The organism is uncultured Bifidobacterium sp. (assembly GCF_959020145.1).
Classification (GTDB): domain Bacteria; phylum Actinomycetota; class Actinomycetes; order Actinomycetales; family Bifidobacteriaceae; genus Bifidobacterium.
Map to the genome: position 1 here is coordinate 114,053 of NZ_CAUEQY010000001.1, position 56,018 is coordinate 170,070.

57 protein-coding genes, 3 tRNA genes and 1 riboswitch (1 of these 61 cut by a window edge) are annotated in these 56,018 nt (G+C 59.9%); of the genes, 38 read left to right on the forward strand and 22 right to left on the reverse strand.

From position 1 onward, the window contains the following. The 4 genes from Q5H33_RS00545 to Q5H33_RS00560 all read right to left on the reverse strand — a co-directional run. Positions 1 to 168, reverse strand: the 5' end (the start) of a protein-coding gene (locus Q5H33_RS00545) for a type IV secretion system protein (RefSeq protein ID WP_118331866.1). 1,482 nt of this gene lie to the left of the window's left edge; only the first 168 of its 1,650 coding nucleotides appear in the window; its start codon is at positions 166 to 168; the stop codon falls past the left edge of the window. Positions 169 to 250: 82 nt separating this feature from the next. Next, entirely contained in the window at positions 251 to 595 is a 345-nt protein-coding gene (locus tag Q5H33_RS00550; RefSeq protein ID WP_033499511.1) for a hypothetical protein, read from the reverse strand. 69 nt (positions 596 to 664) lie between these two features. Continuing rightward, positions 665 to 1,255 carry a hypothetical protein gene (locus tag Q5H33_RS00555; protein ID WP_051923509.1) on the reverse strand — a complete coding sequence of 197 codons (591 nt, stop codon included), beginning with the start codon at positions 1,253 to 1,255 and terminating at the stop codon, positions 665 to 667. 26 nt (positions 1,256 to 1,281) lie between these two features. After that, positions 1,282 to 2,766 carry a CHAP domain-containing protein gene (locus Q5H33_RS00560; protein WP_118331865.1) on the reverse strand — a complete coding sequence of 495 codons (1,485 nt, stop codon included), beginning with the start codon at positions 2,764 to 2,766 and terminating at the stop codon, positions 1,282 to 1,284. 182 nt (positions 2,767 to 2,948) lie between these two features. Here Q5H33_RS00560 and Q5H33_RS00565 point away from each other — a divergent pair, with 182 nt between their 5' ends. After that, on the forward strand, positions 2,949 to 3,560 hold the full coding sequence (locus Q5H33_RS00565; RefSeq protein WP_042991456.1) for a hypothetical protein: 612 nt from the start codon (positions 2,949 to 2,951) through the stop codon (positions 3,558 to 3,560). Between the two features lie 111 nt (positions 3,561 to 3,671). Here Q5H33_RS00565 and Q5H33_RS00570 read toward each other — a convergent pair whose 3' ends face one another. The 9 genes from Q5H33_RS00570 to Q5H33_RS00610 all read right to left on the reverse strand — a co-directional run bounded on the left by Q5H33_RS00570 (position 3,672) and on the right by Q5H33_RS00610 (position 12,549). Beyond that, the gene (locus Q5H33_RS00570) at positions 3,672 to 6,239 is read right to left on the reverse strand and encodes an N-6 DNA methylase (RefSeq protein ID WP_302422485.1); all 2,568 of its coding nucleotides are present in this window, start codon (positions 6,237 to 6,239) and stop codon (positions 3,672 to 3,674) included. A 286-nt stretch (positions 6,240 to 6,525) separates the two neighbouring features. Further along, positions 6,526 to 6,678 carry a hypothetical protein gene (locus tag Q5H33_RS00575; RefSeq protein WP_158001475.1) on the reverse strand — a complete coding sequence of 51 codons (153 nt, stop codon included), beginning with the start codon at positions 6,676 to 6,678 and terminating at the stop codon, positions 6,526 to 6,528. Positions 6,679 to 6,729: 51 nt separating this feature from the next. Then, complete coding sequence (locus tag Q5H33_RS00580) at positions 6,730 to 7,233, reverse strand: hypothetical protein (protein WP_302422488.1); 504 nt, start codon at positions 7,231 to 7,233, stop codon at positions 6,730 to 6,732. A 20-nt stretch (positions 7,234 to 7,253) separates the two neighbouring features. Further along, positions 7,254 to 8,534: a helix-turn-helix domain-containing protein gene (locus tag Q5H33_RS00585; RefSeq protein WP_259328949.1), complete on the reverse strand. Its 1,281-nt coding sequence runs from the start codon at positions 8,532 to 8,534 to the stop codon at positions 7,254 to 7,256. Next, on the reverse strand, positions 8,531 to 8,908 hold the full coding sequence (locus tag Q5H33_RS00590; protein WP_033499507.1) for a helix-turn-helix domain-containing protein: 378 nt from the start codon (positions 8,906 to 8,908) through the stop codon (positions 8,531 to 8,533). The genes Q5H33_RS00585 and Q5H33_RS00590 overlap by 4 nt, the downstream gene beginning before the upstream one ends. After that, complete coding sequence (locus Q5H33_RS00595; protein WP_033499506.1) at positions 8,905 to 9,246, reverse strand: hypothetical protein; 342 nt, start codon at positions 9,244 to 9,246, stop codon at positions 8,905 to 8,907. Before Q5H33_RS00595 ends, Q5H33_RS00590 begins: the two co-directional genes overlap by 4 nt. A gap of 187 nt (positions 9,247 to 9,433) precedes the next feature. Next, the gene (locus tag Q5H33_RS00600; protein WP_223895391.1) at positions 9,434 to 10,189 is read right to left on the reverse strand and encodes a hypothetical protein; all 756 of its coding nucleotides are present in this window, start codon (positions 10,187 to 10,189) and stop codon (positions 9,434 to 9,436) included. An 18-nt stretch (positions 10,190 to 10,207) separates the two neighbouring features. After that, positions 10,208 to 11,305 carry a DUF2637 domain-containing protein gene (locus Q5H33_RS00605; protein ID WP_302422496.1) on the reverse strand — a complete coding sequence of 366 codons (1,098 nt, stop codon included), beginning with the start codon at positions 11,303 to 11,305 and terminating at the stop codon, positions 10,208 to 10,210. Positions 11,306 to 11,415: 110 nt separating this feature from the next. After that, on the reverse strand, positions 11,416 to 12,549 hold the full coding sequence (locus Q5H33_RS00610) for a helix-turn-helix domain-containing protein (protein WP_182430100.1): 1,134 nt from the start codon (positions 12,547 to 12,549) through the stop codon (positions 11,416 to 11,418). A gap of 259 nt (positions 12,550 to 12,808) precedes the next feature. On the opposite strand from Q5H33_RS00610, the gene Q5H33_RS00615 reads away from it, so the two are divergent. Further along, positions 12,809 to 13,168 (forward strand): hypothetical protein, encoded by a 360-nt coding sequence (locus Q5H33_RS00615; RefSeq protein ID WP_042991281.1) that lies wholly within the window; start codon positions 12,809 to 12,811, stop codon positions 13,166 to 13,168. A 118-nt stretch (positions 13,169 to 13,286) separates the two neighbouring features. Here the strand turns inward: Q5H33_RS00615 and Q5H33_RS00620 are convergent, their stop codons facing one another. The 3 genes from Q5H33_RS00620 to Q5H33_RS00630 form a co-directional block, all read right to left on the reverse strand. Next, positions 13,287 to 13,496, reverse strand: coding sequence for a helix-turn-helix domain-containing protein (locus tag Q5H33_RS00620; RefSeq protein WP_147395958.1), 210 nt, complete (start codon positions 13,494 to 13,496; stop codon positions 13,287 to 13,289). A 624-nt stretch (positions 13,497 to 14,120) separates the two neighbouring features. Then, positions 14,121 to 14,191: transfer RNA gene (locus Q5H33_RS00625), tRNA-Gln, on the reverse strand. A 110-nt stretch (positions 14,192 to 14,301) separates the two neighbouring features. Then, complete coding sequence (locus Q5H33_RS00630; RefSeq protein ID WP_003807072.1) at positions 14,302 to 14,733, reverse strand: GNAT family N-acetyltransferase; 432 nt, start codon at positions 14,731 to 14,733, stop codon at positions 14,302 to 14,304. A 158-nt stretch (positions 14,734 to 14,891) separates the two neighbouring features. Here Q5H33_RS00630 and Q5H33_RS00635 point away from each other — a divergent pair, with 158 nt between their 5' ends. From Q5H33_RS00635 to Q5H33_RS00645, 3 genes are all read left to right on the forward strand, one after another. Further along, positions 14,892 to 15,947, forward strand: a complete 1,056-nt coding sequence (locus Q5H33_RS00635; RefSeq protein ID WP_080723507.1) for an acyltransferase — start codon at positions 14,892 to 14,894, stop codon at positions 15,945 to 15,947. 175 nt (positions 15,948 to 16,122) lie between these two features. Further along, on the forward strand, positions 16,123 to 16,398 hold the full coding sequence (locus tag Q5H33_RS00640) for a hypothetical protein (RefSeq protein WP_302422504.1): 276 nt from the start codon (positions 16,123 to 16,125) through the stop codon (positions 16,396 to 16,398). Beyond that, positions 16,382 to 18,181, forward strand: a complete 1,800-nt coding sequence (locus tag Q5H33_RS00645) for a DUF262 domain-containing HNH endonuclease family protein (RefSeq protein WP_302422506.1) — start codon at positions 16,382 to 16,384, stop codon at positions 18,179 to 18,181. The genes Q5H33_RS00640 and Q5H33_RS00645 overlap by 17 nt, the downstream gene beginning before the upstream one ends. Positions 18,182 to 18,291: 110 nt before the next feature. On the opposite strand, the gene Q5H33_RS00650 is transcribed toward Q5H33_RS00645, so the two are convergent. Continuing rightward, a complete protein-coding gene (locus Q5H33_RS00650) occupies positions 18,292 to 18,945 on the reverse strand; it encodes a hypothetical protein (RefSeq protein WP_302422508.1) in 654 nt (217 codons plus the stop codon). A gap of 631 nt (positions 18,946 to 19,576) precedes the next feature. Here Q5H33_RS00650 and Q5H33_RS00655 point away from each other — a divergent pair. The 4 genes from Q5H33_RS00655 (at position 19,577) to Q5H33_RS00670 (ending at position 21,468) form a co-directional block, all read left to right on the forward strand. Continuing rightward, positions 19,577 to 19,714 carry a hypothetical protein gene (locus Q5H33_RS00655; RefSeq protein WP_181975650.1) on the forward strand — a complete coding sequence of 46 codons (138 nt, stop codon included), beginning with the start codon at positions 19,577 to 19,579 and terminating at the stop codon, positions 19,712 to 19,714. A gap of 56 nt (positions 19,715 to 19,770) precedes the next feature. After that, on the forward strand, positions 19,771 to 20,280 hold the full coding sequence (locus Q5H33_RS00660; protein WP_201789889.1) for a cysteine hydrolase family protein: 510 nt from the start codon (positions 19,771 to 19,773) through the stop codon (positions 20,278 to 20,280). 156 nt (positions 20,281 to 20,436) lie between these two features. After that, entirely contained in the window at positions 20,437 to 20,784 is a 348-nt protein-coding gene (locus Q5H33_RS00665; protein WP_302422514.1) for a DUF6897 domain-containing protein, read from the forward strand. 78 nt (positions 20,785 to 20,862) lie between these two features. Next, a complete protein-coding gene (locus Q5H33_RS00670) occupies positions 20,863 to 21,468 on the forward strand; it encodes an isochorismatase family protein (protein WP_033499500.1) in 606 nt (201 codons plus the stop codon). A 267-nt stretch (positions 21,469 to 21,735) separates the two neighbouring features. On the opposite strand, the gene Q5H33_RS00675 is transcribed toward Q5H33_RS00670, so the two are convergent. Next, positions 21,736 to 22,521, reverse strand: coding sequence for an SDR family NAD(P)-dependent oxidoreductase (locus Q5H33_RS00675; protein WP_021913538.1), 786 nt, complete (start codon positions 22,519 to 22,521; stop codon positions 21,736 to 21,738). A gap of 291 nt (positions 22,522 to 22,812) precedes the next feature. Between Q5H33_RS00675 and Q5H33_RS00680 the strand changes: the two genes are divergently transcribed. The 7 genes from Q5H33_RS00680 (at position 22,813) to Q5H33_RS00710 (ending at position 29,386) form a co-directional block, all read left to right on the forward strand. Next, positions 22,813 to 23,538, forward strand: coding sequence for a GntR family transcriptional regulator (locus tag Q5H33_RS00680; protein WP_021913537.1), 726 nt, complete (start codon positions 22,813 to 22,815; stop codon positions 23,536 to 23,538). Next, complete coding sequence (locus Q5H33_RS00685; RefSeq protein WP_021913536.1) at positions 23,525 to 24,553, forward strand: ADP-ribosylglycohydrolase family protein; 1,029 nt, start codon at positions 23,525 to 23,527, stop codon at positions 24,551 to 24,553. The genes Q5H33_RS00680 and Q5H33_RS00685 overlap by 14 nt, the downstream gene beginning before the upstream one ends. A 3-nt stretch (positions 24,554 to 24,556) precedes the next feature. Beyond that, positions 24,557 to 25,510 (forward strand): PfkB family carbohydrate kinase, encoded by a 954-nt coding sequence (locus Q5H33_RS00690; RefSeq protein WP_085380360.1) that lies wholly within the window; start codon positions 24,557 to 24,559, stop codon positions 25,508 to 25,510. A gap of 126 nt (positions 25,511 to 25,636) precedes the next feature. Then, positions 25,637 to 27,109 carry a cytosine permease gene (locus Q5H33_RS00695; RefSeq protein WP_021913374.1) on the forward strand — a complete coding sequence of 491 codons (1,473 nt, stop codon included), beginning with the start codon at positions 25,637 to 25,639 and terminating at the stop codon, positions 27,107 to 27,109. A gap of 33 nt (positions 27,110 to 27,142) precedes the next feature. After that, positions 27,143 to 27,703: a cysteine hydrolase gene (locus tag Q5H33_RS00700; RefSeq protein WP_070122400.1), complete on the forward strand. Its 561-nt coding sequence runs from the start codon at positions 27,143 to 27,145 to the stop codon at positions 27,701 to 27,703. Between the two features lie 152 nt (positions 27,704 to 27,855). After that, positions 27,856 to 27,959, forward strand: a riboswitch (TPP riboswitch). A gap of 31 nt (positions 27,960 to 27,990) precedes the next feature. Beyond that, positions 27,991 to 28,605, forward strand: a complete 615-nt coding sequence (locus tag Q5H33_RS00705) for an ECF transporter S component (protein WP_003807048.1) — start codon at positions 27,991 to 27,993, stop codon at positions 28,603 to 28,605. A 79-nt stretch (positions 28,606 to 28,684) separates the two neighbouring features. Further along, on the forward strand, positions 28,685 to 29,386 hold the full coding sequence (locus Q5H33_RS00710; protein WP_021913372.1) for a TenA family protein: 702 nt from the start codon (positions 28,685 to 28,687) through the stop codon (positions 29,384 to 29,386). A 133-nt stretch (positions 29,387 to 29,519) separates the two neighbouring features. Here the strand turns inward: Q5H33_RS00710 and Q5H33_RS00715 are convergent, their stop codons facing one another. Continuing rightward, the gene (locus Q5H33_RS00715; RefSeq protein ID WP_117762574.1) at positions 29,520 to 30,527 is read right to left on the reverse strand and encodes an aldo/keto reductase; all 1,008 of its coding nucleotides are present in this window, start codon (positions 30,525 to 30,527) and stop codon (positions 29,520 to 29,522) included. A 130-nt stretch (positions 30,528 to 30,657) separates the two neighbouring features. Here Q5H33_RS00715 and Q5H33_RS00720 point away from each other — a divergent pair, with 130 nt between their 5' ends. From Q5H33_RS00720 to Q5H33_RS00820, 21 genes are all read left to right on the forward strand, one after another. Continuing rightward, positions 30,658 to 31,197 (forward strand): DNA-deoxyinosine glycosylase, encoded by a 540-nt coding sequence (locus tag Q5H33_RS00720; protein WP_011743236.1) that lies wholly within the window; start codon positions 30,658 to 30,660, stop codon positions 31,195 to 31,197. A gap of 134 nt (positions 31,198 to 31,331) precedes the next feature. Beyond that, entirely contained in the window at positions 31,332 to 32,714 is a 1,383-nt protein-coding gene (gene glmU / locus Q5H33_RS00725; RefSeq protein WP_021913370.1) for a bifunctional UDP-N-acetylglucosamine diphosphorylase/glucosamine-1-phosphate N-acetyltransferase GlmU, read from the forward strand. 2 nt (positions 32,715 to 32,716) lie between these two features. Further along, a complete protein-coding gene (gene rsfS / locus Q5H33_RS00730) occupies positions 32,717 to 33,124 on the forward strand; it encodes a ribosome silencing factor (RefSeq protein ID WP_021913369.1) in 408 nt (135 codons plus the stop codon). Positions 33,125 to 33,261: 137 nt separating this feature from the next. Next, complete coding sequence (locus tag Q5H33_RS00735) at positions 33,262 to 33,993, forward strand: histidine phosphatase family protein (RefSeq protein ID WP_003807037.1); 732 nt, start codon at positions 33,262 to 33,264, stop codon at positions 33,991 to 33,993. 107 nt (positions 33,994 to 34,100) lie between these two features. Then, positions 34,101 to 35,177: a hypothetical protein gene (locus Q5H33_RS00740; RefSeq protein WP_070122399.1), complete on the forward strand. Its 1,077-nt coding sequence runs from the start codon at positions 34,101 to 34,103 to the stop codon at positions 35,175 to 35,177. Positions 35,178 to 35,286: 109 nt separating this feature from the next. Next, positions 35,287 to 35,359: transfer RNA gene (locus Q5H33_RS00745), tRNA-Ala, on the forward strand. A 106-nt stretch (positions 35,360 to 35,465) separates the two neighbouring features. Continuing rightward, on the forward strand, positions 35,466 to 36,302 hold the full coding sequence (locus Q5H33_RS00750) for a histidine phosphatase family protein (protein ID WP_070122398.1): 837 nt from the start codon (positions 35,466 to 35,468) through the stop codon (positions 36,300 to 36,302). A gap of 213 nt (positions 36,303 to 36,515) precedes the next feature. Beyond that, positions 36,516 to 37,466 carry a magnesium transporter CorA family protein gene (locus tag Q5H33_RS00755; RefSeq protein ID WP_003807032.1) on the forward strand — a complete coding sequence of 317 codons (951 nt, stop codon included), beginning with the start codon at positions 36,516 to 36,518 and terminating at the stop codon, positions 37,464 to 37,466. 5 nt (positions 37,467 to 37,471) lie between these two features. Next, on the forward strand, positions 37,472 to 38,356 hold the full coding sequence (locus Q5H33_RS00760; protein ID WP_003807031.1) for a transporter substrate-binding domain-containing protein: 885 nt from the start codon (positions 37,472 to 37,474) through the stop codon (positions 38,354 to 38,356). A gap of 72 nt (positions 38,357 to 38,428) precedes the next feature. Next, the gene (leuS, locus tag Q5H33_RS00765; protein ID WP_302422535.1) at positions 38,429 to 41,401 is read left to right on the forward strand and encodes a leucine--tRNA ligase; all 2,973 of its coding nucleotides are present in this window, start codon (positions 38,429 to 38,431) and stop codon (positions 41,399 to 41,401) included. 145 nt (positions 41,402 to 41,546) lie between these two features. Continuing rightward, entirely contained in the window at positions 41,547 to 42,308 is a 762-nt protein-coding gene (locus Q5H33_RS00770; RefSeq protein ID WP_151905586.1) for a ComEA family DNA-binding protein, read from the forward strand. Next, entirely contained in the window at positions 42,305 to 44,017 is a 1,713-nt protein-coding gene (locus tag Q5H33_RS00775; RefSeq protein WP_055054459.1) for a ComEC/Rec2 family competence protein, read from the forward strand. The genes Q5H33_RS00770 and Q5H33_RS00775 overlap by 4 nt, the downstream gene beginning before the upstream one ends. A 42-nt stretch (positions 44,018 to 44,059) precedes the next feature. Continuing rightward, complete coding sequence (gene holA, locus Q5H33_RS00780) at positions 44,060 to 45,040, forward strand: DNA polymerase III subunit delta (protein WP_179140411.1); 981 nt, start codon at positions 44,060 to 44,062, stop codon at positions 45,038 to 45,040. Next, complete coding sequence (gene tsaE, locus Q5H33_RS00785; protein WP_042991277.1) at positions 45,037 to 45,609, forward strand: tRNA (adenosine(37)-N6)-threonylcarbamoyltransferase complex ATPase subunit type 1 TsaE; 573 nt, start codon at positions 45,037 to 45,039, stop codon at positions 45,607 to 45,609. The genes holA and tsaE overlap by 4 nt, the downstream gene beginning before the upstream one ends. A gap of 103 nt (positions 45,610 to 45,712) precedes the next feature. Beyond that, positions 45,713 to 46,483: a tRNA (adenosine(37)-N6)-threonylcarbamoyltransferase complex dimerization subunit type 1 TsaB gene (tsaB, locus tag Q5H33_RS00790; RefSeq protein WP_055054460.1), complete on the forward strand. Its 771-nt coding sequence runs from the start codon at positions 45,713 to 45,715 to the stop codon at positions 46,481 to 46,483. Positions 46,484 to 46,493: 10 nt separating this feature from the next. After that, on the forward strand, positions 46,494 to 47,036 hold the full coding sequence (rimI, locus tag Q5H33_RS00795) for a ribosomal protein S18-alanine N-acetyltransferase (RefSeq protein ID WP_011743223.1): 543 nt from the start codon (positions 46,494 to 46,496) through the stop codon (positions 47,034 to 47,036). Then, positions 47,033 to 48,076 (forward strand): tRNA (adenosine(37)-N6)-threonylcarbamoyltransferase complex transferase subunit TsaD, encoded by a 1,044-nt coding sequence (gene tsaD, locus Q5H33_RS00800; protein WP_003807022.1) that lies wholly within the window; start codon positions 47,033 to 47,035, stop codon positions 48,074 to 48,076. Before rimI ends, tsaD begins: the two co-directional genes overlap by 4 nt. An 88-nt stretch (positions 48,077 to 48,164) precedes the next feature. Continuing rightward, positions 48,165 to 48,240: transfer RNA gene (locus Q5H33_RS00805), tRNA-Asn, on the forward strand. A gap of 165 nt (positions 48,241 to 48,405) precedes the next feature. Continuing rightward, on the forward strand, positions 48,406 to 49,356 hold the full coding sequence (gene bsh, locus Q5H33_RS00810) for a choloylglycine hydrolase (RefSeq protein WP_055054461.1): 951 nt from the start codon (positions 48,406 to 48,408) through the stop codon (positions 49,354 to 49,356). 212 nt (positions 49,357 to 49,568) lie between these two features. Beyond that, on the forward strand, positions 49,569 to 50,042 hold the full coding sequence (locus Q5H33_RS00815) for a MerR family transcriptional regulator (protein ID WP_080703738.1): 474 nt from the start codon (positions 49,569 to 49,571) through the stop codon (positions 50,040 to 50,042). 96 nt (positions 50,043 to 50,138) lie between these two features. Then, a complete protein-coding gene (locus Q5H33_RS00820; RefSeq protein ID WP_035010956.1) occupies positions 50,139 to 50,897 on the forward strand; it encodes a carboxymuconolactone decarboxylase family protein in 759 nt (252 codons plus the stop codon). 97 nt (positions 50,898 to 50,994) lie between these two features. Here Q5H33_RS00820 and Q5H33_RS00825 read toward each other — a convergent pair whose 3' ends face one another. Continuing rightward, positions 50,995 to 52,116 carry a 5-methyltetrahydropteroyltriglutamate--homocysteine S-methyltransferase gene (locus Q5H33_RS00825; RefSeq protein ID WP_021913459.1) on the reverse strand — a complete coding sequence of 374 codons (1,122 nt, stop codon included), beginning with the start codon at positions 52,114 to 52,116 and terminating at the stop codon, positions 50,995 to 50,997. Positions 52,117 to 52,259: 143 nt separating this feature from the next. On the opposite strand from Q5H33_RS00825, the gene Q5H33_RS00830 reads away from it, so the two are divergent. Next, positions 52,260 to 53,285: a cation diffusion facilitator family transporter gene (locus Q5H33_RS00830; protein WP_302422546.1), complete on the forward strand. Its 1,026-nt coding sequence runs from the start codon at positions 52,260 to 52,262 to the stop codon at positions 53,283 to 53,285. Positions 53,286 to 53,385: 100 nt separating this feature from the next. Here the strand turns inward: Q5H33_RS00830 and Q5H33_RS00835 are convergent, their stop codons facing one another. Next, complete coding sequence (locus Q5H33_RS00835) at positions 53,386 to 54,987, reverse strand: ABC-F family ATP-binding cassette domain-containing protein (RefSeq protein ID WP_011743216.1); 1,602 nt, start codon at positions 54,985 to 54,987, stop codon at positions 53,386 to 53,388. Between the two features lie 82 nt (positions 54,988 to 55,069). Further along, a complete protein-coding gene (locus Q5H33_RS00840; protein WP_302422547.1) occupies positions 55,070 to 55,798 on the reverse strand; it encodes an AAA family ATPase in 729 nt (242 codons plus the stop codon). Positions 55,799 to 56,018 lie beyond the last annotated feature (220 nt).

Below are 56,018 nucleotides of genomic sequence, written 5' to 3' on the forward strand. Positions count from 1 at the left end.
CCAGCCGATACGGTTCGCCGCGGTGATGGCGACGTTCCATTCGTCGTTGGACATGCTGCCCACCAGGCCGCTGAAGGCGCCCGTCAACAGTTGGGAGCACAGGTTGTCCAACGGTTTGAACAGCCAGTCGATAAGGTTCGCGAAGACGGTCTGGATGATGAGTGACATCTGGCCTCCTTCAAAAAAGGAAATGCCGTGGACGGGACTGGCCCGGCCACGGCGTGAATAGGGGTGTGTCAGGCGGGAGCCGTCAGAACAGCGCCTGCGTCGCGAAGAACTTCACGATCGCCATGGCGCTGCCCAGGATCATCGTCGCCAGGGCACACCAGATGAACACCGTGCCGGAATACTGCTGCATCGGACCGGAATGGATCACACGGCCGGCGATCCAGGCGATCGCCGCGCAGATCCACGCTCCGACGGCGATGTACAGGCTCAACGCCCACAGGCCGCCGACCATGTCGGACACCAACTGCATGAACGGGAAGAACGTGAAGTTCGGACTCACCTTCAGGTTCGAGATGTCACCGTTGTTCAGGCCGGTGGCGACGGACACGATTGTTGCCGCGGCGGGCGCCGCGAGATTGTGTAACATGATGCACACTCCTTTCAGAAGATTCCACGCGGCCGGACGGCCCGGCCACGCCGATAATCGGCAGGGGGATTATTTGCTTCCGGTCAACCATTTCCATAGGCCGGTCGCGCCGTCCTTGATGCCCTGGCCGGCCTTCTGGAAGATGTTGCCCTTGCCGTCACCGCCGGAGACCCAGTTCCAACCCTTCAAAGCGTCGTCGACGGCGCCTTTCACGGTGGTCTTGACCGTGTCGGAGATACCGGACACGATGTCGTCGCCCAACTGTTTGACCAGTCCGGTCAGACTGTCGTCGCCCTTGCCTCGACCGTCCTTCAGGTTGGTTTTCCCACTGCCGGACGCCTGCGTGTAGGAACGGTTCACGCCCAACCCGTTGGAGCCGAACACGTTGCAGCTCCAACCCCATCCGCTCACGGCGGCTCCGATCACGAACGGGACGAGCATGGCGGCGAGCAGGCGTTTCCAACTGAACGCGCGTTCCATCTGGTTGTTGGACACCAGTCCCGGGATGAGGCTGACGCAGCCGATGATGATCACGCCCACGCACAATACGAGCGCGACGGCGATCACGCCGCCGGCCATGTCTCGGACGCCGGACACATCCCAGGCCGGGTCGGGTTTCAAACCCTTCAACGCGTTGTCCGCGAGGTTCAATGCTTCCATTTCTGTTTCCTTCCATTCGAGGTCCATCAGTACCAGCCGGTCGCTTCGGAATGGGCCCAAGCGCCGCAAGGCGACTGGTAGCGTTGTTGGATGTAGCCCAATCCCCATTTGACCTGCGTGGCCGCGTTCGTCTTCCAATCCTGTCCCGCGGACGCCATCTTGCTGCCGGGCAGTGATTGGGGGATGCCGTACGCGCCGGAGGACGGATTCGTCGCGTTCCACTGCCAACCGGATTCGCGTGTCCAGAGCTTGTCCAGACAGTCGAATTGGCTATCATCCCAACCGAAGTCCTTGAGTTTGCGTCGGGCTATCTTCTTCGCGTCCGCGGCCGATGCCTTGTCCCCGGACACGTCGGATGTGGAGTCGTCGCCCGTCACGCACTGTTCCGTGCCGGACGAGCCGGACGCGCCCATGCCCGTGAGCTTGTCGTTCGGCAGCACGTACGTGCCACCATTCCTGATCGGCATGGTCCGTGAATACACTTTGTAGCCGGCGCCCTTCTCACTGGTGGTGATGGTGCCCTTCGCGGTGTCCACGCTTTCGACGATGCCGACATGGCCGTACGTGGGATCCGAATCCTGCACGCCGGCGGGCCAGCTGATGATCGAACCCGCGACCGGCGCGTCCGTAGTGGTCTTGTAGCCGGCCGCTGCGCCGGAACGCGCCCAATCCTGACCATTGCCCCAATATTGGCCTATGTTCTTCCAGCCGAGTTTCTTCGCCCGCATGCACGTCCACCACGTGCATTGGCCGTACGCGTACGCGACGCAGAGGTTGTTCGGCCCCTGCTGCCCGTTGAACCAGGCCTCGGCGTCCTTCTCGCTCATGCCGACCACGTTCGTGGAACCGGTGCTGCCGGACACGGCCTGCGCGGATGATTGGCCGCCATGGGGATCGTTCACGTTCATGGAGCCCTTGTACCGGTAGTAGGCCGCGTAGCCGGCCGCGTACGAGTCGATGCTGATCTCGTCGCCGGTCTGGTCTCCGGGCTTGGGACCTTCAATACCATTGTTCTCGTCGTGGTGCGCGCCCACGAACCTGCCGTCGCCGATGTAGATCTCCGTGTGGCTGGAACTCCATACGATGTCGCCGGTCTGCAGGTCGGACACGCGTGACCAGTCGTGTCGTTCGAATCCCGCGTGCTTCAGGGCCGCGTCCTCACCGTAGGTGGAGAAGGGGTACGAGCCCACGTCCAGGCCGGCCTGTTTCAACGCGTAGTAGACCAGGCTGGAGCAATCGTAGTCCGGGTTGCCGGTACGACGCGGCTGACTGTAGCCGTGGGAATCGTCCGCGGCGATGTTCTTGGCCCATTCGACCCATGAGGTCGTTGTTCCGGCCGCGTTGGACAATCCACAGTTCGTGCCGTACTGCGATTGGACCATGGCGACGAGGATGGTGCTGAGGCTCATGAGCATGACGAGCGGCACGATGACGATCATCGGCACGGCCAGACCGAACACGGTGGCGCCTTTCACCAGACCATGCCCGCCGTTCCCGGTCCTCTCCGCCATAGGCTCCTCCCATCATCGGCACGCTTATTGCAATCCATTCCACGCGGATGCGGGGGAGAACGACGCCGATAATCAGCGAGGGGGAGTGGACGGGAGCCATGGAGAAGCAAAACCGACTCGACGAGGACCGGTCAAGAAGATAGTATCGTCCATTACAGGCCAGACGGAAAGGTGAGTGAACTATGAGCATCGAGATGCGCCCGTTATCTGGAACACGCCCGTTGTACGTGGACGAGCCGGAACCGTTCTGGCCGGCGGGAGACGACCCGGACCTCTACAAGCTGGAACTCTGGAGACTCCACAAAGTGGGATTGGTCCAAGGCCTGCGCAGCGTGCCCTGCTGGAAGTGCGGATACTTGGTCATCCAAAGCGGACTGTTCCTGGAACTCGAGGGACGGGACGGATACCATTGCCGCGTCGTATCCTGGAGCGACGCCCACAACGCCGGTATACTCTCGCAACCATTCCTGCGCACGCTTTCCGACTGCTGGCGTGTACGCCCGACGTATTCCAAGTCGGCGGGGTACGCATATCTGGGCATAACCTGCCCGAAATGCGGCAGTCTCCAAGGAGACAATTTCGTCTACGACAACTATCAGGGCCGGGGAGGCGTGTTCAGCGATCCTGAAGACAAGTCCCCGCTAGAGGTACTGCCCTTGCCGGTGTTCACCGATGATTGGCCGCAAAGATTCCATTGGGCGTTCGACTCGTTCAGCCTCGATCTGGAACCATGGAGGATCAGGTTCGGCAAACCGGTCGCGATATGGGGCAACGCCTGGCCATGGAGCGAATGAGACCACGCAAGACTATGACGGCCGACGCGGCAAGCTCGCGGCGGGGAATATCAGTTGCGGAATAATTCCGCAACTGATATTCTGCCTCCGTGCCAGGAAATGGTGCCTCGCTTATTCGATCAGGGAATCGAAGCCGTTCGTCCGCAGGGACTCATCGGCCAATGATGTTTGCTCCATTGCGGAGATCATTCCCTTCCCGGCATCGATGATAGGAGAGACCTGTTCCCATGAATCCGGTACGGGCACGGGCAGACCCCAGATGTGCCTTGGTTGGAGATGCTGCTGCACCGAGCCGAACTCGTCGAGTTTCATGAGATTCATCGCCGTGGACGACATCAGGAACGCCAGGAGATACGCCCTCATATTCTCGTCGGGAACGCGGACGCGTACCAGGTCGTCGCTGATGACGTACTTGTCCGCGAGTATCCGCGTGGCGTAGGTGACTTTGCCGATCGTGCCGGAACGGGAAATGAGGATGTCCCCCTTCTGCACGCGCAGCATTCTGACGCATTCCTTCTGTTTGTCGGTGGCGCGCGACATGTCAAACCATTTGACGGTCATTCGTCGCTGCTCCAACGCTCCGTTGGCGGTGAGATACGGTGTCAGATTCGTCGTGTCGCTTGGGTCTTCGACGACGAGGCTTCGTGAGCTCCATCGTGGCCCCATGTAGATGCGGATGTTCTTGTCGAGTTGGCCGATGGTGGTGACCGACCAATCGGGTTTGTCGTCGAATTTGCTGACTTTTTCCAACGTCGCGTTCAATTCGGGTGAATAATGCTGCGGGTTGAGGTTGAGATTGTCGTCCAATTCGCCGCGTTCCGCGGTGAAACAGGTTTCGGATTCGGTGAACGTTCCGATGTCTCTGAATGTCTTGTATGCTTCCGCGATCTGGGTCAGGTCCTCATCCAGCTCGCTGGTGGCGGAGCCTTTTTCGTCAAGTGCGAACACTGGTTCGCCCTTCGAATCCTTGCCGACCCTTCTGGATTGGGCCATGAAGATGGTGTAGTCGCCGGGTACCGGATCGTCTTCCAAAGGTTTGGAGAGGAAAAGGACGCATGTTCGAACGCCTGTGTCGGGTTCGAAAGTGTTCTTGTGCAGCGTGACCACCGCATCCACCTTGCATCGCGACAGCATCCACCTGCGGTAGTTGATGTAGGTGCGGTTGTCCAGGATTCCTTTCGGAAGGACGATGCCGATGCGACCGCCCGGCTTGAGCCAATCGATGCAGCGTTCGAGGAACAGGAGCTCCGGCGCCTGACGGATCAATAGGGTGCCGTGGCCGGCATCCCGATCATCATCGTCCGTGATCGTGGGGAACGTGCCTTCCGGATCGGGTCTGTGTCCGAAACCGAATAATTTGAGGATGTCCGGATCCATCATCATGGATTCGGTTTTTTGCCCGGAGAACGGAGGATTGGTGATGATGATGTCCGGCGTGCCTTTTGGACAGTGGCTGGTTATCCACCCGTCCAGATTGGAATACTTGTCGAGTGAGTTTCCCTGGGTCATGCCGGTGTTGCCGTCCCCGGTCAGAAGCATCGCCGTTTTGGCGATCTTCACGAGTCTTTTCGAGATCTCGACCAGGAACACCGAATTCTTGCATAAGCCGAGCCGTCTTTCCCGTTGTGGGCTGCCCGGTTTGGTGCCGTCGATGGCTTTGCGCCGCTTGTATCTGAACGCGGCGGTGGCGAAACCGCCGCTGCCGCCGGCGGGGTCCAGCACTTTGTCGGCTATGTCGGGGTCGAGCATATCGACCATCGCTTTGACCACGAGCCGGTTCGTGAAGAACTGTCCCTGCTGGCGTTTGAGTGTGACATGGGTGAACTGCTCGTACGCCGCGCCCATCAGATCCCAGTCGTCCGCATCGTCCTCCCTGCTGACGAACGAATAGTCCTGGAGCACGGAAGCCGCTTCGACGAGGGTGGAGTCGCCGACGGCGATGTCCTCGTCCTTGTCGAAGACCGTGGGATACTGTTCCGCGTACTCATGGAACAGGCTACGGATGGTTTTCGCCACGGCGGCCCGCCCGTCTTCGGACTTGTACTGTTCCGGAGTGATCCAGAAATGGGGGTAGGCGGTGTCGGAAGTCACCGTCTCGTCATAGATCTTGGCGAGAAGGATACGCACCATGTCCATGGTAAGGTCGGAATCCGCGTTCTCCATGCCCCTGCCGTAAAGACGGTTATGGCACATCGCCAACAGTCTGCGCACATTGCGGGGCCGTTCCAACTCTCCTATGCGTGGAGTCTGCTCGTCCTCCCATCCTTGGCCGCATCTCGGCAGACCGGGGGTTTCCTCGAGGACTTGAATGCCGTCCTTGTTCTCTCTCCGGTAGAAGACCGTGCCGTCACCATTCGTCCAGACGCCACCATTGGCGCTGGTGTTGAAGATGTACGAGACCAGCTGGGCGTATCCGTCCTCCACCTTGTTCCGTTTGCATTCGACCACGAAGTTGATCTTGCCCTGGTCACGGTTCAGGCAGGCGGCCTTGGACGCGTAGACGACGATGTCCGCGCGCACCGGGTTCCCGTCCTTGTCCCGGAGCTCCTTCGACCCATGTTGGATCGGCACCTCCCTCCGGATGGTGTTCGCCGGATAATGGTACTCGTTGATCAGGGTCTCGATGAAACGCTGCCTGACTTTTTCCTCGGGAGTGCTTTTAAGACACCCCCCCCCCAAGAATATCCACGATGTCGCCGTTCTCATCGAAACGAACCTTGAATCCCGTGTTCGACATGCATCAGCCTCCTTGTGTCCGATGGCTACAGTGTACAATGACGCCGCCGTTTCCAACGGTTCACGACGGGAAATATCCGACAGGACGAGGCATGGCCGTGGATAACATGCCCGAAGTAAAAGAGAAGCCGGCACTCCAATAAAAATATCAGGTGGGACATAATGTCCCACCTGATATTCTGTTTCAAAACCAATCGTCCCGGCGCCTGGAGGATTGGCGGATGGGGACTCAGGCGGCGAACCCGCAATGGAGAATATCAGGTGCGAGGTTTCCTCGCACCTGATATTCCGAACCATTGTCGGCAACTGAAAAGCTTTTCGAAATCATCGACCGGAAGGGAAACACTACGTTCGGGATGGTCCGCTGTCCGGAACCGTTCATCGTGTTTTCCTTTCGCTTGGCTGGTTATGGTTGTCTTTCCCGGCGGGAGGTTCAGTCAGCGGACATCGTTTTGCCTTGCCCGTTGTACAGGCCGGCTTTGGTGCCATCCACGACAAGCGTCGCGTCGCGATGCAGCGTGCCGTGCCCGTCGAGATAACGGCAGTCATAGGTCCCGTCGGCGGGCATGACCGTGAGGTCAAGGCTCGTGCCGCAGGACAGCCCGTTCACTCCGGTGTCCTTCTCCAATCGGGAGCCGAATTTCAAAGGTTCCGACACGGCCGTGAAAGGTTCCTTGAACATCTCGGCGGTGATGCAGATGGACTGCAGGAAGGCAAGACCGCCCACCATGCCGAACGCCAGCGAGACGACCAGCATGGCGTTGACAAGCAGGCCGGGCCTGTCGGGCTGCTCTTTTTTTGCCAAGCCGCGGGCGACCGCGAACGCGATGCCTGCTATCAGGCTGAACACCAGGGCGAGAATGAGCCAGGCCGGTACGGAGTAGAAGTGCAGGTTGTAGGTTTTCCAAGCCTTGAGCCATGCGGCATAGTCTTTCATTTCGTATCCCTTCTTTCGGATCATGCGGCGGTGCTGATGCCGTCGCGCCGGTTGAGCTCGTCGGCGTGCCGCATGCACGCCATCTGCCATTCGGATGGCTTGCCGTAGCGCAGGCTTCCCTTGTGGCTGTATTCGTCCTCGTGCGGCCGCATGTCGTTCAGGACATGCTCGCAGACAAGCGAATGCACGTGACGTTCCGAATGACGTTCCGGCACCGGGGTCGGCTGGGCCACGGGCCTACGGTCACGCTCATGGGCTTCGGCGTCCCGTTCGCGTTGGCGTTCGATCTGGGCGACGGTCCAGTCGTTGGCGATCTGGTCCCAGTTGTCGGCGAGACGGCGCGCGGAATCGACACGGCGGAGCCAGAACGTGTTCGCGGGCAGCCAGTCGATGACCGCGAGGATAAGCGCCAACGAGGCCGCACGGTCGCCGTCATGGGCTTTGATGACCCGGCTGACGAGGTTTCCGATCTTGGACAAATCGCGTTTGGTCGGTTCCGTGGTGGTCAACGACAGCTTCGAACGGACGGAAGCGAGATGGTCCATCACGGTCGCCGCGTCGGAATCCCCTCCCGTCGTCGTGTTGTTTCCGTCCTCCATGCCGGGGCGCTTCCCGCTTGCGGGGAGCTCTCCCGTAGGGAGAGAGGGGTAATTGTATTTCAATGTATTATTGGGCGACATTTTGTCCAGATTTTTGGACATTTTGTCCTCGCTTCCATCGTCTTCCCCGCCTTGCCGCTCCAGGGGCGACATTTTGGGAAGATTGGAGGAAACCGGCTTGTTTTCAACGTTTTCCAGAGGCGACATTTTGGCTTTCGTTTCTTCCGGCTGCCTCTCGTCCGAAAAGCCAGACATTTTGTCCTCGCGTCCGTCGTCTTCCCCGCCCTCCGGTTCCGGGGAAGGCATTTTGGCTTTCGCCTTGTCCGCGCGCTTCATCGCGGCACGGACCTTGGACGCGTTCCGGTCCTCGAACGGTTCGGTCGGCAGGTTCGATTCCTTGCAGATCACGTTCCACACGACGGTCTGATAGTTCCGTCTGACCGGCTTGCCCGTTTTCGGATTGATGGCGCTGAAGGTCTGTTGTCCGGGTTCAAGCAGGCCAAGATCGAGAAGCTGGTCGATGCTACGCTGCACGGTCTTCTCACTCAGTCCGCATGCTCCCGCGATGGTTCCTATCGCGGGCCATGCGGCCGTCCCGTCATCGTAGTGAGCTTTGAAAGCGAGATACGAGAGCACGGCTTTGGTCGCGTTGCGTACCTCGTGCACGTGTTCCTGGACCCATACCATGGTCACCACAGTCATGATCGGACGCTCCTTCCCGTGTATGCCGTTTGAACGTCCCCGGCACGTTCGACGCCGTTAAACGATTCGGTGGAAGCGTCCAACCGCAGGGTCCAGACCTTGGGACGACGGTTCACGGGAACGACGTCTCCATGAAAGTCGACCGCCGCGAGTTCCTGATCTCCCAATGCGATCAGTCCCTTGTCCCGCAGTTCCCTCAACGCCTTGCGCACGGCACGTTCGCTCAATTCGGTCTCCACTTGAATGAGGTTCACAGAAGGCCACGCGCAGTTATCCTCTTCACGGGCCCGGTATGCGAGGTAGAGCAGTACCGCCTTCTGCGTCATGGAACCGAGGTTCAGGCCATACGCCCATGAGACAGCTCTGACGCTCATCTCACCGTCTCCTTTTCCTCCGTCTTGGCGTTGAGACGCCATGCCTTCCAAGGACCTTCCTCGCCACGTTCACGCTCCAACGCGCCTATATGCCATTTGACCGGTTCGCTGTCGGCCGCGAGCGGCGTGATGAAACCCTGCTTTTCCAAACGGTCCAGGATCGCGTCGAGTTCCGCCGGCGTCATGTCGCACGCGGTCCCTCTCAACGCGCGCACGCCCACGACGGCGATGTCCTCCCGAGGCGTCTGGAACGTGCTGTTGGCAAGACTGACGAGAACAAGCTTCTCGGCCGGAGTGTCCGGCTTGGCCTGCCATGCCCATTTGATGACGCTGATCATTGTCTGCTCCTTTGTCGGTTGTGGTGTTCGTTCTGTTTCTGTCGAGGGGGTGCCGGACACGCGTCGGCGGCGCCGTTGCCGTTCGGCGCGCATGGCCGGCATGTCGCCGGCATGGCGGAGAAAGAAGAAAAGACCATGCCGGCATCCATCTCCACGTCACCGGGGTCCGGTAACGGCCGATGGACGATCATTTCCTGTACTTATCGATGACCGCGAGAATGTACGGGTAGTCGTCGATGCTCGGACCGAGGCCATGATGATGGTTCTCCAGGAAACGACGGATGTCGTTGCGGAGAGCGTCGGAGCCACGCGTCGCGGTAAGGCATTGACGGATCAGCATCTCCCAAGCCATGCGCTTGCATCGAGTCGTCACGTCCTGGCGCAGGCCCTCCATGTCGGCCGCGTACTTGTCGCTTTCCAGTTCCAACGGCTGGGTGCCGCCGGTCAACCATTCCTGATAACTGGACTTGTCTCCCGCCGGCGCGGACATGACGGTCGAATCGGGATCGCCGAACACGTCGGCTTCCTCGCAGAGTCGGTCGGCAAGGGCCGCGTTGTTCTCGTTGCGGATCCTTCTTCTCGCTTCGGTGGCGTCCAAAGCCTCGCGTTGCGGCGTCGTGTCCTTCCGCTTCCTGCGGCGTAGCGGCGCGTGGGTCATGCCGCTACGGTATTTGGGCCGCTCAGTACGCATCCACTCGCCCAACCGGTTGCCGATCAGCGTGTTCACGAACGCGCCCAATGGTTTGCGTTCCTCATAGGAGGCCCACCTGCGCAGGCCTCCCTTGAGCAGTTCCACGGCCACGTCGCACATAATCTCGTCAACGGCCCACGCGTATCCCCATTCGGAGAGTCTGCGGGCGACACGACGGCGGTTCTCGTCCAACGCGTCCTCCACTTCCCGCGGGGTCACGCCGTACCGCGCGTGGAAGTCCTTGTCGCTCATGCTGTGGTGTTCCATGGCTTAGAACCTTTCCGAATGCTCTCTTCTGATGCGGGCGAGATACCTTTTCGCGGTGCTGCCGCTCGCGGCCAGTCCCGCGTCCACTGCCTTCGACGCGGTCGGATTCTCGCCTTTAGCCGTAAGCTCGTCGATCCATGCGAGCCACGCCTCGTCATCGGCTCCGGTCTTGCCGCGTCGGCTGGTTTTCCCTGGCTTCGGCTTTTCCTCCGCCTGGGCGTCGTCGGTCTTCTCTTCCGGCACGTCGGCCGGTTCCACGGCCGTCACGTCCGGTCCCACGGGTTCGGGAGCCGGCTCGTCCTGGCCGTCCACGGTCGGGGCATCCCGCTCGTCGGGTTGGATGGTGAGGGTCGGGATGATGACTGGTTCACGCATCACCGGCTGCGGGATGGCGTGCTGTTCGACGGTCGGGGTGGAGGCGTCGGCGGCTGGCGCTTCGGCCTCATCGGCTTTTGGGACCGCATCGTCCTCCATGGCGGGAACGATGGTCTGGAAGTCGAACAGGTCCGGAATCTCCGGCTTCGCCGGTTCAGCCGGTTCGGGAGCCGATGCCGGCGGTTCGGACGGGATGGCCGGGGCCGGCATGGCGGATGGTGCGGGAACGGGAGCCGGAACGTCAGTGTCTTCCATGACGGTCAAGCCGACGGGAAGGACGGTGTTGATCTTGTCGAGACGGTCTCCCGCGATGATGACGATCAAATGGGTCGCGTACAGGAGTGCGACCGGGGGAATGCTCATGATGACCGGCGGCACCCATGCCGGCAGGTGGAATCCGGTGTTGAGCATCGCATGCAGGGCGTTGCCGGCGATGGAGAAGCTGCTGAACAGGACAAGACCGACCCACGGATAGGCGCTGCCTCGGATGTGGCCCTTCTTGAATCCCCACGTGGCCCAGGTGCACAGGAGGATCGTGCCGTCCACGCACACCGGGCCACCCCAGCTCAGGTACGGATTGATGCCGCATGCCACGAACACGAGACGCAGGGCGTCGAAGCTCAACACGAACGCGATCAGGCCGATGATGATGCCGGCCGTGATGCCGGGCCACATTTTGACGCTTGACCTTTCGGCCCGCGCTTCCTCGTCTTTGGTGTATTTCATGATTCAGTCTTTTCTCTCTGCCGGTCCACGACCGGCGATGATGGTTGGTTCAGTGGCGGGGGAGCGGACCCATACCCCTTGGGATCCGCCCGTCCGATCCCGGTCGCATGTCAGGCGGTGATTTCCTGGCAGACGATGGCGAGTTCGGTGCATCCGTCGATGAAACGCGACCAGTCGTTGTCGGTGTCATCAAGTTCCGCGTCCGCCCCGTCGAAGACGTTGTCGACGTCGATGTTCAGCAGGCGCAGCATCTTACACATGTCGCTGATGATGCCGAAGATGTTCGCGCCGCCACGGGAGACGATCTCGCTCACCGTGGAGCCTCCCGGCTGCCACTTGTCGGATTCCAGCAGATGCACCATCTCGTTGATGGCGCCGCGGGCGTCCGACGACTGGCTGACGAACGAGTCGATGTAGGAGCGGATGTCGGTCTCGCGGTTGCCCATGTCGAGGTCCAACGGCTGGTCGTCGTCGGCGTTGTCGAAATCGGTGTTGTCGATCTTGGCGGGTTCGAGTCCTTCGCTCATGCGACGCATCCTGTCCTTGCGGAGCGTGTCGGACACGGTGGACTGGCTCACGTCAAGGATTTCGGCGATGTCGGTCTGCTTGTTGCCGGCATCGGAGAGTTCCACAATCTTCTTGCGGCGCTCCTCACTGGACATGCTGCCCGCGTCTACGTGACGGAGTTTGCCTGCCGCGTCACGGACCTTGCCTTCTGCGGGAGCAATACCTGCTTTCGCTTTAGCATTACGAACAGTTTTTTCATCGACGCCAAGAAGAGCGGCGATGCCACGGTTGCTGATCTTGCCCGGAGTGAACCCAGTGATCAGGTCGGTGCGCTGCTGGCCGGTCGCGCGGATCTTCTCCGCGGCGAAGTTGTCGGCGCAGTATGCGACCCAGCCCTTCATGCCCTCGGGATAGCCGAGAGCGACCCAGATATGGCCATCGAAGGCCCTTTCCGCGGCATGCGTGAAATCGTACTGGGCTTCGAGAGCGTGCAGGAGCTTGACCTTGAGATCTTCGGTGGTCTGAAGAGCCTCCTGTTCGGTGTAATTGGTCTCACCCGGAGCAAGAGGATGCGCTGTCAGCTCATCATCTTGGAAGTTTCCGGCGAGAGCGGCAACCGGGTTGGTCTCGACCAGGTCCACGTCGGTGCCGGCATCCACGATTTCGGGGGTGACGGTCGGCGTGTTTTCCTGATATCGGGTTTCATTCGGTGTGGTGGATGTGGAATAATCAGACATTGAGCTGGTCCTTTCCTCAGAGTTGGAATTGATTGCATCTGCGTAGGTTTCGTTGAAATCGCTCATTGTGATCTCTTCTTTCTGCGATTGGTTCCTTGGCTGGTGACCGTGGAACCTTGGTTAATTGGGAAATGCTGGATGGGATTGACTCGCCGCCCGTATGTGAGCTGCAACTCATGTGCGGGCATTACTATTTGAGCGATATTGGCCCATCGCCAAGTGGTTGGTATAGGAACCCGACGAAAAGATTGGAATGGCTATGACAGGAGATGACTCCCTTGCATTGGATTCCATCACGTCGGACTACAGATTCATGTTGGAGCATGACGTCTCCATGTTGGAGATTGCTCTTGCGGCTGTGTCCTTCGAAGATTGCAGTCTTGATGACGCCGTTCCATTGGATCGGGCCTCCGTGGCGTACGATTGCTGGCTTGAAGCGTTGGAATCGCTTCATCCTGGCCATCGTTTCCGCGGATTCGGTCTGTCGGATGCGGAGCTTGCGGACGACGACCTGCTTGGTCGTTTGTTGCCGACTGTTTTGTTCGATGGTGGTTCTTGCCGGTTCATACGTTCCGTGGTTGCCGCGGTGAATGGCTACCGTAGGAATCACCGCGGTTGACGGTGTTTGCCGGCTTTTCTGTCTCTCTTCTGTTTTAGGTTTTGGGAAATGCTGGATGGGTTTCATCCACCGCCCGGATGCGAACTGCAATTCGTCCACGGACTCAATTTCAGATGACCTATGCAGGTGCCATAGCGGTTTCTCTTTTTTCTGCATCCTTTCGAGTACGTGTGTCAGTGAGGCCATACAGATAATCCGTAGAAACATTGAATGCAGTTGCAGAACGGAAAATATCTAAGGCGCTCAGGGCTAGTTGCCCAGACAATTTTTGAGAGGCTGTTCCCTGGCTGCAATGCAAAATTTCACGGCCATAAGTGTCTTGAGTCATTCCAGCCTCCTTTCTTAGTTCGTCGATGCGATGCCTCATAACATCATTGTTTGGTTTTGCTGATGTTTTATTATGCATACCAATACTATAGCACAGTATTGGACAAAGCAATAAAAATATGGCAAAATTTAAAACATGGACGAGAAAACAAACATCAATCAAGGCGCCGGCAATAACGCAGATATGAACTTTTCGGACGAGTTGCAACAGATCATCACCGATAACATGTTCTGGTTAAAAAGACGTTCAAAAGTCAGGCAATCAGATTTGGCCAAAGGACTTGGCATAAGCCAACCTACGCTTAGCCAGAAATACAGTAGAGCCATTGCGTGGACCATCAACGATTTGGCAAAAGCCGCGGTGTTTTTCGAAGTTCCAGTCTCTTATCTGGTGACAAATAACTTCATAGAACCCAGCTCGGAATATCAGTTGCGGAATAATTCCGCAACTGATATTCCCCGCCGCGAGCTTGCCGCGTCGGCCGGCGTGCGTTACCTGCGTAAGCCGGACGAGAATGAGGGAAGGTCACATGGCGCAATCGGACCGCGCGCGTTCGTCATGCCGTTGATGGATGTGGATCAAATGAATTTGGGTCCCCGCTTCTCCGCGAGGACCCATTTCAAGCTCCCCCACCTGGACTCGAACCAAGACAAAGGGTTCCAAAGACCCGTGTGCTGCCATTACACCATGGGGGAACGGCGATAAAACCCGAGGTTTTCCGCCAAGTGTCTATTATGCCATATGCGGCCATCACCTGATACCGCGTGTCGGACGCTTTCGCAGGTGATGGCCGCTTCCTCCGGATTCAGTTCAATGCCTTGACCAGCCAACCATGCGTACCGTTGTCGAAAAGCTCGCTGGTGATGCGGTAGCCAAGATGTTCATACATCGCGAAATTCTTATCTTCGGAGTGTACGGCGGCAACATGTCCACCGGCCTTCCGGATGAGACGTTCCGCCTCGGCCAGCACCGTCTTGCCGATACCATGGCCACGTTCGTCGGCGACCACGGCCAAACGACCAATCACCCAACGTCCGGGTTGATCGGCATGGTCGAGATCAGGGTAGAGACGGCATGTCGCCACGGCGCGGCCGTTTCCAAAAGCCAGCAGATGCGTGGCTCGGCCCGGCTCATCCCATTCGTCGAATTCCGGACGATAATCCTTCTCCACGACGAACGCCGCCGTGCGGATGCCGCGCGCCTCGTCCGTCATCATGTCGTATTCGCGGATCTCCATATGATCCGACACTACAGTCGGGCGGGGAAGAGAGACGAATGGAAGTTATGTGGCGTCGTGTTCGACGATGGCACTGTTGTCGAACGCACGCCGAACAACGCACGCCAAACGCACGTAGGCGGATGTATGACAGCCAGCGCACGTGATAGGGTACACCCGTGAACGAAAAAGAGAAGGACTCCGACACACGCATATACGCTTTGGACGGGCTCAGAGGACTCGCGGCCCTGGCAGTGGTCGCATACCATTACACGGGAGGCGCCCTCCGCCAACTATTGCCAGGCGCCCAATTCGTCACCCTATTCTTCATTCTCAGCGGACTTGTACTTTCCATCGTTCCGCTACGCGTCGGAATCGACACATACAACTGGTCTCGCTACCAGCTGCGTCGCATCGCCAGACTCGCCATCCCCACCTGCACGGTAATCGGGATCTGCTGCATCGTTTCCACAATCGCCATGCATATGGGGTGGAAAGCGGAAGAATACGCAAACGCGTTCAGCACATCCTCGCCATCAGTCTGGCTCCACAATCTGCTCACCCAACTCGACATGCTTTCAATGACCACCGCCGGCACCAGAGTGGACGGTTCCACATTGGCAATGGTCGACCTGCCATCATGGAGCATGTGCTGGGAATTGCTTTTCAGCCTCGCCCTGCCCGTATACGTCATCATCGCCACCGACATGCGATTCGTGGCACCCATTGCGCTCGCATGCGTGCTGTTGTCGGAGTGGACGCAGTGGCCGCCGTTGCGTCACATGGCCATGTTCGCGCTTGGCGTCGCGTTGGCGAAACGGCTTACGGACAACGGGCGCGAGACGATGCGCGACGTCGTTGCCGTACCGCTCGCCCTGTGTGGCATCGTCTTGGTTTGCCAAAGCGGTTTCGGTTTGCTGCCTGGTATTGTCGCCCAACCTTTGGCCGTGTGCGGATGCCTGATATTGGTGGTGGTCGCACTTACCTGCAACGTGGTATCCAACCTGCTTTCCACGCCACCTGTCCGTTGGCTGGGGCGCATTTCATTCAGCCTGTATCTGACCCATCTTCCCGTCCGCGACTGGATTGTGCCGTACATTCCCGTGCAGGGTCTATTGCGCCCGGTGGTTTTGTTTGCATTGTGCCTTCTGGCAGCGGAGGCGTTCTATCTTGCCGTGGAACGGCCTGCTACCAGACTGTCAAGGAGGCTGGGAAAGGCGAAAAGGGAAGCCTGATGTATTCCGCTTGCATGGTGCTGCGGACTGAATCGCCGGTTTGCATGAATGGCGATTGAGCGACCGGTCTCATAGGTTTTCCGCATCCTTGGAAGTCTTCGTCATCCTTTACCCCATCTCCCTGAGCCAGTGTGCCGGTCGTTGGTCGCGTTTCCGTATCAATCGAACGAAACCAATGCTGCATTGTAGTGGAATCCGCAACCCTGCAGCGTTGGCTGGCAAATGGCAAAACCGTATGGTGACGGCTAATGGCGACGGCATTACCATCGTGTCGTTTCCCCTTATCTGGCTGAGCCGGAGGATAATAGTTTCCGGAAACAATCGTGAATATGACTTCCAGATGTCGTATCAATGTCTGCGACGAGGTCATATGGATTCGGCTGAATTCACCGAAGATTTTAAAGCCGAAAAACAAATTGATGGGGCAAAGAGTTATGGAGAAAATCGATAAAACAGACACGCTTAGAACGATTCTGAGTGGCCGAAAGTACACCATTGATTATTTCCAAAGGGAATATCGGTGGGGAAGGAAGCAAATTGAGCAGATGCTTGCTGACTTTCAAAACACTTTTGAGGAATTCTATAAACCGGATGATCATGATACGCCAGAAGAGGTCATGGACTACGGGTTTTATTACATGGGTTGCATCATTTGCACCGGTGGATCCATAAAGAAGCTTATTGATGGTCAGCAGCGCCTGACCTCGTTGACGTTGCTCATCATTTACTTGAACAACCTGCAGAAGGAAACGGTCGAGGACGAGGATCTTATTGTTCCGTTGGATGACATGATTTTTTCAAAGGCTTTCGGTAAGAAAAGCTTCAATATCGACGTGGAGGATCGCAAGCCTTGCATGCAAGCTCTGTTACAGAAAGATCAAACCTACTTGCCCATGAGTGAGAGCGTGCGGAATATGCTTGATCGATATCAGGATATTGAGGATCTTTTCCCAGATGAGTTGAAAGGAGAAGCGCTACCTTACTTTATTAACTGGCTGATAGAGAAAGTGCTTCTTCTAGAAATCGACACACCATCTGAAGACGAAGCGCACACCATATTCCTTACTATGAACGACCGCGGACTGAGCTTGAATAGTGCTGAAATGATGAAGGCCTTCGTCATTCAGCATGTTGCTGAAGACGATCGCATTAAGGTCAACCAGGAGTGGCAGAGCAATATCAGCCGTATCAAGAACGCGTCCTCCTACGATACGAGCGGTATGGTGAACACGCAGGATGTGGAGTTTGTCTCCATCTGGCTTCGCGCAAAGTACGCCAACCGTATGCGCGATACCAAACGCGGTGCCAAAGATGAGGACTATGAGCTTCTTGGAGACAAATTCCATGCCTGGGTAAGCAATAATGCCCGTACCGTGATGGGGCTTGCCAAGCCGAATGACTACAAGAATTTTGTTCTTACCGAAATGACGCGTGTTACCGACGTCTATTTACGAATGATGGATTACGGCAGTAAATTCACGACGGGACATGAAGAGGTTTTCTATAACGCAAACCGGGACTTGACCTATCAAACCATGCTCGCCATTGCCGCCATCAAAAATGATGACACTGATGACATAATACAAAAGAAGATACGGATGACGGCGCAATTCGTAGATGACTTCGCTACCATCCGAATTTTGAATTTCAAAAAGGCCAACTGGAATACGAATAAATACCAGTTGTTCCATGTAATGCAGGACATTCGCAATGCAGATTGCAAAACAATTGGTATGGTTTATGTTCGTGCGCTTCGTCGTATGGGCATGTCCGTTGAAGGAATCACCCGTTTTGGTCTGAATCAGTTCTCCAAACGGCATATGCTGCACATTCTTGCACGCTTCACTTCCTATGTGAACGTGCTGATGGGCAATCCGTCGCACTTTGAAGAATACGTCGACCGTAAGCGACAAGGAAACACTTACGATATCGAACATATTCTTCCCGACAAATACGAGGATTACAAAGATGGTTTTGCGGATCTTGAGGATTTCGAGTCCACTCGCAATCTGATCGGGAACCTGATTCTGCTCACTCGTGACAAGAACAGAAGCTACCAGGCAATGAAATACTCGGAGAAGGTTCAAAAGTATGCGGGAGACAACATTCTTGCTCAAGCATTGAGTAGTACGGCATACTCGAAAAACCCGAGTTTTCTTTCGACAGTCGTTGCCAAATATGGTTTTCCATCTAGAACACAACGTGTGTTGCATGACTTTATAAAGGCTGTGTGAAATCGGTTTTTGATATGCGCTATATGATGTGGCGGATTCCTTGAGGCTTGGCGTATTAAACGAATTACGACTGATGTTAGACTATCGCCTGTCCTGCTATTTTCGCGTATTCACTGGCACGCCGGGATGATTTCGCCATCTCTGTTGATGAAATGCGCCGGTGGCAGAGGCTCGTCCGACTCCAAACGGTCCAGATACGCGAAGATGCGTTCCGGCGGTTGCTCCATTCTTGAAGGGACGAATTGGAACGTGGCGGGACGAACCCGCATGTCAACTCCCTGTTTTGCGAGCGCTCCTGTCAGTCGTTCGATGGGGTTGGTTCTTATGCCTTGTTTGATGGTTTGTGTGAGTGTGTTTTTGCATTGTGTGACGTCTTGTTTCCAGTCGCGCATCTTATATCCGGTGATGTTTTCGTGCCATTCGTAGTTGTCGCCTTTTGAATGTAGCGTCCATCCGGGCCATAGTGCGTTGAATGGGTTGATGGCCCAGTCGTCTTCGTAGATGGACCACCATTTTATTGTTTTGTTTATGTAGTCGATGTGGATGCCTTTTTCGGGTTGTTTGTTGTGTGTTTGGAGGTTCCATTGCCAGGGTTTGCCTTCGTTGCAGCCTTGGATGACTTTGTTGACGAGCGTATGCATTTTGTTGGGGCCGAGTAGGGCTATGTTTTCGAGGTCGATGTAGTTTCCCCAAGTGATTGTTTTGTTGTTTTCTGTTGTGCAGGAGAATGCGTCGGTTTCGTTGGATATGGTCCATGGGGCCATATCCGATGCGGCGTCGAAGTCGCCGAGGTCTTTGAACGAATGATCGGTGTAGATGATGTCCGTGTCGGCTCCGGTGGCGCGTAATGTGCCGCGTGTGCCTTCGGGGGACCAGATTGCGGTCCATCCTGGCCATGTCAGTTCGATCAGGGCGTTGATGAGCCGGGGAAGGTAGCAGCCTTCGCTTTCTTCGGCCCAGACGATTCCGTTTGGTGGTCATATCGATGAACAGGGTGCCTTCGAGCCATGGCGCGCTTTTCATCTCTTGGGGGGTGTCCACGCCGTATGGGGCCATCTGGCGTATTCTGGTCAATGTCGCTTCGTATCCGTCGAGTGCGATGTCGCGGCCGAGTGTTTGTGCGGACCAATGATCGTAACGTATGTCCCAGCCGTCAATGGTTTTGACGATCACACCTAGACGTGATCCCATAGTTTTCACCTCGTTTGCCATTGGTATCGTCGTTGATGGGTGCAATTGTACTCGGATCGAGATTTTGCTTTCAGCATTCGCGATGTTCGAACGAGCCGCGTGTTCAGTTACGCCTGACAAGCCTGAGCTCCATTCATCGAAGGAAACAGGCCAGGGACTCGTAAGCGGCCGTATACTGTTTTTGATGGTTGGAAGGAGGATGCCATGACCGGCAAGATGCGTCTCGTGGACAGGCTCAGGTACGAGCGGAACGAGAGAATCGATCATGCCCTGTTCTATTGGACGCAGATTTTCATGGCATACAACTCGAACCTCGTATGTCGGTGGTTCCGGTATTCGTAATCGTGCTACCAATGCGTGAAAAACGAGCACTAGATCTGCGGAAGGGGAGCCGAAACATGAGTAAGGCGCTGCTGGTCATCGACATGCAGGAGGCGTACGTGGGGGAGCGGTGCGCGTCGTATCTTAAATACGACAAGCCTGCGTTGCTAAGGGCTGTGAATGACGTCATCGACGCCCGTTCCGGCGAGGGATGCATGGTCGTGTATGTCAGGAACGTGACGAAACGCAGCCTTATCAAGCGTCTGGCCTTGTTCAAAGTGTATGAAGGCACCCCGGAATCGGAACTGGTTGAAGGTTTGCATGTGGTGTCGGACCATGTCTTCGTGAAGTATGTGGGCGACGTATTATCCAATCCCGAACTGCGCGTGTTTTTAAAGCAAAACGGTGTGGAATCGGTCGAGATCGTTGGTGTGGACGGTGGCGGCTGCGTGGCATTGACCGCGTTGGGCGCAATCGAAAACGGCTACCATGTGGTTGTCAACGAGCGGGCCATCGGCACGACGTTCGAACGCAGCAAAGCGAAGTATTTCAAAAAACTACGAAAACTGGGCGCCGAATTCATCTGACGGCAGCCAGCCGAGCGCGCGGATATTTTTCCGTTCGCCAAATGTTTTTCTGCGGTTCGCAGGTTTGCCGGCATGCGGAAGGCGCTTGTCTGGTAATCTGCAAAAAGATGTGTTTCTGTTCGTGCATTGAACGATGGCAAAAACCAAGGAGGGGGAATGGATTCCGTTTATTTTCTGCTCGCCTTGGCCATCATCCTGGCTCTTTTCTGGATGGCGAAACAACGAAGGAACGCCGCAATCAGGCACGTGCTGAACAGGAAAAGGAACAGTGGAAAGGACAAGGTGATGGAGGAGCTGGCAAGGCAGTTCATTGGAAAGGAATGCATCATCTACACCGTGACGAGCACGGATTCAAGCATTCAAGGAACGGTCAAGGACGTGACGGACGGCGGCATCGTGCTGGAAAAGGACGGCAACGTCGAAGCGGTCAATCTGGAATACGTCACGCGCATCCGTGAATATCCGCGCAATGCCAAAGGAAAGAGGAAGACGATCGTCTTCTGACAAATCATGCCGGACGCTTGCCGACGGAACTGGTTATGCTGGCCAGGGAAGCATCGTAAAACCAAGTAGGAGGCGACCATGGGCAAGGCGTTGATCATCGTGGACGTGCAGCCGACGTTCTGCGAAGGCGGGGAACTGGGTGTGGAAGGCGGCAATGCCGTCGCCGAACGCATCGCGAAGTATGTCGAATCGCATCGCGGCGAATACGCGTACATCGCCACCACACAGGACTGGCATATCGAACCGGGAACGCACTGGTCGGACAATCCCGATTACGTCGACACTTGGCCGGTGCACGGCAAGGCCGGCACCGCGAACGCCGAACTGCATCCCGCGATCGCCGCACTGAAAATCACGCACCATTTCAAGAAGGGACAGTATTCGCCGTCATACTCCGGCTTCGAAGGATCGGAAGACAACACCGACCGCATTCCCACACGAACGGAGGTCGACGCGGATCTGGCGGCGGGCAAGACGCTTGCCAATGCGTTGCGGGCGGCTGGCGTCACGCGCGTGGACGTCGTCGGATTGGCGGAATCGCATTGCGTGAAGGAAACCGCGTTGGACGCGAAAAAACTCGGATACGAGACGCATGTCATCGAGAATCTGACCGAACCGGTCAGCGAGGAGCTTGGCGTCGAAGCACGACGCCAAATGCGTGAAGCCGGCGTCGTGCTCGACTAAATCGATTCCGTCTCGGCAATGGGCTGGCGAAAGCCGGTCCAAAGAAAAACGGAATCCATTATATGTGGCAGATTCATGCGCTGAGGGAATCGTTTTGCGCTATATGTGGCAGATTTTCCGAAAAGCAAGCTGTTAGAGGGCATGAATCATACCCCCTGACAACCTTGTATCCAGTTTGACCTGCCACATATAGCGTGTTTGAGTTGAGAGCGGACCGGGACTGACGCCTCCGGATGCACGCGGCAGGGCAAAGCGAAGGCGTGGAGCCTAGTCGAGGCTGGTGCCGCCGTCCACATCTAAGGTTTCGCCGTCGATGTAGCCGGATTCCGGATCGGCGAGGAACACGATCGCACGCGCGATGTCGTACGGCTGGCCGCCATGCTTGACGAGCGTGGAATCCTCGATCGCCTCACGTTTCCAATCGGGCATGCCGGCGGTCATCGGCGTGTAGGTGAGTCCCGGCATGACCGCGTTCACGTTGATGCCGTCCGGCGCGTACTCCCTGGCCGCTCCTCGCGTGAGCGCCGCGACGCCCGCCTTGGTGGACGCGTAGGCGACGCCGCCCAAGTAGCCGCCGCCATGTTTCGCGGCGATGGAAGACACGTTGACGATGCGCCCGTAATGCTGCTTGCGCATGCGTTTGACGGCCTGCTTGATGGTCAGGAAGTCCGCGGTCAGATTGACCGCGAGGATGCGGTTCCACCGTTCCAGGTCGGTGTCGTCGAGCGAGTCCTTGATGATGATCCCCGCAACGTTGACGAGGATGTCGATGCCGCCGAACCGTTCGTCGAGCTGCCTGAAGAGGTCTTCCACCACAGTCGGATCGGCGATGTCGCCGATGGCTGCGAAGGCTTCTCCGCCGGCGTCCGCAATCAGTTTGACGGTGTTCTCGGCACGTTCCGGCACGATGTCGTTGACCGCCACCTTCACGCCTTTGGACGCGAGCAGCTGCGCCACGGCCTGGCCGATGCCCTGTCCGGCTCCAGTGACCAACGCGCGCTGTCCGTTCCAACGCCGGCCGTGCCGCTCCTCGTCGAGTCCTGTGATCTTCATAATGCTCTTCCTTACGATGCCGCCGGCGCTTTTGCCGGCTCCGCAATCAAGTGTAGACACAGGAAAAAGACTAAGCGCGCGAACGAACTTTTTTCGAAACGAAAGACATGGAACGCGCAGCGATGCAGGTTTCCCGCTTTTGGGCGCGGGAAGACGAAACAGCCTGTCAGGCTGACCGTATTCCCCATCGCGTCTTTGCGGATTCATCCACCAACACGCAACCTGTACAAACCTGTGCTACCCTGTACATAGTTGTTCAATATTGGTTTCAATGTCGTCCGGAGGCCGAAGATGACTGCCTACACCCGAACGGAGCACCTGCGGCACGAGCTTGCCGAGCAGATCAGAAACGGCACGCTCAAGCCGGGGGAGCGGATCATGTCCGAAACGCGTCTGGCCGAAGAGTACCAAGTGTCCCGCGGCACCGTGCGCAGGGCGCTGGAACAGCTGAAAAAGGCCGAACTCATCGAGACCCGCATGGGATCGGGCAGCTATGTGGCGTTCAACGGCGGCGATATGAGCGGTCCGGACGGTTGGGCCTCCGCCTCGCTGCGTTCCGGAGCGCCGACCACCACGGAACTGCTGTCCATCGCATTGGTCGGCCGACCTTTGGCGTTGGAGGGGGAGAGCGAGTGCGAACGGTTCTACGAAATCGCGCGCCGCAGGCTCTTCCGGTCGACGCCGGTCTCGTACGAGGTCTCGTATCTGCCCGCCATCCCGGCGCTGCGCGAGGTCATCGAACGAATGGAAGGACTCGTGGACGGCTCCATCTCGAAAACCATGAAACAGGCCGGACTGCAGGCGGCCTCCGGATATATGGACGTATCCGCAGACAGGCTCGGCCCGATCGCCCAAGCGTTGGAGAAGACCCCGGAGACGGTGTTCCTGCTGTCCGAACGGCACAATTTCAGCGATGACGGCACGCTGGTCGAATACGTGCGCTCGTTCCTCGACCCCAGCCACTTCACGTTGCGCGTCACCGCGGGGGAGAACGGAGGAAACCATGGCGATCGATGAGCGTCTGATGAAACATGCCCGCGGCGCGATGATCGGCCTCGCCATCGGCGACGCGCTCGGCATGCCGACCCAAAGCATGTCGGCCGAACGAATAATCGAATGCTACGGCGGACCGGTCCGCAGGTTGATGGACGCCGTGCCACAACAGCCGATCGCGCCGAATATGAAGGCCGGCTCGGTGACCGACGACACGGAACAGGCCTTCGTGCTGGCCGCCCGCCTCATCGAAGACCATGGCAGAATCGACAACGACGCGTACGCCCAGGACCTCCTGCGCTGGGAGGCGAAGATGAAGGAAAAGGGCTCGCTGGACCTGCTCGGCCCATCCACCAAGGCCGCTCTGCAGGCGCTGGCGGAAGGGATCGACCCGGAGCTTACCGGACGATTCGGCACCACGAACGGAGGCGCCATGCGCGCCACCCCGGTCGGCATCGCCTTCATTCCCGGAAACGCCTTGGCCGAGGAGGCCTGGCGTTCCTGCGTGGTGACGCACAACACCATGCAGGGCATCGAATCGACCACGCTGGTGGCCGCCGCCGTGAGCCTCGCCATCGCGGGGGAGCGAGGCTTCCTTTCGAAAGCGTTGGCGTTCGTGGAATCCCAGCCGCCGCGCGGCAACTGGTCGGCCAAGGCGTCCGTCGTCGCCCGCGTGAAGATGTTCATGGAATGGGCCGTCAGAGAAGACGGCTCCATGTCCGACGGCGAATTCGCCACCATCCTCCGACGCGACTGCGGCACCAGCGTGGAGGCCAACGAATCCGTGGCCGCGGCGTTCGCCATAGCCACGCGTTTCTTCGATAAACCCACCGAAGCGTTGTGCTTCGCCGCCTCCCTTGGCGGGGACACCGACACCATCGCCGCGATCACCGGCGCGATGCTCGGCGCATGGCATGGTCCGGACGGCTTCGACCCGGATATGCGCGGACAGGTGCTGCGCCAGCTCAAAGACGACGATCGGCTCGACCTGGACCGGACGGTGGCGGGCCTGTGCGCCCTGAGAGAACGGGAGGCGTGAAACATGGGAAACGGAACGGTCATTTCCTTGGGCCAGGCGATCGTGGACCTGACCATGAGCGTCGAAAAAATCCCCCAGCCGGGCCAGGACGTATTCGCCGACGAAGCGGGCATCCATGTCGGGGCGAGCTACAACACGCTGCACGCCGTACGTCAGATGGGCGTCGACGCCCGGCACGCCGGCATCCTCGGCACCGGCCCCTGGGCGGACACGATCCGCAGGGTCTTCGAGAGCGAAGGCATACGGCATGTCGGTCCCACCGACGAAAGCGTCGACTCCGGATTCTGCGTGGCGTTGACCGACGGCACGGCCGAACGCACCTTCATCTCGATGCGCGGCGCCGAAGCCCGCGGCGACGAATCCACCTTCCAAAGCGTCGAACCGGCCGATGGCGATGTCGTGCACATCAGCGGATACACCTTCGCGCACCATACCGGCGAGGGCTTGCGGGCATTCATGCGCCGGACCGCGCCGAATCGCCGTTTCCTCGCGCTGTTCGACCCGTCTCCGGTGGTGGCCGACATCGACGACGAGACGTTCGGCGAAATGGTCGAATACCGTCCGGTCTGGTCGTGCAACGAACGGGAGGCGGTCCTCATCGCCGGACGGCTGGGATTGCCGATGCACCAGGGAACGTTCCGCACGCTGATTGAGCGGATGGCACGGAGATTGGACTCCGCGCTGATCGTCCGCGTCGGCAAAGGCGGCGCATGGCTGGCCCGACCGGGGGCGGAGGCCGAGCTCGTCGCGGGATTCCCGGTCCACGCCATCGACACCAACGGCGCCGGCGACTGCCATGCCGGCGTGCTGTGCGCAGAACTGAGCCGGGGGACGGGGCTTCGCGAGGCGGTCGGAATCGCCAACGCGGCGGCCGCCATCGCGGTGACGCGACGGGGTCCGGCCACATGTCCTTCCAGAATCGAAGTGGAGAAGCTGCTTGCCATGCAAACCTTATAGTCATAATGACTATAAGTTGGGTTATGATGTGTCCGAACGGTTCGGCGAAGCGGACAAGGAACGCTTTGCCGCCGGCACGGGCACTTTCTCGGAAAGTGCAAGGAAGCGAAGGAGACATAACCGAAAATGAGCAAGGATAAAGGTGCCCTCACCGTCGAGGAACAGGGCATAGACACCATTTCCGAAGAGGAACGCAAAGGCACGCCGGCCAGCCTGTTCTGGCCTTGGTTCGCCGCGAACGTCTCTGTGTTCGCCATGTCGTACGGCGCATGGGCATTGGGATTCGGCATCTCCTTCTGGCAGGCCACCATCATGACCACCATCGGCGTGGTCGTGTCGTTCCTGCTGGTGGGCGTCATCTCCATAGCGGGCAAGCGCGGCAACGCCCCGACCATGGTGCTCACCCGCGCCACCTTCGGCGTGGAAGGCGCCAAGGTGCCGGCCGCGCTGAGCTGGATCGCCACATTGGGCTGGGAAATCTCATTGACCACCACCGCGGTGCTCGCCATGTCCTCCACCATCTCCAAACTCGGCTGGGGCTCCGGCGCCGCGCCGAAGCTCATCTCCACCATCGTGGTGGTCGGTCTGGTGGTCGTGGCCGGCATCTTCGGCTACGACCTGATCATGCGCTGCCAGCAGGTCATCACCATCGTGACCGGCGTGATCACCGTCGGCTTCTTCATCCTCGGATGGGGCCACATCGACTTCGACGCCATCGGACGGATCCCGTCCGGCGGCCTGCCGGCCATGCTCGGCTGCTGCTTCTTCGTCATGACCGGTTTCGGCCTGGGCTGGGTGAACATCGCGGCCGACTATTCACGCTACCTGCCCCGCAAGTCCTCCAACAGCGGCATCGTCTTCTGGACCACGTTCGGCGCGTCCATCGCCAACGTGCTTCTCATCTTCTACGGCCTGCTGCTCGCCGGATCCAACGCCAAACTCGCCGAAAACGTCGGCAACGACCCGATCGGCGCGATGGCCTCCATCCTGCCCATCTGGTACCTCATCCCGTACACCATCGTCGCCGTGCTGGGCCTCATGTCCGGCTCCATCATGGACAACTACTCCAACGGACTGGCATTGCTGAGCTTCGGCGTCAAACTGCCCCGCACCGCGGCCGCCGGCCTCACCGCCGCGCTCACCGTGGCCGGCGTGGTCTACGTGACCTTCTTCTCGGACACCTTCATCGGCCCGTTCCAAGGCTTCCTGACCACCCTCGGCGTGCCTATGGCCGTATGGGCGGGCATGTTCGTGACCGACGTGATCGTGCGCAAGAAGGACTACAGCACCCCCGACCTGTATGATCCGAACGGCCGTTACGGCAAGTGGAACGTCAAGTCGTTCGTCATCCTCGCCGTCGGCACCATCCTCGGCTGGGGCCTCGTGGTCAACACCGCCGCGAACTGGCTGACCTGGCAGGGCTACCTCCTCTTCCTGATCGGCGGCAAGGACGGCAGCTGGGCATCCGCCAACCTCGGCGTGATCGTGGCGCTGCTTGTCGGCCTGTTCGGCGCGTTGGCGTTCCAGCGTGGAGACATCGCCAAGCAGGAGGCCGACCTGCCGGCATCCGAAACGGCGGATGCCATCGAAGCCAAGTGACGAACGGTGCGATCGCACAGGAAGGAACATACGATGATCGCTGAAGATGAGTGGCTGGTCGTCATCGACCGTCAGAAAGTATTCGCCGAAAGCGAATGGTCCGCTTGGGCCTGCGCCGACGGAACCTACTACGACACCAACGAAGCGTTCGCAAAACTGGCCAAGGCGTTCGGCGACCGCGTGGTCTACACGCGCTACGTCGCGCCGATTCCACCAAAGGACGCCTGGGTCGACTACTTCAAGGACTGGCCGCAGTTCCTGGTACCGCCGGACGACCCGATATACGACCTGACCGACGAGACCGCCGCCCTCGCCGAAGGCCATCAGGTGGTGGACCGCACCACATTCGGCAAATGGGGACAACAGCTGATCGACGCGATCGGCGGAGCCAAGAAAATCACGGTCTGCGGCGTGGCCACCGACTGCTGCGTGCTCACCACCGTGCTCGCCGCGGCCGATAACGGCGTGGCCGTGCGCGTTCCGGCCGACGCCTGCGCCGGCAGCACCCCGGAGAACCAGGAACTGGCGCTCAACACGATGCGCTTGTTCGAACCGCTGATCACGGTAACCGACACGGCGTCGATCCTGGCATAGCCGACAGCGGCTTTCCCGCATATCGATGGGTTCCGTGTTTTCCCGAAGGCCCAGGACTTTCGGAAAAACACGGAACCCATTTTTCCATTTCACGAGACTTTTGGCCGACATGTGGAATACCAGCCTGGAAACGCGCCGAACCATGTAATATCGCTTGCGGACACGGGGGCCATTATGGCTGAGAGGAAGCAACCGCTTCAACCGTATGAACGTATACCGGATAATGCCGGCGCACGGACGTCTCTCTACTTCCCGTGCCTTTGCATAAGAGAAAGGCACATACCTATATGACTGAAGAAAACCAGTCTTCCGCAGTTCGCAAACCCAACGTCAAATGGCGTGTGGTCGACATCGTCGTGGCCGCGATCGTTGCCGTCGCATCCGGCGTGATCTTCTGGGCCTGGGACTTCATCTACGCCGTCCCGACCGCCCTGTTCGACAGCCTCACCCCAGGCCTGGGCGGACTCTTCCATTTCATGTGGCTGTTCGCCGGCCCGCTCGTGGCCATCATCATCCGCAAGCCCGGCGCGGCCTTCTTCGGCGAAACCATCGCCGCGGTCATCGAAACGCTGCTGGGCAATCCATTCGGCGTGGCGCACGCACTGCTGATCGGCATGGCCCAAGGACTCGGCGCCGAAATCGGCTTCGCGGTCTTCGCATACCGCAAGTGGAACCTGCTCACCGTGACCCTGGCCGGCGCGTTGACCGGCCTATCCAATGGCCTGTACGAATGGGTCGTCACCGCCGGCTGGTCGACACTGCAAGGCGTCGTGTTCACCGTCTGCTGCGTCATCTCCGGAGCCGTATTCGGCGGAGCGCTCATGTGGTTCGTACAAAAGGCGCTCGCCAAAACCGGTGTGCTCGACCGCTTCGAATCAGGCAAGGCCGACGTCGTGGCCTGAACCACGCAACTCACAATCCAACAACAAACACAGAAAACATGCCGGCCGTCCGCCGGCGTATCCAAGAAAAGAGAAAATCATGACCAACCACGTTCCAGAAGCAACGAAACCCGCCAGTGGAGACTACGCCTGGCTGGGCGCGGAAGCCGGCTCCGTCGCCGACCTCATGTACATGCTCAACACCGAGGACTGGTACGACGCCATCAACTCGCGTTTCGTCAGCGAGCTGCTTGACGACACCTTGCCGGAATCCATCCTCAAGGCGTATCTGATCCAGGATTTCAAGTTCTATAACAACGGCATGATGGCGCGTCTCATCAAACTCGCCCCACGTCAGGAGACCAAGGACATGCTCGCGGCGCAATCGCAGTGGTTCGCCGACAACGAGGCCACCTACTTCGAGCACTTCCTCGAGGCCTATCACGTCAGCCAGGAGGAATACGACGCGACCGAACCGACCCCGGCCAACAAGGAGTACGGCGCATACCTCGACAGCCTGTCCGACAAGAGCTGGCCGGAATTGATCACCGCGATCTGCTGCATGGAATGGCTGTACCTCGCATGGGCCAAGCGCACCGTCGACGCCGACGTCATCCAGCAGGTGCCGGCGCACAAGGGCTGGGTCGACCTGCATGAAGGCGCGCACTTCCGCAAGTGGGTCGGCGACCTCATCTCCCTGGTCAACGAATACTGCTCCATCGATGGTCCGGAAGCCGAAGTGTTCCGCACCATCGTGCATCTGGAGCGCCGCTTCTTCGACGACTCCTACCCGCAGGAGTGAGCCTGCGATCCACGACCGCATAAGCCATGAGCCGGGCGCGTACGATCGATGTCGTACGCGCCCGGCTCATTTGTTGCGGTTCCGTCCGGAGCCCGGCTTCCTCGTGCGCGACTGCCGCGCGGGGGCGGCCCGTCTACAGCGAGATCCCGTCGATGCGGCGGAGCTCATCGTCGCTGAACGAAGTGTTTCTAAGCGCACCGATGTTGTCGATCAGCTGCTGTGGACGGGACGCTCCGACCAGCACCGAAGCCACCATGCCGTCGTGCAGCAGCCAAGCCAGCGACATTTCGGCGAGCGTCTGTCCACGCTCGGCGGCCAGATCGTTCAGGTCGCGAATCTGCTGAAGCCGTTCCGGCGTCAACGCGCTCTGCTGCAGGAATCGTCCGTCATGTGCGATTCTGCTGTCCGCCGGAACGCCGTTCAGATACCGGTTGGTCAACAGTCCCTGGGCGAGCGGGGAGAAAGTGATGAGTCCCTTGCCAAGACGGTGCGCGGTCTCCTTGAGCCCATTGCGTTCCACGGTGCGGTCGAAGATGTTGTAACGGTTCTGGTTGATGATGAACGGCACATGCATCTCATCCAAAATGGCGGTGGCCTTCTCGAGTGTGGGGCCATCATAATTGGACAGGCCCACATACAGCGCCTTGCCGCTGCTCACGGCCGTGGCGAGCACGTCCATGGTCTCTTCGAGTGGTGTGGATGGGTCCATGTGGTGGTGGTAGAAGATGTCCACGTAGTCGAGGTTGAGGCGTTTGAGACTTTGGTCGAGTGAGGCGAGCAGGTATTTGCGGCTGCCGAGGTCGCCGTAGGGGCCGGTCCACATTTCGTAGCCGGCTTTGGTGCTGATGATGAGTTCGTCGCGGTGGTGGTGGAAGTATTCGTGCAGGAGTCGTCCGCAGTTTTTTTCGGCCGATCCGGGTTCGGGGCCGTAGTTGTTGGCCAGGTCGAAGTGGGTGATGCCGTTGTCGAATGCGGTGAACACGATGCGGCGCATGGTGTCGTATGGGGTGGTGTCGCCGAAGTTGTGCCAGAAGCCGAGGGATATGGCCGGCAGTTTGAGGCCGCTTTCGCCGGCATGGTTGTAGGTCATGCTGTCGTATCGGTTTGGCGATGGCGTATAGACGGTGGTCGGTTCGAGCATGTTTTCTCCTTTGAATATGCTGCTCATGTCGTATCCGCAATCAACATACACGTCCGTTTGTCGTGCCGCAACATTGCGCAATACAATAAGGCGCATCGCGGTATTCGATGCGGTGGTAGGAGAGTGGCCCATGCGTGTGGAACATGGATTCGGTCCGGTTTGGGATGCCGGATCGCGCGTGTTGGTGTTGGGTTCCGTGCCAAGTCCGAAGTCGCGTGAGATGCGGTTTTATTATGGTCATCCGCGCAATCGTTTCTGGCCGGTCATGGCGGCTGTTTTCCATGATGACGGTTGTCTGCGCGAGTGCCGGGACCCGGACCAGATTGTGGGGTTGCGTAGGGATTTCGCTTTGCGTCACCATATGGCGTTATGGGATGTGATTGAGTCGTGCGACATCGATGGAGCGAGCGATGCCAGTATCCGTAATGCGGTGCCCAATGATCTTTCCCCGATAATCATGCGATCGAAAATCGCCCATGTCTTCACCACTGGCGCGAAAGCCGCGCAACTGTACCGTAAGCTCTGCGTTCCGCTGCTTCGGGCGCATGGATTGGACGGCATGCCGATGACGCAGCTGCCATCCACCAGTCCGGCGAACGCCAAAGCCGACCTGCCCGGACTTGTCGAAGCGTACGGATGCGTCGCACGCTCCGTTTCGCAGGCGTCGTAAGGCGTTTCCGACGGCTGTGGCATTGTCCGAACCCTATTTATACAATCGCGGTTGCGTTGAAATCCGAAGCGTCCTCCACTAATCCGTCTGGAATGGACGTTTCCCGCGAAAACCAGCAAAACGGAAGGCGAAAGATGGCACTGAGCGCCGCAATCATCCTTGCCGCGGGCGAAGGCACCCGCATGCGTTCCAACAAACCGAAGGTGCTGCACACCTTGGCCGGCAAAACGTTCCTGAACCGTGTCATGGACTCCGTGGCGGCCCTTGACCCCGATACGCTCGCCGTGGTGGTCCACTACCAGGCCGAACGCGTCGCCGAAGCCGCACGCTCCTACAACGAGCACGTCACCATCGTCGACCAGGACGACATCCCCGGAACCGGCCGCGCCGTGCAATGCGCGATGGCGCAGCTCACGCAGAAGGACGATCTGGACGGCGCCGTGCTGATCGCCGCATCCGACATGCCGCTGCTCGACACTGACACGCTCGACCAGCTGCTCGCCTTTCACGAGAAAAGCGGCAACGGCGCGACCGTGCTCACCACCATCCTCGACGATCCGACCGGCTACGGCCGCATCATCCGCGACAGCGAAGGCAACGTGCTGCGCATCGTCGAACAAAAGGACGCCAACAGCAGCGAACTCGCCGTACGCGAAGTGAACACCTCCGTATACGTGTTCGACGCCAAACTGCTCGCCGAAGCCATCGCCAACCTCAAATCCAACAACGCGCAGGGCGAATTCTACCTGACCGACGCGCTCGAAGCCGCCAAAGCCAACGGAGCCGTCGGCGCTTTCGCCGCCCCCGACCCGCTAAGCGTGGAAGGCGTCAACGACCGCGTGCAGCTCGCCGCGCTCGCCAAGGCGCACAACAAGCGCGTGTGCGAGCATTGGATGCGCGAAGGCGTCACCATCCTCGACCCGGACACCACGTGGATCGAGGACGACGTGCAGATCGCACGCGACGCGGTGATCCTGCCCGGCTGCTTCCTCCAAGGCCATACGGTGATCGGCGAAGCCGCCGAAGTCGGCCCGTACACCACGCTGATCGGCGCCACCATCGACGCCGAAGCGCATGTGGAACGCTCCCGCGTGCAGGAGACGCACATCGGCCGCGCCGCCAACATCGGCCCGTGGACGTATCTGCGTCCGGGCAACGAGCTCGGCGAGGGAAGCAAGGCCGGCGCGTTCGTGGAAATGAAGAAGGCGCACATCGGCAACGGCACGAAGGTGCCGCACCTGAGCTATGTCGGCGACGCCGACCTGGGCGAGCACACCAACATCGGCGGCGGCACCATCACCGCCAACTATGACGGCGTGCACAAGCACCACACCACCATCGGATCGAACGTGCACGTCGGCGCGGGCAACCTGTTCGTCGCCCCCGTCACCGTCGGCGACGGCGTCACCACCGGAGCCGGCTCCGTGGTCCGCCACGACGTCCCGTCCGACTCCATGGTCTATTCCGAAAACACGCAACACGTAGTAGAGGGCTGGAAGCCCGAATGGGAGCGCTGAACATGCCTGCATTGCAAGATTCCATCGACGCCATCCGCATCGCCGCAGCCGCGGCCGACCGCATGAAGGCCACCGACATCGTGGCGTTCGACGTTACCGAACCATTGGCCATCACCGACGCGATGCTCATCGCCAGCGCCTCGAACGAACGCCAGGTGCTCGCCGTCGCCGAGGAAATCGAGAAGGACCTGTACCTCAAGGCCGGCAAACGCCAGCCGCGCTCCCGCGAAGGCCTGACCGAAGGCCAGTGGGTGCTGCTCGACTACGGTGATTTCGTCATCCACGTCATGCACCAGGAATCCCGCGAATACTACCGTCTCGAACGGTTGTGGAAGGACTGCCCGAGCATCGACCTGCAGCTCGAACACGCCGAGGGCGAGCAGGAGCCGACGGTTTCCAGCGAAGCGTGATTTTTCATCCATCATCGAAACGTGCCTTCCCGAAAATCATGCGGAAGGCACGTTTTGGTATGCGCCGTCCCAGCAATCCGAATACGACGGCAGACAGGCAATAAATCGGAAAGACAACCGGCAGATAGGTGAGAGGCATGCCCAGAAACGTCGAACTCGACCATGATGAGACCATGACGCCACACGTGCGTTCCATCACACTGGTGCGCCACGGACGCACCGCATACAACGCGCAGCACAGGCTGCAGGGACAGATCGACATTCCGCTCGACGAAGTGGGTATGTGGCAGGTTCGCCAGACCGCGTCCGCATTGCGTGAACTGTACGTGGACCGTCATCCCGAAGCGGCATGCCAGCTGGTTGTCTGCTCCGATCTCAAACGCGCGGCCGCCACCGCACACGCGTTCGCCGACCCGCTCGGACTCGACGTGCATCCCGACGTCCGTGTGCGAGAACGCAGCTTCGGCGATTGGGAAGGCATCGCCGTCGAAGAGCTCGCCAAACGGTTCCCCGAGGATTATCTGTCATGGGCCCAGTTCCGCGGCGGCGAGCTCAAGTATGGCGCAGAACCGAAGCAGAACGTCGGCAGGCGTGGTGTCGAGGCGTTGAACGATTGGGCGTCGAAGGCCGGCTCCGATACCGACCTGTACGTGTTCTCGCATGGCGCCTGGATCTCGCAGACGTTGCAGACGCTGCTGGGATTGAGCGAAGTGCATGGCGATTTCGCCGACATTCTGTCGATGCGCAACGCGCATTGGGTGCGGCTGGCGCCGTTGGAACTGCAGGGCGCGCTGCGGTGGCGTCTGGTCGACTACAACCATGGTCCGGCGATCGCCGACACCGAGCAGTGGGAGCATCCGCAGCTATAGCCGCCGACGAAAACGGGGGATGACGCGCGTCCCGTTCCCAAGTTTTTTCCAAGCTTTTCACAGAATCGCAAGTTTTTTCAAAGCGTAATCGGCTACCGTCATGCTCTGTGAAGAATTTTTTCAAGGGCATATCGTTTTCATCGATTTTCGCGGGCGCGCTTGCCGCGGTGACCTCGTTCCTGCTGTCCGCAAAAATCGGCATCGCGGGATCGGTGATTGGCGTCGCCGCCGGTTCCATCGTCTCGGCCGTTGCGACGCAGGTGTACAAGAACGTGCTCAAGGCGTCGGGGGAGAAGTTGCAAAACGCCGTACCGTTCGTGGCCAACGACAAGGACGGTACGGACGGTGCCGGCAAGAGCGGCGATGACGCCACCACGGTGATCGCTCCCGCCGAATCCGAGGGCGAGCAGACCAAGACGCTGTCCGCGGAGGAATCCGATGAGACCACGGTCATGACGTCCGTGGACGGGGATACGACCACGGCGATGCCCGCAACGTCAGGCCGTGTCATCTCCTCCGCGCAGGCCGGAGGACGCGAATCGAACATGCTTCCGGACAATGCCGGCGGAAGTATCCAGCATGCTGGACGCCGGGCGTCGTTTGACGCTTGGCTGCATGGCAAGCGTGCGCCGATCGTCATCGCGATCGTCAGCGCGCTTATCGGCGTGGCCGTGAGCGCCGGACTGATCCTGGCATTCACGGGCGGACATGGAACCGATACCGTGGTGCGTGACATGGTCAACAGCAAGCAGACGCCGTCGGATGACAATGCCGGCGATTCCACCTACGGCAGCGGAAACAACGGCACGCAGGACAATATGCAGAACCAGTCCGGCACGACGGACACCGATAAGGATTCCACCACGAACTCCGACAGGAACAACGGCAAGGACACCGGGAAGAAGACGGATTCCACAACCGGCGGCACCGGAACGTCCACCGACGGCTCGGACTCGTCCACCAACACCGGAGACGATTCGAACAAGACGGATTCGTCCACGGACTCCACTACGCCATCCGACGGATCGACGTCAGGCACCAACAATTCGGGACAGTCGGGCGCGGGGACGACCACCACGCCGAATGGTTCGACATCCACGAACCAGAATCCGACGCCGAACGGTTCGAATCCCAATGGCACATCATCCGGCACGTCAGGCAATGGGACGGACACTTCGAAATAGCCTATGAGGCATGCGGCCGGGGCTTTCCTCGACCACGTGCCCGACACGCCGCGAATTGCATGATTCTGCTCTGTGTTGTATCTTATACAAGGTTTGCAGAGCAGACATTGGGGCTATGGCGCAGCTGGTAGCGCATCTCCATGGCATGGAGAGGGTCAGGGGTTCGAATCCCCTTAGCTCCACGATTGGAAGGCTTCCGGAGAGATTCGGAAGCCTTTTTCTTTACCGTTTCCCGTCGGCTTCCGGGCAATCCGCTGATCGGATGCGAAAACCAAGAAAGCGAGAACCATGATCGACGAAGTACTGTTCCTGCGCCACGGACGCACCGCATACAATCTCGCCAGACGGCTGCAAGGACAAATCGACATTCCCCTCGACATCGTCGGACGGTGGCAGGCGGACCAAAGCGCGTACGAACTCGCCAAAACCTACTATTGGGCGAAAGTCGCGCATCTCGCCGAACATAACGACCAGCTCGCGCAACCCGCATACGGCAACGCCCATCTGGCCGACGTCGACGAAATCAACAACGCGCCCGCCGCGGCCCGCCGCATGCTCGTCGTCTCATCGGATCTGTTCCGCGCGCAGCAGACCGCGCACGCCTTCGCCGGCCTCATGGGGCTGGACGTGGAACTCGACCCGCGTCTGCGCGAACGCAGCTTCGGCGAATGGGAGGGCATGACCCGCGAGGAGATCTGCGAGCATTACGCCGACGACTACCATTCCTGGCGCGCCCACACGGGAGGCGAAACCAAGCATGGCGTGGAAAGCCGCATCCATACGGGCCGACGCGGCGCGGAAGCCGTGCGCGACATCGTCGCCAAACACCATGACGAGACAATGCCTACCACATTGCTTCTCGTCGGCCACGGCTCATGGATCGTGGCCACCGTGGCGGTGCTGCTCGACATGGACCCCGACGATCTCAACAACGTCGGCGCGATGCGCAACGCCTTCTGGACGCGCATGACCCCGCACACCGACCCCAGGAACGCGGACCGTCCCACTTGGAAGCTTGAGGAATTCAACCAAGGCCCCGCCATCGCATCATTCGCCGACTGGGAGAACGGTCCCGAATCGTTGCGCGCGCCCGGCATGCCGCTGTGGAAGCCGATCATCCAATAAGCATCCAATACACGGCGCCGAAAACATCATCCAAAGTGAACTCTTGATGAAATCACCGCCGTCCGTACGGCAAATTCTCACGGTGGGACTATCCTTAATGAGGTTGTTTGCCCGACCATGCGGCGAGCCGGGAATCCGGCGATCGTTCCGCATGCGGATCGGGCTTCCGTACAGCGATAGAACGTTGGAAAGCGCGAAAGGCGGGTGAGAGACATGTTGAGAATGTTCAGAACGATTAACGGCCAGGTGGAGCAAATCCAAAAACCGGAGAACGGCTCCTGGTTATGTCTCTCGGCGCCCACCGACGTGGAGCTCGCCAACGTGTCCATGGAAACCGGCATCGACCTGGCCGACCTGCGCGCCCCTCTGGATGACGAGGAACGCTCGCGCGTCGACGTCGAGGACGACTACACGATGATCATCGTGGACATTCCTACCGTGGAGGAACGCGGCGGCCGCGACTGGTACGAGACCATCCCGTTGTCGATCATCATCACCCAGTCCGCCATCATCACCGTCTGCATGCAGGACACGCCCGTGCTGCACCCGTTCATGGAAGGCACCATCCGCGGCTTCAACACATACATGAAGACCCGGTTCATCCTGCAGATCCTGTACCGCAACGCCACCATGTACCTGCGTTACCTGCGCATCATCGACCGCGAAAGCGACAAGCTCGAACTGAAGCTGCGCCACTCCATGCAAAACCGAGAGATCCTCATGCTGCTGGAACTGAGCAAGACATTGGTCTACTTCACCACATCCCTCAAATCGAACGAAATCGTCATGGAGAAGCTGACCACGCTGCCGCGGCTCAAGCAGTATCCGGAGGACGAGGACCTGCTCGACGACGTCATCACGGAAAACAAGCAGGCAATCGAGATGGCCAACATCTACAGCGGCGTTCTCGCCAACATGACCGACGCGTTCGCATCGATCGTGTCGAACAACCTGAACAACGTGATGCGCATCTTCACCATCATCTCCATCACCCTGTCGATTCCGACCCTGATCTTCTCCATGTACGGCATGAACTTCCAGGAAGGCATGCTCGGCATGCCCCTCACGGACAAGCCATGGGGCTTCGCGGTGATCATCGGCATCTCACTGGTCCTTTCGGCGATCGTCACCTGGTTCCTCACCCGGTCGCGCATGTTCAAGTGACGTCCATGATGGGAAAAGCGCGATACGTGGCCGCGGCGGCATGCGCGGCATTACTTGCGGCCGGCGCCGGCGCGTGCGGCACATCGGTTTCCGTGGTGACCGAAGGCGCGGCGCAGGGGCCGACGATCGCGATAGGAGTGGCCGCCGACCAGCCGGGGCTCGGATACCTGCATGGAGGCGAATACTCCGGCTTCGACATCGACGTGGCCAAATACGTGGCGAAAACCCTCGGATACGCGGAAAAGCAGATCGTGTTCAAACAGCTGTCCCCGGCCATGCGAGCCTCCGCGCTCACCGACGGCACGGTGGACATGGTCGTGGATTCCTTCTCCATGGACGGGACCCACGATGGTGAGGCCGACGTCGCCGGACCATATCTGACGGTCCGGGAGGCGCTGCTCATCCGCTCCGACAGCGCATCCGAAATCACCGGGACCGACAGCCTGTCCGATAAAACCGTATGCGCGGTCGCTGGAAGCGCGGCGGACGACAACATCCGCAACCGCACGAAAAACATCCGCACGACGGTGGCGGAACGCGACACGTATCCGCAATGTATGACGGCGCTGATGATCGGCGAGGCCGACGCCGTCGCCGCCGACGACGCGATCGCGGCCGGACTGGCGTCGAACAACACAGGCGACCATCTGAAGATCGTCGACGTTCCCGACACCACCTGGTCCTACGGCATCGCCGTCAAATCAGGACAGGACGAGCTGGTCGGGCAAATCGACGCCGCATTGCGCGCCATGGTCAAGGACGGCTCGTGGCAGAAGGCCGCGGCCGACATGGGCAAGTCGATCGGATACACGCCCGACGCGTCCATGAATCCGCCGAAGGCAACGGCCAAGGCCCCGTCCTCCGGCACGTCCGCGGCATCGGAAAAATAACGGCGGCGCACGTGCCTGAATAGTGGTTGATTCCTTGCGAAGTGTCCAGTTGCGCGGCTAATTTCATGCATTATGAGTGACACTGAGAAAAGCGCGCAGGCGCAACCGAACGAATCCGTCGAACCGTCGTTCCGCTACAACGCGAAGCTGGCGCAGGGCATCGAAGAGAAATGGCAGAAGATCTGGGATGACGAAGGCACCTTCTGGGCCGCCAACGTCAATGGCGACCTGAAGGACGGCAAGGGCCATAACGCAGAAGGCCGCCCGTCCTACTTCGCGATGGACATGTTCCCGTACCCGTCCGGCAAGGGCCTGCACGTCGGCCACCCGCTGGGCTACCTCGCCACCGACGTGGTCAGCCGCTACCACCGCATGAAGGGCGAGAACGTGCTGCACGCCATGGGCTACGACGCCTTCGGCCTGCCGGCCGAGCAGTACGCCGTGCAGACCGGCCAGCATCCGCGCATCACCACCGAACAGAACATCGCCAACATGCGCCGCCAGCTGCACCGCATGGGCCTGAGCTTCGACAACCGTCGTTCCTTCGCCACCATCGACCCCGGCTACGTGCGTTGGACCCAGTGGATCTTCTCCCGCATCTACGACGCCTGGTACGACAAGGACGCCACCAACCCGTCCGGCTCCAAGGGCTGCGCCCGCCCGATCAGCACGCTCGTCGAACAGTTCGAATCCGGCAAGCGCGCCATCCCGGGCTTCGAAGGCAAGGCCTGGGCCGACCTGAGCGAAGCCGAGCAGGCCGACGTGCTCAACGACTTCCGTCTGGCCTACATCTCCAAGTCCCCGGTCAACTGGTGCCCGGGCCTGGGCACCGTGCTCGCCAACGAGGAGGTCACCGCCGAAGGCAAGTCCGAACGCGGCAACTTCCCGGTGTTCCAGCGCGAACTGCGCCAGTGGTCCATGCGCATCACCGCATACGGCCACCGTCTGATCGAAGACCTCGACACCATCGACTGGCCTGAGAAGGTCAAGCTCATGCAGCGCAACTGGATCGGCGAATCCCACGGCGCTTCCGTGCATTTCGACGTCGAGACCCCGAACGGCGTCAAGGACATGGAGATCTACACCACCCGTCCTGACACCCTCTTCGGCACCACCTTCGCAGTCGTCTCCCCGGAACACCACCTGCTTGAGAACGTGCCTGCCGAATGGCCGGCGGAAACCCCCGAGGATTGGAAGGGCGGCTACGCCACCCCGGTCGAGGCCGTGAAGGCGTACCGTCTGGCCGCCGAAGCCAAGACCGCCAAGGACCGCGTGGACGAGGCGGGCGAGAAGACCGGCCTGTTCACCGGCCTGTACGCCATCAACCCGATCACCGGCGCTAAGCTGCCGCTGTTCACCGCCGACTACGTGCTCATGGACTACGGCACCGGCGCGATCATGGCAGTGCCGGGCGGCGACCAGCGCGATTACGATTTCGCCGTCAAGTTCGGCCTGCCGGTCATCTACACCGTCAAGCCGCTGCCGGAATCCGGCGATGACCTCGCCAACTATGAAGGCAAGGCGCCGTTCGTCTCCCATGACGGCATCGTCATCAACTCCTCCATCGACGCGACCAAGGCCAAGGGCGATTCCTTGAGCCTCGACGGCCTGCGCGTGGACGAGGCCATCGACAAGGTCAACGCCTGGCTCGAATCCGCCGGCGTCGGCAAGGGCACCGTCAGCTACCGTCTGCGCGACTGGCTGTTCAGCCGTCAGCGCTACTGGGGCGAGCCGTTCCCGATCGTCTACGGCGAGGACGGCGCCCCGCACCTGCTTCCCGACGAGCAGCTGCCGATCAACCTGCCGGACGTGCCGGACTACAGCCCGAAGACCTTCGACCCGGAGGACGCCGAATCCAACCCGGAGGCTCCGCTGAGCCGCAACGAGGACTGGGTCAAGGTCGAGCTCGACTTGGGCGACGGCAAGAAGACCTACTACCGCGACACCAACACCATGCCGAACTGGGCCGGCTCCTGCTGGTACTACATGCGTTACATCGACCCGACCGACACCAAGCACATGGTGGAGAAGGACGAGTTCGACTACTGGATGGGTCCGGACCACAACAAGACCGCCGGCAAGTCCGGCGGCGTGGACCTGTACATCGGCGGCGTCGAACACGCCGTGCTGCACCTGCTGTACTCCCGCTTCTGGCACAAGGTGCTGTTCGACCTCGGCTACGTCGACTCCATGGAACCGTTCCACAAGCTGTTCAACCAGGGCATGATCCAGGCATACGCCTACACCGACGACCGCGGCCAGTACGTGCCGGCCGCCGAAGTGGTGGAAGGTCCCGCCGACGCCAACGGCGAGCCGACGTTCACATGGAACGGCCAGCATGCCAACCGCGAGTTCGGCAAGATGGGCAAGAGCCTGAAGAACATCATCACGCCTGACGACATGTATGAGAACTACGGCGCGGACACCTTCCGCCTGTACGAGATGGGCATGGGCCCGCTGGCCGAATCCCGTCCATGGAACACCCGCAACGTGGTCGGCTCCATGCGTTTCCTGCAGCGCCTGTGGCGTAACGTCATCGACGAGACCACCGGCGAGGTGCGCGTCACCGACGGCGAGCTTGACACGAAGACGCTGAAGCTGCTTAACAACACGATCGCCGACGTGACCGTCGAGATGGAGGCCATGCGTCCGAACACGGCCATCGCCAAGCTCATCGTGCTCAACAACCATCTGACCAGCCTCGACGCCGTGCCGCGCGCCGCCGTCGAACCGCTGATCCTGATGCTCTCTCCGATCGCCCCGCACATCTGCGAGGAACTGTGGAGCAAGCTCGGCCACACCGAATCCCTGGCGCACGCCGACTGGCCGAAGGCCGACGAACGTTACGTCGGACAGGATTCCGTCACCGCGGTCGTGCAGATCAAGGGCAAGGTGCGCGCCAAGCTCGAGGTCTCCCCGGACATCGATCCGAAGGAGCTGGAGAAGATGGCGCTCGAAGCCGTCGCCGACCGACTGGGCGGCAAGGAGCCACGCAAGGTCATCGTCAAGGCTCCGAAGATCGTCTCCATCGTTCCCGCGGAATGATCTTCTGACGAGACGGCCCGCATAAGAGGACGCGGGTTCTTCCGCACCATGGCGACACGCCAGGAATGTGGATAACCCGCGTTCTCCGACCACAGGAGCCGTTTCGGCTGGACAGTATGCCCATGCATCCTCCAATGTTGGATGCATGGGCATATTTGCATTTCGCGGCACTCACCCCATCCGTGCCATCCACACGGCGGACGGCGGCACTGGCATGCCGGCCGCCACGAAGCGGCTGCGGGGATTGGGCATGCCCGAAAAACCGTCCCGACCCAACAGCCTTACGGCCATGGAGGCGCAATCGGACGAACCGTCCGCATCACACGAACCCGCACGACCGATGCCGCAGCGGAAGACGCATGACGCGAAATCGACCTTGGCGGAGCTCGCCGGCGTCCGGCCGACGGACAAACCCGACGAGGGGGAGCGGCCGAAACGCGACAGGCCACGATTGGCGTTCCGCCCGTTCCACGCGCTCATGGCGATCCTCACTTTGTCGTGCGCGCTGTGCGCGAGCCTGACCATGCTCGTCCAACAGACGATCCACTACAGCGAACTGCAGCATTCGCGGTCGCAGATACGCTCACAGGCCCAACAGCAGCCGCAACAGGCCCCGCAAACGGAACAAACGCCGGCACCGCAAGAAAACGGGCCGACGCAGGACGCGTCCACACCGGACAGCCATGACGGGCAAGACGGAGCGCAGCAATCGAACCAGCTTGACCTCAACACCGCAGACCTAGGCGAATTGCAGACCCTCAAAGGCGTCGGACCGGTCACCGCGCAGCGCATCCTCGACTATCGAACGCAGATAGGACGGTTCGACAACGTCGACCAGCTTCTGGAAGTCAAGGGCATCGGTTCGAAGACTCTGGCGAAGTTCCGCGACCAAGTGTGCGTGAGATGACGGGCACACGCGATTGGCTGACCAGGGAGCGCGGGAGCCGAGACTGGAGACTGCTGCCGGCCGCAATATGCGGTTGGACGGCCAGTCTGGCCGCGCACGCCGGCTTCGCATATTGCATGTCGCATGACGGCATGCTCGGCGCTTTGCCGGCCGTTCTCACCTGCATGATACCGCTGGCGGTCCTGGCGGGACTGCCCTTCCCACGATTGCCGGCGTCCGTTCGACGACGGATAACGCTCTGGCATGCGAGCGTCACGGTCTGCGCGATCGCTGCGATGGTTTGCGCGGCAAGCGCGTTGACCTATGATTTGCTGCAATGGCGCGACCCGGCTTCTCGGGCGGCCGCGGAAGGCGACGCTTCCGTCGTCGTCACGGCGCGCGCCACCTCGCCGACCGTCATCTCCGACAGACGGTCGAACGACTGCCGTGCCGACGCGCGCATCACATCGGTCACCATCGACGGCGTACGGCAAACCAGTTCGGCACGAGCGCGTATATACGCGGACCGGCCTGAATGCGGCAAACTCAAACAGGACGGCACCTACAAGATCGCGGGTCGCATCTCCGAAGCGCGATACGGTGCCATGCCGTTGTGGCTGACCGACGTCACGACAGTCGAACACGTCAGGCCGCCAAACCTGCCGATGCGCGCCATCGGCATGATGCAGGAGGCGTTCTTCGTCCAAACCGCACGTCTTTCCGACCAAGGGAAAGTGCTCGTCCCCGGACTGACATTGGGTGTTCTCGGACAGGACTACGTGCCGGCCGAGGGCGATGGCACCGACATCGATTCCACATACGCCGCACAGGTGGAGGACGCGTTCCAAAGGTCCGGAATCGTGCATCTCATGGCGGTCAGCGGCGGCCATCTGGCCGTGACCGCCGCATTGGTGCGTTCCGTCTGCTCGTTCTTCCTTCTGCCGCGACGATTCACCGCACTGCTGGTCGCCATGTCGTACATCATGCTGTCGGCATGCGTGTTTCCGTCGGATTCGGTATCCCGCGCGCTTTTGATGGGATTGTCCGGCGCGGCATGCCTGTTCATCGGCAGACGAGGCCAGGCGATGGCGTCGTTGAGCTGGACCACATTGGCTATGCTGATGGCATGCCCGCACATGTCGCAAAGCTTCGGATTCGCCCTGTCCTGCGCCGCGGTGCTCGGCATCGTGCTGTTCGCCGACACCCTCAACGCATGGATGGAACCGGTCCTGCCACGGTTCGTGGCCGAGGCTCTGTCCATGACCATAGCGGCGCAAGTGTTCACCCTGCCGATCCAGGTGCTCATCGAACCGGAACTGCCGGTGTTCTCCATACCGGCGAATCTGATGGTGGCGCCGTTCGTGGGTTTCGCCACATTGGCCGGCCTGGCCAGTCTTGCCGTCTCATGGCTGATTCCGTGGCTCGGCCTGCAACTGGCCCGTGCGGCCTCCTGGGGCACCGCGGTCATGGAACTGACCGCCCTTGAACTGGGTTCCGGCAGCCAGGCCACGATACCGTGGGCCGGAGGCGTCGAGGGAGCGGTCCTCGTCTGCGTGGTGGAAGCCGCCTGCGCGGCCGCCGCGATCATGACGCACCGGCTGTTCGGACGCATGATGGTCCAGGAACCCGATCTGCCCGGAAAACGTCTGATAGCCAACCCTGTGGAACGGCTGCGCATGTGGATGGAACGTACTCGGAAGGCATTGCGCGAACTGCAATGGGAGGAATAGGCCATGCCGGTTTTGTCCACCGATACAGCGAGATTGAATGGTATGCCGAAACCATCCGCAGCCACCACGCCCTTCCACCTCGTGTACGGAGGCGACTCGTACCTGAACGACCAGACGGTGCGCGACCTCAAACACGAGGCGCAACGCCGGTATCCCGACGCGGAAACCATCGAACTCGACGCGGCAAGCGCCGACCATTACGCCTTCGACGAGGCGGTAAGCCCATCATTGCTTGCGGATCGCGCCATCGTCATCGTCACCAACCTGCAGAACGCGGACGAAAAACTGGGCGACGCCATGGTCTCTTACTGCAGACAGGCGTGCAAGGAGCCGGCGGACGCGTGCATCGTCATCTGCCAGCATGAGGGCGGTGTGAAGGGCAAACGTCTGGTGGAGCAGCTCACCAAGGCCGGAGCGTACAAGGACGCTGTCGCCGACCTGAAGAAGCCCGAGGCCAAACTCAACTTCGTCATGCAATGCTTCGAACGGCGCAAACGCCGCGTCGAGCCGATGGCCGCGCAGCAACTCGTGGCCGTGTTGGGGGATAGGACCGGCGAGCTTGCGGCCATGGTCGGCCAGTTATGCTTCGATTTCGACGACAATCCCATGACGCTCGCCCGCGTCAACCAATATCTCACCTCCAATCCGCAGGTGGATGGCTTCCGTGTCGCCGACCTCGCGTTGTCGGGACGTACGGCGGACGCGATCATCGCCATGCGATCGTCCGTGGAACAGGGCACCGCTCCGATCGCGCTTATCGGCGCGCTGGCCATGAAGCTGCGGACGATGGCGAAGGCGTCGGCGGTGCGTGCGGGCACCATTTCCACGGCCGAGGCGAAAACGAACCCCTGGGTGTTGAAGAACGCGACCCGGCAACTGTCCGGATGGACGTCAAGCGGCATGAGCGCATGCATCCAGATGCTCGCATGGGCCGACGAGCAAAGCAAAACCAATGGCTCGGACCCGGTCTATGCTTTGGAACGGTCCATCGAACTGATCAGCCGCAAAGGACGTGCCGCATGAGCAACACCATTACCATCACAGCCGCCACCGGCGAGGACATGCAGGCGTTGGGGGAGCGTTTGGCGAAGCTTGCCCGTGGAGGCGACGTGCTGTTGCTGTCCGGTCCGCTTGGCGCCGGCAAGACCACGTTCGCGCAAGGGTTCGGCGCGGGACTTGGCATCGGAGAGCCCATCGTCTCGCCGACCTTCACCATCGCACGCGAGCTTGAGGGACGGTTCGCGGACGGTTCGCCGGCGCATCTGGTGCACGTCGACGCCTACAGGCTCGGCGGCAACGCCTACGCGCCCGGACAGGACACGGTCGGACGGCTATTGGACGAATTGGAATCGCTCGGCTTGGACGAGGAATTGGAGGATCCGGGCGAGCATACCGTCATCCTGATGGAATGGGGCGAGCAGATGGCCGCCGCATTGGCTCCGGAACGGCTTGAAATCCACATCGACCGTCCGCTTGACGCGCCCGCCGTGGACGCGGACGGCGAGCTGACCAGCGCGGGCGCACGCACGGTGACGTTGGTGCCGGTGGGCGCTGCCTGGGATTCGTTCGATTTCACCGCGGGAAAACGCTGACCCTGTCAAGACGCATCCGACGTGGCCGACCGCACCGCATGCCGTGGCTTCCAGCGCCGGTTGTACAGTGGTTGGCAGTTTGGCACAAGGAGTTTTCAAGCATATGCAGACACTGGTGATTGACACCTCATATGGTTCGACCGTAGGCGTGGTCGGACATGAACCCATCGTCGAAACGGATTCGCGCACCCATGTCGAGAAACTGCAGGTGAACATCGCGCAAGCCGTCGAACAGGCCGGACTGCAGGCGTCGGACATCACCCGCATCGTCGTCGGCGTCGGACCGGCGCCATTCACCGGCCTGCGCGCCGGCATCGTCGCGGCCAAGGCATTGGCCTTCGCCACAGGCGCGCAACTGGTCGGACAGGACGTGCTCGCGCCGCAATGCCTGGCACATACTCAAGCTACGGACGATCGCCGCCATCTGACGCTTGCCGTCAACGACGCGCGTCGCCGGCAACTGTATTTCGCGCTGTATGACGGCGGCACCGTTGCGGACGGCGTCGGACAATCGCCCATAACGTTGATCGACATGGACATCGACTATCCGGATTCCATCACGATGCGCGTCAATGACGTTCTTACGAAGCTCGCCGACACGGGCAAGCCGTACGTCGTCGACGTCATCGGCCATGGTGCGGTCAAATACGCGCAGTCGTGGAATGCGATTGCCTCCCTCGGCGAAGTCGACGACCATGCTCTGCTCGACGAAGGCGCGGAAGGATTGGCGCGATTCGCGGCCTTCACCACCAGCGAACAGGCGTTGGCAGAACCGACCTCCGTCGAACCGTTATACCTGCGTCGTCCGGACGTGTCAGTGCCCAACCCGCTCAAGCATGTGCTCAACCATGCCGGCGCCGAACGAACGGAGTGACGGCACGCCCATGATTGTCGACCATTCCCAGATTCCGGAAGACACCGCCGTCGGACAGATCGCCGCATTGGAAAAGGACCTGTTCGGCCGCGGCGCGTGGAGCGAACAGTCCGTACGGCAGGAATTCCACGCTCCGGCACGCACGTATCTGCTCGACATTGAAGGCGATGCCGTACAGACGGCGGATCCCGTCGTCCGAGGCTACGCAGGCTACTGGTACGACGGCGACGACGCGGAGATCATGACGATCGGCGTCGGCAGACCATACCAACGGCAGGGGATAGCGGCGGCGCTTCTCGAAACACTGATCGTCTCGGCGCGTCGGCAGGGCGCCAAACGCATGCTTCTGGAAGTCCGAGTCGACAACGTGCCGGCATTGGCGTTGTACGAAAGGTTCGGCTTCACGCGGATGGGATTGCGCAAACGCTACTACCAGCCAGAAGGCATCGACGCGTACACCATGAGCCTCGACTTGGAGCCGCGCGTCGTCGGCTTCAGCGCAACAGCGGATACAGAGCACACTTCAGCAACACACACAACGGAGCAGCAATGAGCGAACCAATCGTACTCGGCATCGAATCGACCTGTGACGAAACGGCGGCGGCCGTGGTGCAGGGACGCACCCTCATTTCCAACGTGGTCGCGTCCTCCATGGACGAGCACGCCCGCTACGGCGGCGTGATTCCCGAAATCGCCTCTCGCGCGCACGCCGAAGCGTTCGTGCCATGCGTCTCCAAAGCTCTGGCCGACGCGAACATGACGCTGTCCGACGTCGACGCGATCGCCGTATCCGCGGGACCCGGCCTCGCCGGCTGTCTCGCGGTCGGCGTGTCCGGCGCGAAATCGTTGGCATGGGCCGCGAACAAGCCGATCTACGGCATCAACCACGTCATCGGACATATCGCGGTGACGCAGCTGCAGTTCGGACCGTTCCCCAAGGACACGCTTGCGTTGATTGTGTCGGGCGGGCACACTTCGCTGCTGCATGTCGAAGACGTGGCGCGGCATATCGACGTGGTCGGCACCACGCTCGACGACGCTGCCGGCGAATGCTTCGACAAGGTGGCACGTCTGCTTGGTTTCCCGTATCCCGGCGGCCCGCACATCGACCGTCACGCACAGCTGGGCAACCCACATGCCATCAAAGTGCCTCAGGGCCTTACACAAGGCAAGGCGGGGCAGCAGCATCCGTACGATTTCAGTTTCTCCGGCGTGAAGACGGCCGTGGCGCGTTGGATCGAACAGCAGCAGGCGGAAGGCAATGAGATTCCCATCGACGACGTGTGCGCGTCGCTGGCCGATTCCGTCGCGACGGTGCTCGCCAAGAAGGCGATGCGCGGTTGCGAGCAGTACGGTTCGAAGACCCTGATCGTTGGCGGCGGCTTCTCCGCGAACTCCCAACTGCGCGCCAAACTGTTGGAGGTCGGAGCCAAGCATGGCGTCGAAGTGCGTATCCCGCAAATCAAACTGTGCACCGATAATGGCGCTATGGTGGCCATGCTGGGCGTGAACCTGGTGGAGAGCGGCGTGAAACCGTCCGAACCGGATTTCGCAATCGATTCCGCCATGCCGTTGACGAAGATCAGCATGTGACGGTAGTCCCGCCGCAGCAGGGGAGACACGCGCGGGATTTGCATTTTGCGTTTTACCGCGTATAATTCATGTCTTGTGCACAGCGCATTCCTGCGTAGCTCAGTTGGCAGAGCATCCGACTGTTAATCGGACGGTCACTGGTTCAAGCCCAGTCGCAGGAGCCATTCGAAAAATCCCCTTGGAAACAAGGGGATTTTTTCATTTTCAACGACTCTTGGCATTTTTGGCCACCCTTCATGTTTATCCGTCGGCGGAAACCGTGGTTCGTCCAGCCGTCCATGCGTATGATGAACGCACCGGGTCAATCAAACAAAGGAAGGAAGTCCATCATGTGCACTGGCGTTCGTTTCTCCGACGAAGAGGGAAACATGTATTTCGGCCGCAACCTCGACTGGAGCTTCTCATACGGCGAAAGCATCCTGGCCACTCCACGCGGCTACCACTACGACAACGTGTTCGGCGCGAGCGGCAAAGCCACGCCGAACGCGGTGATCGGCGTGGGCGTGGTCATGGCCGACCGTCCGATGTATTTCGACTGCGCCAACGAGCATGGTCTGGCCATCGCGGGATTGAATTTCCCCGGCTACGCGGAGTTCGTGCATGAGCCGGTCGAAGGCACCGACAACGTCGCGACCTTCGAATTCCCGCTGTGGGTGGCACGCAATTTCGATTCCGTCGACGAAGTCGAGAAGGCGTTGAAGAACGTGACCCTCGTCTCCCAGATCGTGCCCGGCCAGCAGGAGTCGCTGCTGCATTGGATCATCGGCGACAGCGAGCGCAGCATCGTCGTCGAACAGATGGCGGACGGCATGCATGTGCACCATGACGACGTAGACGTGCTGACCAACCAGCCGACGTTTGGCTTCCATATGGAGAATCTGCGCAACTACATGTGCGTCGGCAACGAGATGGCCGAGCCGGCCACGTGGGGCAAGGCGTCCCTGTCCGCTTGGGGCGCGGGTGTGAGCATGCATGGCATTCCGGGCGATGTGAGCTCCCCGTCGCGTTTCGTGCGTGTGGCTTATGCCAACACGCATTATCCGCAGCAGGAAGGCGAGGCGGCCAACGTGTCTCGCCTGTTCCACACCCTTGGTTCCGTGCAGATGGTTGACGGCATGGCGAAGATGGGCAACGGCCAGTTCGAACGCACGCTGTTCACCAGCGGATATTCGTCCAAGACCAACACGTACTACATGAACACGTATGATGATCCCGCCATCCGCTCCTACGCGATGGCCGATTTCGACATGGATTCCTCGGAGCTGATCACCGCCGCCTGAGCATGCGTGGGCTTTTTCGTCCGTCGGTTCCCATACAGACGGACGAAAAAGCCGCACGATTGCCGAAAAGGACATGAAAATGGAGTCGTGCGACAGATCCACTTTTTCGGATACCGGCTCTTCCATTGCCCGCTCAATGCCGTTTGACGTCGGACCAATACGACACGCCGGAATATGGACTTCGAGCACTTTAAGTTTTTAGAGTGCGGGGTATGAGCAATACGACGACCACCTGGCATTCGATCCGTGAGGCGTCCATGATTTCCGGACTGCCCGAATCGACGTTGCGTTATTACGAGCAGATCGGCATCATCGATCCGATCGCCCGCGATCCGAGTTCAGGCCACCGAGTCTATTCGGACAAGGACATCGAATCGCTGACCACCATCGCATGCCTGGCGGCGACGGGCATGCCGCTTGAATCGATGCGCGAATACCTGAAGAACCGTTTCGACGGTCCGGAAGGCGCCCGACGGCAGATCGAACTACTCGACGCGCAATCGCTGCGTCTGGCCGCGAAAGCCGAGGCCCTGCGCATCCAGCAGGCGTACGTGTCGCTCAAATCGCTCTATTGGCGCGCCATCGCCGAAGGACACGAGGATGAGGCCAACCGAATTCTCGAGGAAAACAAAGACGTCATCGAAAACGTCAAGAAACAGCCCGGCAAGGGCGCGATCGCACGCTGAACATTCAGACGACGATGGCCGCTATCCGCACGCAACATTTCCGACGATAGAATGAACGCGGCATGCGGCGCGAAGACATCGAACGGAAAGGAAGCCATGTTCGAGGAACTGCATAGGAAGATGAACGCGTTCTGGAACAACGACAGGACGCTGTCGCAGACCGATCCGGAATATGTCAAGCTGTTTTCCGACTTCGCTTACGGGGAAGTGGTGAACGAGCCGGGCGCGAACCATCCCGATCTGGACGACCAGACCCGCTCCCTGGCGATCCTCGCGGCTCTGGTCGGCTGCCAGGGTCTCGACGCGTTCGAAATGATGCTGCCGGTCGCCTACGAGACAGGACTGACGTCCGTGGCCATCAAGGAGATGATCTACCAAGCCACCGCATACTGCGGATTCGGGAGAACCCTGCCGTTCCTGAAGAAGCTCAACGTTTTCCTTGGAGCCGCGAACGTGCATCTGCCGCTGGAGCCGCAGGGCACGACCACGTCGGAGACCCGCGCGCAGGCCGGAGAGGACAAGCAGGTCGAGATCTTCGGCGAGAACATGCGCGGATTCGCGCAATCCGGACCGGAGGAGACCCGGCACATCAACAAGTGGCTGGCCGACAACTGCTTCGGCGACTACTACACTCGCGGCGGACTCGACACCCGCGAGCGCGAAATGGTCACGTTGTGTTTCCTGGCCGCGCAGGGTGGTTGCGAACCGCAGCTTACGGCGCATGCCAAGGCGAATATGGTCGTTGGCAATGAGAAGGCGTTTCTAATCGCGGTGGTCTCGCAGTGCATGCCGTATATCGGCTATCCGCGTACGTTGAACGCGATTCGTTGCATCGATGAGGCTGTGAAGGGCTGACCTGCCCGTTAAAAACGCCGGCAAACAAACAAAGGGCTATCCGCCGAACAAGACGGATAGCCCTTCCTTATAGCTGATTGTGGATGGCGTGCTGTGTTTACTCGCCCCACACGTCCTTGGCGATGGATTGGACGAGTGCGATCTTGGCCCACTGCTGGTCTTCGGTGAGCTTGTTGCCTTCCTGGGTGGAGGCGAAGCCGCACTGGGTGGACAGGCACAGGCGGTCGAGCGGAATGTACTGGGCGGCTTCCTGGATGCGGGCCTTGATGGTGTCCGGATCCTCAAGGTCGGGCTTCTTGGAGGTGATCAGGCCGAGCACGACCTTCTTGTCGCCGGAGACTTCGGCGAGCGGCGCGAAATCGCCGGAACGGTCGTCGTCGAACTCGAGGTAGTAGGCGTCCACGTTCTCCTCGCCGAACAGTTTGGCCGCGACCGGCGCGTAGCCTCCGGAGGAAAGCCAGGTGGAGTGGAAGTTGCCGCGGCACACGTGGGTGTTGATGACCAGGTCGTCCGGCTGGTCGGCGATCACGGCGTTGATGACGTCGAGGTTCTCCTGCTGCAGGCGTAGCGCGTCCTCGTCGCTCCAGCCGAGACGTTCGCGTACGCTCGCATCGCACAGGCGGGTCCAGGTGCAGTCGTCGAACTGCACGTTGCGGCAGCCGGCGGCATACAGGTCGGCGATGACCTGGCGGTAGGCGGCGACGATGTCGGCGGTCAGCTCGTCGTCGTTCTTGTAGAACTCGTCATACGGGTAGGCGGCCGCGTTGCCGGTGAGCACGAAGCGGGTCTGCGCGGGGGAGGGCATGGTCTGGCGGGCCACGGTGTTCTCGTCCTCGAACTGCTTGACGAACTTGAAATGTTCGACGAACGGATGGTTCTCGCCGGAGATTCTTCCGGTCACGGTGGCGGTGTCGGCCGGGGTCACCTCGTCGTGGAAGGCGACGCGGTGGGCTGCGGCGGCATGGTCCACGCCGTTGAAGCCCCACATGAAGTCGAAATGCCACCAGCCGCGGCGGAATTCGCCGTCGGTGATCACATGCAGGCCGGCGGCCTTCTGCTTGGCGACGAGTTCGGTGATGGCCTTGTCCTCGACCGCCTTGAGCGCTGCGGCATCGATTTTGCCGGCGGCGAAATCCTCACGCGCGGCCTTGAGCTCGGCCGGGCGGAGATAGGAGCCGACCACGTCGGCGCGGAACGGCGCGTTATGCGAGTATGCCATTGAATACCCCTTTTTTGGGAAAGCGACAAATACCTAGTGAAGGTTACACGCACGTCTCGAAACACGGGCGCACACGGCTTCTCGGCCAGTATTCGTGCTTGAATGGATGATGTTATCCGTTACACATTCGAGAATGGAAGGCAATGAGCGAATCGCGCGATCCCGCAGGCGACAGTACGACCACGAACAACATGGGGGAGGTGCGGGAAGCCGAACATCAGGGCGCAGCCGTCAAGGCGGCGTTGGGTGCGAACATCGGCGTCGCCATCGCGAAACTGTGCGCGGCGTTCTTCACCGGATCGTCCGCCATGCTTTCCGAGTCGGTACATTCCATCGCCGACTGCTCCAACGAAATCGTATTGATGGTGGGTGGACGTTTCTCCAAGCGCAAGACGGACGGCGACCATCCGTTCGGCCTGTATCGCGCCAAATATCTTGCTTCGTTCGTCGTGGCCACGCTGCTGTTCTTTGTCGGTGGATTCTTCTCGACGTCCGAGGCCGTGAAGAAGCTTGTCGCGATCAGCGCCGATCCGGCATTGTGTGACGTGAACAGGATGGAACTGCTTGTCGCGTTCATCGTGGTCGTCATCAGCGCATGCCTGGAAGGATTCGGCCTGCACCAGAGCATCAAGGAAGCCAACGAGCGTATGGAACGCACGAACACGAAGCATATGGGCGTGTTCCGTTTCTGGAGACGCACCAAGTCCGCCGAACTGGCTTCGGTGATCATGGAGGACACGCTCGCCCTGATCGGCCTGGCGTTCGCAGGCCTCGGCATCGGTCTTGCTATCGCGCTCGACGACGAGGTGTTCGACGCGTTGGGCGGTCTTATGGTCGGCCTGGTCCTGATCGTCGGCTCGCTTCTACTGGCGTTCAAATCCGGTTCGCTGCTCATCGGCGAGGCCGTGGATTCCGATACGCGCGGGAAGATCGTCGAGGCGGTTACCACCACGCCGGGCGTCGAACGATTGCTGAACATGCAGACCGTGCACATGTCGGAGGACGACATCCTCCTGTGCGTCAAAGTGCAGACCAGCAAGCTCGACCGCGACTATGACGTGGAAACCGTCGACAAGATCGAGAAGGCCGTGCGCACCGCGTTGCCCTGGTACAATTTCGAGATCTACGTCGAGCCGGACATCTACAGCGCCAAACACGTGCACGCGTAACCGGTTCCCGCGTAACAGGAACCGTTCAATATGGGAAAGCCCGGACGATCTGATTCGTCCGGGCTTTCCCATATGCGTGCCGGAAATGGTGGAAGTGGGATTATTCCTCGGCCACCAGATCCAGGTAGGAGTCGTTCCACAGGTCCTCGTCGCCGTCGGGCATGAGCAGCACGCGTTCCGGATTCAACGCCTCGACCGCGCCCTCGTCGTGGGTGACCAGCACAATCGCGCCCTCGTATTTGGCGATGGCCTTCAAAATCTCGTCGCGGGACGCCGGATCCAGATTGTTGGTCGGTTCATCAAGCAGTAGCACGTTCGCGCGGCTCGTCACCAGCGTGGCCAACGCCAGACGGGTCTTCTCGCCGCCGGAAAGCACTCGTGCCGGTTTCAGCGCGTCATCGCCGGAGAACAGGAACGACCCAAGGATGGAACGTGCCTGTGTGTCGTCAAGTTCCGGTGCCACGTGAATCAGATTCTGCAACACGGTGGCGTCAAGGTCCAATGTGTCGTGTTCCTGTGCGAAATAGCCGATTTTGCAGCCATGTCCATATTCCACGGATCCGGTGTCGGGATCCTCCAGATGGGCGAGCAGACGCAGCGTGGTGGTCTTGCCCGCGCCGTTATAGCCCAGAATCACCACACGTGAACCTTTGTCGATCGCCAGATTCACGCCTGCGAACACGATGTTCGAACCATACGCTTTGGAGATGTCCTTCGCCATGATCGGCGTACGTCCGCAAGGTGCCGGCTCGGGGAAGCGGATGTCCGCCACCTTCTCCTTCTTCTGTGCTTCGGACGTGTTCTCCAGCAGTTTCTCCGCGCGGCGCATCATGTTCTGCGCGGCCACGGCCTTGGTGGCTTTCGCGTGCAGGCGGATGCCCTGCTGCATCAGACGTTCGGCCTTCTTCTCTGCGACTTCACGTTCGCGGCGGCGACGTTCCTCGTCGACCACGCGTTGGTGCAGGTAGGCCTTCCAGCCGAGCGAGTACATGTCGATCTGGCCGAGCTGTGCGTCCAGATGCCACACCTTGTTCACCACTTCGTCAAGCAGTTCGGTGGAGTGGGAGATGACCAGGAAACCGCCCTCGTATTTTTTCAGATAGCCGCGCAGCCATTCGATGGAATCCGCGTCCAAATGGTTGGTCGGCTCGTCAAGGATCAGCGTATCCGCATCGGAGAACAGGATGCGCGCCAGTTCGATACGGCGGCGTTGACCGCCGGAAAGCGTACCCAACTGCTGGCCCATCACGTCCTGCGGCAGGCCGAGACTGGCCGCCATCGCGGTCGCTTCGGACTGTGCGGCATAGCCTCCGGCCTTTTCGAAATCCTGCATGGCCTTGTCGTAGCGGTTCATCGCCTTGGTCATGACATCCGGATCCGGATCGGTCATGTCCTTTTCGGCCTTGCGTATGCGTTTGATGATCGAAGCGATGTCGCGCGCGCTCATCATGCGGTCCAGTGCGGTCTGCTCCGGGTCTGCGGCATGCGTGTCCTGTGGCAGATAGCCGAGTTTGCCGGAGACACGTACCTTGCCGGCGGTCGGCAGCATATCGCCGGTGATCACACGGGTCAGCGTGGTCTTGCCGGCGCCGTTGCGGCCGACCAGACCGATCTTGTCTCCCTTGGCAACGTGGAAGTTGGTGGGATGCAGCAACGTGCGCGCGCCGATCTGAATCTCAAGTCCCTGCGCCTCAATCGCCATGCCGTGATACCTCTAGTCTTTCGTGTTCCTTCAAACGCCAATCGAACATCATAGCGAACACCCGCAACCGTTTCACCTCATCTCACGTTTCATTTCCAAGCAGATGCCGGAGCAGTGATTCGCGGTGGTTGATGAAGACCCTGGTGATTTGATAGCTGTCCGTATCCTCATAATCGCAGGGATGGACGCCGTTTTCGTCGAATGACAGGATTTCCGCATCCGGCAGACCGAGCAGAATCGGCGAATGGGTCGCGACGATGAATTGCGATCCGTCGTTTGCCATTCGGTACATGTGCTCCAGCAGAGTCAATTGCCGCTGTATCGAGAGCGCGGATTCGGGTTCGTCCATAAGATAGAGACCCTTTCCCGTGTGGGACAGGAGTATCTCCAGGAATCCTTCGCCATGCGACATCTCGTGCAAACGGGACATGTCGCCATATCCGCGACTGTATTCACGAGCCTGTGTCGCCAGCGTGAAAAAACTTTCCGCGCGCAGGAAGAAGCTTGATGGGCCGATCGCATACTGCCGGTATATCGTCATCGCCTTGGCGAGATCCGACGTGTCATCGTATGTGCTGAAACGGTAGTTGCGCGTGCCGCCTTCCGCGTTGAAGCCGCAGGCGACGGCGATGCCTTCCAGCAAGGTTGATTTGCCGCTACCGTTCTCGCCTACCAGAAAGGTGACATTCTTGTGGAATTCAAGTTCGTCAATTGAACGCAATGAGGGAATTCGACTGACGTATGAATCAGTCAGCATATTCCAATCGATGCGCAGCCCCGACACAATCAGATCATCCATGCTTTTTAACAAAACCACACTTCCATATTCGGCAGAACCGACCTACAGACCGGTGGCATAGCTCGATACGCGCAACGGCTCCACCGGTCTCATATTTTCCTACGTGTCATCGTCTCTTCAGATTATAGGATGGGCCGTGGGGAAAGGCGCATATATCACGACGACGTTGTGGATGAAACGAATTATCCAATCACGTGATCGATTCGCTACAGTGGTTTCGGAACCTTTCAGG

Bases quoted from the DNA above. Each gene is read 5' to 3' on its own strand.
- Q5H33_RS00770 (WP_151905586.1), top strand. From the start codon at position 41,547: ATGGGCATATTTGCATTTCGCGGCACTCACCCCATCCGTGCCATCCAC.
- Q5H33_RS00685 (WP_021913536.1), top strand. From the start codon at position 23,525: ATGGCGATCGATGAGCGTCTGATGAAACATGCCCGCGGCGCGATGATC.
- Q5H33_RS00695 (WP_021913374.1), top strand. From the start codon at position 25,637: ATGAGCAAGGATAAAGGTGCCCTCACCGTCGAGGAACAGGGCATAGAC.
- Q5H33_RS00595 (WP_033499506.1), bottom strand. From the start codon at position 9,246: ATGATCAGCGTCATCAAATGGGCATGGCAGGCCAAGCCGGACACTCCG.
- Q5H33_RS00640 (WP_302422504.1), top strand. From the start codon at position 16,123: ATGCTGCATTGTAGTGGAATCCGCAACCCTGCAGCGTTGGCTGGCAAA.
- Q5H33_RS00645 (WP_302422506.1), top strand. From the start codon at position 16,382: ATGGAGAAAATCGATAAAACAGACACGCTTAGAACGATTCTGAGTGGC.
- Q5H33_RS00775 (WP_055054459.1), top strand. From the start codon at position 42,305: ATGACGGGCACACGCGATTGGCTGACCAGGGAGCGCGGGAGCCGAGAC.
- Q5H33_RS00700 (WP_070122400.1), top strand. From the start codon at position 27,143: ATGATCGCTGAAGATGAGTGGCTGGTCGTCATCGACCGTCAGAAAGTA.
- Q5H33_RS00585 (WP_259328949.1), bottom strand. From the start codon at position 8,534: ATGACTGTGGTGACCATGGTATGGGTCCAGGAACACGTGCACGAGGTA.
- Q5H33_RS00580 (WP_302422488.1), bottom strand. From the start codon at position 7,233: ATGAAAGACTATGCCGCATGGCTCAAGGCTTGGAAAACCTACAACCTG.
- Q5H33_RS00655 (WP_181975650.1), top strand. From the start codon at position 19,577: ATGACCGGCAAGATGCGTCTCGTGGACAGGCTCAGGTACGAGCGGAAC.
- Q5H33_RS00690 (WP_085380360.1), top strand. From the start codon at position 24,557: ATGGGAAACGGAACGGTCATTTCCTTGGGCCAGGCGATCGTGGACCTG.
- Q5H33_RS00620 (WP_147395958.1), bottom strand. From the start codon at position 13,496: ATGACTCAAGACACTTATGGCCGTGAAATTTTGCATTGCAGCCAGGGA.
- Q5H33_RS00720 (WP_011743236.1), top strand. From the start codon at position 30,658: ATGCGTGTGGAACATGGATTCGGTCCGGTTTGGGATGCCGGATCGCGC.
- Q5H33_RS00610 (WP_182430100.1), bottom strand. From the start codon at position 12,549: ATGTCTGATTATTCCACATCCACCACACCGAATGAAACCCGATATCAG.
- Q5H33_RS00630 (WP_003807072.1), bottom strand. From the start codon at position 14,733: ATGGAGATCCGCGAATACGACATGATGACGGACGAGGCGCGCGGCATC.
- rimI (WP_011743223.1), top strand. From the start codon at position 46,494: ATGATTGTCGACCATTCCCAGATTCCGGAAGACACCGCCGTCGGACAG.
- Q5H33_RS00665 (WP_302422514.1), top strand. From the start codon at position 20,437: ATGGATTCCGTTTATTTTCTGCTCGCCTTGGCCATCATCCTGGCTCTT.
- Q5H33_RS00600 (WP_223895391.1), bottom strand. From the start codon at position 10,189: ATGAGCGACAAGGACTTCCACGCGCGGTACGGCGTGACCCCGCGGGAA.
- Q5H33_RS00555 (WP_051923509.1), bottom strand. From the start codon at position 1,255: ATGGAAGCATTGAACCTCGCGGACAACGCGTTGAAGGGTTTGAAACCC.
- Q5H33_RS00565 (WP_042991456.1), top strand. From the start codon at position 2,949: ATGAGCATCGAGATGCGCCCGTTATCTGGAACACGCCCGTTGTACGTG.
- Q5H33_RS00550 (WP_033499511.1), bottom strand. From the start codon at position 595: ATGTTACACAATCTCGCGGCGCCCGCCGCGGCAACAATCGTGTCCGTC.
- leuS (WP_302422535.1), top strand. From the start codon at position 38,429: ATGAGTGACACTGAGAAAAGCGCGCAGGCGCAACCGAACGAATCCGTC.
- Q5H33_RS00560 (WP_118331865.1), bottom strand. From the start codon at position 2,766: ATGGCGGAGAGGACCGGGAACGGCGGGCATGGTCTGGTGAAAGGCGCC.
- Q5H33_RS00760 (WP_003807031.1), top strand. From the start codon at position 37,472: ATGATGGGAAAAGCGCGATACGTGGCCGCGGCGGCATGCGCGGCATTA.
- glmU (WP_021913370.1), top strand. From the start codon at position 31,332: ATGGCACTGAGCGCCGCAATCATCCTTGCCGCGGGCGAAGGCACCCGC.
- holA (WP_179140411.1), top strand. From the start codon at position 44,060: ATGCCGAAACCATCCGCAGCCACCACGCCCTTCCACCTCGTGTACGGA.
- Q5H33_RS00660 (WP_201789889.1), top strand. From the start codon at position 19,771: ATGAGTAAGGCGCTGCTGGTCATCGACATGCAGGAGGCGTACGTGGGG.
- Q5H33_RS00650 (WP_302422508.1), bottom strand. From the start codon at position 18,945: ATGGCCCCATGGACCATATCCAACGAAACCGACGCATTCTCCTGCACA.
- Q5H33_RS00825 (WP_021913459.1), bottom strand. From the start codon at position 52,116: ATGGCATACTCGCATAACGCGCCGTTCCGCGCCGACGTGGTCGGCTCC.
- rsfS (WP_021913369.1), top strand. From the start codon at position 32,717: ATGCCTGCATTGCAAGATTCCATCGACGCCATCCGCATCGCCGCAGCC.
- Q5H33_RS00705 (WP_003807048.1), top strand. From the start codon at position 27,991: ATGACTGAAGAAAACCAGTCTTCCGCAGTTCGCAAACCCAACGTCAAA.
- bsh (WP_055054461.1), top strand. From the start codon at position 48,406: ATGTGCACTGGCGTTCGTTTCTCCGACGAAGAGGGAAACATGTATTTC.
- tsaE (WP_042991277.1), top strand. From the start codon at position 45,037: ATGAGCAACACCATTACCATCACAGCCGCCACCGGCGAGGACATGCAG.
- tsaB (WP_055054460.1), top strand. From the start codon at position 45,713: ATGCAGACACTGGTGATTGACACCTCATATGGTTCGACCGTAGGCGTG.
- Q5H33_RS00815 (WP_080703738.1), top strand. From the start codon at position 49,569: ATGAGCAATACGACGACCACCTGGCATTCGATCCGTGAGGCGTCCATG.
- Q5H33_RS00680 (WP_021913537.1), top strand. From the start codon at position 22,813: ATGACTGCCTACACCCGAACGGAGCACCTGCGGCACGAGCTTGCCGAG.
- Q5H33_RS00670 (WP_033499500.1), top strand. From the start codon at position 20,863: ATGGGCAAGGCGTTGATCATCGTGGACGTGCAGCCGACGTTCTGCGAA.
- Q5H33_RS00710 (WP_021913372.1), top strand. From the start codon at position 28,685: ATGACCAACCACGTTCCAGAAGCAACGAAACCCGCCAGTGGAGACTAC.
- Q5H33_RS00830 (WP_302422546.1), top strand. From the start codon at position 52,260: ATGAGCGAATCGCGCGATCCCGCAGGCGACAGTACGACCACGAACAAC.
- Q5H33_RS00755 (WP_003807032.1), top strand. From the start codon at position 36,516: ATGTTGAGAATGTTCAGAACGATTAACGGCCAGGTGGAGCAAATCCAA.
- Q5H33_RS00590 (WP_033499507.1), bottom strand. From the start codon at position 8,908: ATGAGCGTCAGAGCTGTCTCATGGGCGTATGGCCTGAACCTCGGTTCC.
- Q5H33_RS00715 (WP_117762574.1), bottom strand. From the start codon at position 30,527: ATGCTCGAACCGACCACCGTCTATACGCCATCGCCAAACCGATACGAC.
- Q5H33_RS00615 (WP_042991281.1), top strand. From the start codon at position 12,809: ATGACAGGAGATGACTCCCTTGCATTGGATTCCATCACGTCGGACTAC.
- Q5H33_RS00835 (WP_011743216.1), bottom strand. From the start codon at position 54,987: ATGGCGATTGAGGCGCAGGGACTTGAGATTCAGATCGGCGCGCGCACG.
- Q5H33_RS00820 (WP_035010956.1), top strand. From the start codon at position 50,139: ATGTTCGAGGAACTGCATAGGAAGATGAACGCGTTCTGGAACAACGAC.
- Q5H33_RS00750 (WP_070122398.1), top strand. From the start codon at position 35,466: ATGATCGACGAAGTACTGTTCCTGCGCCACGGACGCACCGCATACAAT.
- Q5H33_RS00735 (WP_003807037.1), top strand. From the start codon at position 33,262: ATGCCCAGAAACGTCGAACTCGACCATGATGAGACCATGACGCCACAC.
- Q5H33_RS00575 (WP_158001475.1), bottom strand. From the start codon at position 6,678: ATGAACGGTTCCGGACAGCGGACCATCCCGAACGTAGTGTTTCCCTTC.
- Q5H33_RS00605 (WP_302422496.1), bottom strand. From the start codon at position 11,305: ATGAAATACACCAAAGACGAGGAAGCGCGGGCCGAAAGGTCAAGCGTC.
- Q5H33_RS00675 (WP_021913538.1), bottom strand. From the start codon at position 22,521: ATGAAGATCACAGGACTCGACGAGGAGCGGCACGGCCGGCGTTGGAAC.
- tsaD (WP_003807022.1), top strand. From the start codon at position 47,033: ATGAGCGAACCAATCGTACTCGGCATCGAATCGACCTGTGACGAAACG.